At 38.9% G+C, this 57,671-nt stretch carries 51 protein-coding genes and 1 tRNA gene (1 of these 52 only partly in view); 30 read left to right on the top strand and 22 right to left on the bottom strand.

The window, feature by feature from the left end; genetic code table 11:
• Positions 1 to 684: the 3' portion of a DNA polymerase IV gene (dinB, locus tag ZA05_RS04525; protein ID WP_053990493.1), read on the top strand. The gene continues 429 nt to the left of window position 1, outside the view; the window shows 684 of its 1,113 coding nt (coding positions 430–1,113); its start codon lies off the left edge, out of view; it ends in the stop codon at positions 682 to 684.
• Here dinB and ZA05_RS04530 read toward each other — a convergent pair.
• Positions 681 to 2,156, bottom strand: coding sequence for a helix-turn-helix domain-containing protein (locus ZA05_RS04530; protein ID WP_053990494.1), 1,476 nt, complete (start codon positions 2,154 to 2,156; stop codon positions 681 to 683). The genes dinB and ZA05_RS04530 overlap by 4 nt on opposite strands.
• Before the next feature lie 125 nt (positions 2,157 to 2,281).
• Here ZA05_RS04530 and aceB point away from each other — a divergent pair, with 125 nt between their 5' ends.
• A complete protein-coding gene (gene aceB / locus ZA05_RS04535; RefSeq protein WP_053990495.1) occupies positions 2,282 to 3,880 on the top strand; it encodes a malate synthase A in 1,599 nt (532 codons plus the stop codon).
• Between the two features lie 71 nt (positions 3,881 to 3,951).
• Entirely contained in the window at positions 3,952 to 5,583 is a 1,632-nt protein-coding gene (locus tag ZA05_RS04540) for an isocitrate lyase (RefSeq protein WP_053990496.1), read from the top strand.
• 87 nt (positions 5,584 to 5,670) lie between these two features.
• On the opposite strand, the gene pyk is transcribed toward ZA05_RS04540, so the two are convergent.
• The 5 genes from pyk to ZA05_RS04565 all read right to left on the bottom strand — a co-directional run bounded on the left by pyk (position 5,671) and on the right by ZA05_RS04565 (position 9,980).
• Complete coding sequence (gene pyk, locus ZA05_RS04545; protein WP_053990497.1) at positions 5,671 to 7,116, bottom strand: pyruvate kinase; 1,446 nt, start codon at positions 7,114 to 7,116, stop codon at positions 5,671 to 5,673.
• Between the two features lie 3 nt (positions 7,117 to 7,119).
• On the bottom strand, positions 7,120 to 7,599 hold the full coding sequence (locus ZA05_RS04550) for an IPExxxVDY family protein (protein ID WP_053990498.1): 480 nt from the start codon (positions 7,597 to 7,599) through the stop codon (positions 7,120 to 7,122).
• A gap of 129 nt (positions 7,600 to 7,728) precedes the next feature.
• Positions 7,729 to 8,475 carry a ribonuclease III gene (gene rnc, locus ZA05_RS04555; protein ID WP_053990499.1) on the bottom strand — a complete coding sequence of 249 codons (747 nt, stop codon included), beginning with the start codon at positions 8,473 to 8,475 and terminating at the stop codon, positions 7,729 to 7,731.
• Positions 8,476 to 8,482: 7 nt separating this feature from the next.
• The gene (gene fabF, locus ZA05_RS04560) at positions 8,483 to 9,733 is read right to left on the bottom strand and encodes a beta-ketoacyl-ACP synthase II (protein ID WP_053990500.1); all 1,251 of its coding nucleotides are present in this window, start codon (positions 9,731 to 9,733) and stop codon (positions 8,483 to 8,485) included.
• Between the two features lie 13 nt (positions 9,734 to 9,746).
• Positions 9,747 to 9,980, bottom strand: a complete 234-nt coding sequence (locus ZA05_RS04565; RefSeq protein ID WP_009778413.1) for an acyl carrier protein — start codon at positions 9,978 to 9,980, stop codon at positions 9,747 to 9,749.
• A gap of 270 nt (positions 9,981 to 10,250) precedes the next feature.
• Here ZA05_RS04565 and ZA05_RS04570 point away from each other — a divergent pair, with 270 nt between their 5' ends.
• From ZA05_RS04570 to ZA05_RS04585, 4 genes are all read left to right on the top strand, one after another.
• A complete protein-coding gene (locus tag ZA05_RS04570; RefSeq protein ID WP_053990501.1) occupies positions 10,251 to 10,823 on the top strand; it encodes a phosphoribosylglycinamide formyltransferase in 573 nt (190 codons plus the stop codon).
• Between the two features lie 73 nt (positions 10,824 to 10,896).
• A complete protein-coding gene (locus ZA05_RS04575; protein ID WP_053990502.1) occupies positions 10,897 to 11,538 on the top strand; it encodes a viroplasmin family protein in 642 nt (213 codons plus the stop codon).
• 56 nt (positions 11,539 to 11,594) lie between these two features.
• Entirely contained in the window at positions 11,595 to 12,515 is a 921-nt protein-coding gene (locus tag ZA05_RS04580; RefSeq protein WP_053990503.1) for a PfkB family carbohydrate kinase, read from the top strand.
• A gap of 83 nt (positions 12,516 to 12,598) precedes the next feature.
• Entirely contained in the window at positions 12,599 to 14,497 is a 1,899-nt protein-coding gene (locus tag ZA05_RS04585; RefSeq protein WP_053990727.1) for an amidophosphoribosyltransferase, read from the top strand.
• A gap of 776 nt (positions 14,498 to 15,273) precedes the next feature.
• Here the strand turns inward: ZA05_RS04585 and ZA05_RS04590 are convergent.
• Entirely contained in the window at positions 15,274 to 15,882 is a 609-nt protein-coding gene (locus ZA05_RS04590) for a superoxide dismutase (RefSeq protein WP_053990504.1), read from the bottom strand.
• Positions 15,883 to 16,003: 121 nt separating this feature from the next.
• On the opposite strand from ZA05_RS04590, the gene ZA05_RS04595 reads away from it, so the two are divergent.
• From ZA05_RS04595 to ZA05_RS04610, 4 genes are all read left to right on the top strand, one after another.
• Positions 16,004 to 19,141 (top strand): exodeoxyribonuclease V subunit beta, encoded by a 3,138-nt coding sequence (locus ZA05_RS04595; RefSeq protein WP_053990505.1) that lies wholly within the window; start codon positions 16,004 to 16,006, stop codon positions 19,139 to 19,141.
• 23 nt (positions 19,142 to 19,164) lie between these two features.
• A complete protein-coding gene (kbl, locus tag ZA05_RS04600) occupies positions 19,165 to 20,358 on the top strand; it encodes a glycine C-acetyltransferase (RefSeq protein ID WP_053990506.1) in 1,194 nt (397 codons plus the stop codon).
• 123 nt (positions 20,359 to 20,481) lie between these two features.
• On the top strand, positions 20,482 to 21,828 hold the full coding sequence (locus ZA05_RS04605; protein WP_053990507.1) for an OmpA family protein: 1,347 nt from the start codon (positions 20,482 to 20,484) through the stop codon (positions 21,826 to 21,828).
• A gap of 71 nt (positions 21,829 to 21,899) precedes the next feature.
• Positions 21,900 to 24,662: a PD-(D/E)XK nuclease family protein gene (locus tag ZA05_RS04610; RefSeq protein ID WP_053990508.1), complete on the top strand. Its 2,763-nt coding sequence runs from the start codon at positions 21,900 to 21,902 to the stop codon at positions 24,660 to 24,662.
• Positions 24,663 to 24,712: 50 nt separating this feature from the next.
• Here ZA05_RS04610 and ZA05_RS04615 read toward each other — a convergent pair.
• Positions 24,713 to 24,786: transfer RNA gene (locus ZA05_RS04615), tRNA-Ala, on the bottom strand.
• A gap of 114 nt (positions 24,787 to 24,900) precedes the next feature.
• On the opposite strand from ZA05_RS04615, the gene ZA05_RS04620 reads away from it, so the two are divergent.
• From ZA05_RS04620 to ZA05_RS18170, 3 genes are read left to right on the top strand one after another with little or no spacing between them, the layout of a single operon-like run.
• Positions 24,901 to 25,401: a GNAT family N-acetyltransferase gene (locus ZA05_RS04620; protein WP_053990509.1), complete on the top strand. Its 501-nt coding sequence runs from the start codon at positions 24,901 to 24,903 to the stop codon at positions 25,399 to 25,401.
• Positions 25,398 to 26,732, top strand: a complete 1,335-nt coding sequence (locus tag ZA05_RS04625; RefSeq protein ID WP_053990510.1) for an MATE family efflux transporter — start codon at positions 25,398 to 25,400, stop codon at positions 26,730 to 26,732. Before ZA05_RS04620 ends, ZA05_RS04625 begins: the two co-directional genes overlap by 4 nt.
• A gap of 26 nt (positions 26,733 to 26,758) precedes the next feature.
• Positions 26,759 to 26,920 (top strand): hypothetical protein, encoded by a 162-nt coding sequence (locus ZA05_RS18170; protein WP_157514512.1) that lies wholly within the window; start codon positions 26,759 to 26,761, stop codon positions 26,918 to 26,920.
• A 109-nt stretch (positions 26,921 to 27,029) separates the two neighbouring features.
• Here the strand turns inward: ZA05_RS18170 and ZA05_RS04630 are convergent, their stop codons facing one another.
• On the bottom strand, positions 27,030 to 27,671 hold the full coding sequence (locus tag ZA05_RS04630; RefSeq protein ID WP_053990511.1) for a 2OG-Fe(II) oxygenase: 642 nt from the start codon (positions 27,669 to 27,671) through the stop codon (positions 27,030 to 27,032).
• 91 nt (positions 27,672 to 27,762) lie between these two features.
• Here ZA05_RS04630 and ZA05_RS04635 point away from each other — a divergent pair, with 91 nt between their 5' ends.
• From ZA05_RS04635 to ZA05_RS04645, 3 genes are read left to right on the top strand one after another with little or no spacing between them, the layout of a single operon-like run.
• Positions 27,763 to 28,218 (top strand): 6-carboxytetrahydropterin synthase, encoded by a 456-nt coding sequence (locus ZA05_RS04635; protein ID WP_053990512.1) that lies wholly within the window; start codon positions 27,763 to 27,765, stop codon positions 28,216 to 28,218.
• Between the two features lie 30 nt (positions 28,219 to 28,248).
• Complete coding sequence (locus tag ZA05_RS04640) at positions 28,249 to 28,689, top strand: DinB family protein (RefSeq protein ID WP_082333675.1); 441 nt, start codon at positions 28,249 to 28,251, stop codon at positions 28,687 to 28,689.
• Positions 28,686 to 29,438: a UDP-2,3-diacylglucosamine diphosphatase gene (locus tag ZA05_RS04645; RefSeq protein WP_053990514.1), complete on the top strand. Its 753-nt coding sequence runs from the start codon at positions 28,686 to 28,688 to the stop codon at positions 29,436 to 29,438. The genes ZA05_RS04640 and ZA05_RS04645 overlap by 4 nt, the downstream gene beginning before the upstream one ends.
• On the opposite strand, the gene ZA05_RS04650 is transcribed toward ZA05_RS04645, so the two are convergent.
• The 3 genes from ZA05_RS04650 to ZA05_RS04660 form a co-directional block, all read right to left on the bottom strand.
• On the bottom strand, positions 29,435 to 30,706 hold the full coding sequence (locus ZA05_RS04650) for an MFS transporter (RefSeq protein WP_053990515.1): 1,272 nt from the start codon (positions 30,704 to 30,706) through the stop codon (positions 29,435 to 29,437). The genes ZA05_RS04645 and ZA05_RS04650 overlap by 4 nt on opposite strands.
• A gap of 214 nt (positions 30,707 to 30,920) precedes the next feature.
• The gene (gene recJ, locus ZA05_RS04655) at positions 30,921 to 32,624 is read right to left on the bottom strand and encodes a single-stranded-DNA-specific exonuclease RecJ (RefSeq protein ID WP_053990516.1); all 1,704 of its coding nucleotides are present in this window, start codon (positions 32,622 to 32,624) and stop codon (positions 30,921 to 30,923) included.
• A 1-nt stretch (position 32,625) separates the two neighbouring features.
• Positions 32,626 to 33,048: an OsmC family protein gene (locus ZA05_RS04660; RefSeq protein WP_053976719.1), complete on the bottom strand. Its 423-nt coding sequence runs from the start codon at positions 33,046 to 33,048 to the stop codon at positions 32,626 to 32,628.
• Positions 33,049 to 33,114: 66 nt separating this feature from the next.
• Between ZA05_RS04660 and ZA05_RS04665 the strand changes: the two genes are divergently transcribed.
• From ZA05_RS04665 to ZA05_RS04685, 5 genes are all read left to right on the top strand, one after another.
• The gene (locus tag ZA05_RS04665; RefSeq protein ID WP_053990517.1) at positions 33,115 to 33,705 is read left to right on the top strand and encodes a carboxymuconolactone decarboxylase family protein; all 591 of its coding nucleotides are present in this window, start codon (positions 33,115 to 33,117) and stop codon (positions 33,703 to 33,705) included.
• Between the two features lie 5 nt (positions 33,706 to 33,710).
• A complete protein-coding gene (locus ZA05_RS04670) occupies positions 33,711 to 34,481 on the top strand; it encodes a toxin-antitoxin system YwqK family antitoxin (protein WP_053990518.1) in 771 nt (256 codons plus the stop codon).
• Positions 34,482 to 34,623: 142 nt separating this feature from the next.
• Positions 34,624 to 35,466: an esterase family protein gene (locus ZA05_RS04675; protein ID WP_231632448.1), complete on the top strand. Its 843-nt coding sequence runs from the start codon at positions 34,624 to 34,626 to the stop codon at positions 35,464 to 35,466.
• A gap of 261 nt (positions 35,467 to 35,727) precedes the next feature.
• Positions 35,728 to 36,324 (top strand): hypothetical protein, encoded by a 597-nt coding sequence (locus tag ZA05_RS04680; RefSeq protein ID WP_053990520.1) that lies wholly within the window; start codon positions 35,728 to 35,730, stop codon positions 36,322 to 36,324.
• A 357-nt stretch (positions 36,325 to 36,681) separates the two neighbouring features.
• Entirely contained in the window at positions 36,682 to 37,716 is a 1,035-nt protein-coding gene (locus ZA05_RS04685; protein WP_231632449.1) for a TlpA disulfide reductase family protein, read from the top strand.
• 349 nt (positions 37,717 to 38,065) lie between these two features.
• Here ZA05_RS04685 and ZA05_RS04690 read toward each other — a convergent pair whose 3' ends face one another.
• A complete protein-coding gene (locus ZA05_RS04690) occupies positions 38,066 to 38,410 on the bottom strand; it encodes a HopJ type III effector protein (protein ID WP_053990521.1) in 345 nt (114 codons plus the stop codon).
• Positions 38,411 to 38,444: 34 nt separating this feature from the next.
• Positions 38,445 to 39,116, bottom strand: coding sequence for a 16S rRNA (cytidine(1402)-2'-O)-methyltransferase (gene rsmI, locus ZA05_RS04695; RefSeq protein ID WP_053990522.1), 672 nt, complete (start codon positions 39,114 to 39,116; stop codon positions 38,445 to 38,447).
• Between the two features lie 100 nt (positions 39,117 to 39,216).
• Here rsmI and ZA05_RS04700 point away from each other — a divergent pair, with 100 nt between their 5' ends.
• A complete protein-coding gene (locus tag ZA05_RS04700; RefSeq protein ID WP_053990523.1) occupies positions 39,217 to 42,624 on the top strand; it encodes a gliding motility-associated C-terminal domain-containing protein in 3,408 nt (1,135 codons plus the stop codon).
• Here the strand turns inward: ZA05_RS04700 and ZA05_RS04705 are convergent.
• The gene (locus ZA05_RS04705) at positions 42,621 to 43,361 is read right to left on the bottom strand and encodes a hypothetical protein (RefSeq protein ID WP_053990524.1); all 741 of its coding nucleotides are present in this window, start codon (positions 43,359 to 43,361) and stop codon (positions 42,621 to 42,623) included. The genes ZA05_RS04700 and ZA05_RS04705 overlap by 4 nt on opposite strands.
• A 103-nt stretch (positions 43,362 to 43,464) precedes the next feature.
• On the opposite strand from ZA05_RS04705, the gene ZA05_RS04710 reads away from it, so the two are divergent.
• The 7 genes from ZA05_RS04710 to ZA05_RS04740 all read left to right on the top strand — a co-directional run bounded on the left by ZA05_RS04710 (position 43,465) and on the right by ZA05_RS04740 (position 50,764).
• Positions 43,465 to 44,109 (top strand): thymidine kinase, encoded by a 645-nt coding sequence (locus ZA05_RS04710; protein ID WP_053990525.1) that lies wholly within the window; start codon positions 43,465 to 43,467, stop codon positions 44,107 to 44,109.
• Positions 44,109 to 45,215 carry an alanine racemase gene (alr, locus tag ZA05_RS04715; RefSeq protein WP_053990526.1) on the top strand — a complete coding sequence of 369 codons (1,107 nt, stop codon included), beginning with the start codon at positions 44,109 to 44,111 and terminating at the stop codon, positions 45,213 to 45,215. Before ZA05_RS04710 ends, alr begins: the two co-directional genes overlap by 1 nt.
• Before the next feature lie 73 nt (positions 45,216 to 45,288).
• Positions 45,289 to 45,690, top strand: a complete 402-nt coding sequence (gene mscL / locus ZA05_RS04720; RefSeq protein ID WP_053990527.1) for a large-conductance mechanosensitive channel protein MscL — start codon at positions 45,289 to 45,291, stop codon at positions 45,688 to 45,690.
• 146 nt (positions 45,691 to 45,836) lie between these two features.
• Positions 45,837 to 46,826: an aspartate-semialdehyde dehydrogenase gene (locus tag ZA05_RS04725; RefSeq protein WP_053990528.1), complete on the top strand. Its 990-nt coding sequence runs from the start codon at positions 45,837 to 45,839 to the stop codon at positions 46,824 to 46,826.
• Positions 46,827 to 46,976: 150 nt separating this feature from the next.
• Positions 46,977 to 48,080, top strand: coding sequence for a hypothetical protein (locus tag ZA05_RS04730; RefSeq protein ID WP_053990529.1), 1,104 nt, complete (start codon positions 46,977 to 46,979; stop codon positions 48,078 to 48,080).
• An 18-nt stretch (positions 48,081 to 48,098) separates the two neighbouring features.
• Positions 48,099 to 49,790 carry an FG-GAP-like repeat-containing protein gene (locus ZA05_RS04735; protein WP_053990530.1) on the top strand — a complete coding sequence of 564 codons (1,692 nt, stop codon included), beginning with the start codon at positions 48,099 to 48,101 and terminating at the stop codon, positions 49,788 to 49,790.
• A gap of 62 nt (positions 49,791 to 49,852) precedes the next feature.
• Positions 49,853 to 50,764 carry an ABC transporter ATP-binding protein gene (locus tag ZA05_RS04740; protein WP_053990531.1) on the top strand — a complete coding sequence of 304 codons (912 nt, stop codon included), beginning with the start codon at positions 49,853 to 49,855 and terminating at the stop codon, positions 50,762 to 50,764.
• On the opposite strand, the gene ZA05_RS04745 is transcribed toward ZA05_RS04740, so the two are convergent.
• The 7 genes from ZA05_RS04745 to ZA05_RS04775 form a co-directional block, all read right to left on the bottom strand.
• A complete protein-coding gene (locus ZA05_RS04745; protein WP_053990532.1) occupies positions 50,759 to 52,213 on the bottom strand; it encodes a redoxin family protein in 1,455 nt (484 codons plus the stop codon). The two genes, ZA05_RS04740 and ZA05_RS04745, sit on opposite strands and share 6 nt — an antisense overlap.
• A gap of 49 nt (positions 52,214 to 52,262) precedes the next feature.
• The gene (locus ZA05_RS04750; protein WP_053990533.1) at positions 52,263 to 52,724 is read right to left on the bottom strand and encodes a 3-oxoacyl-ACP synthase; all 462 of its coding nucleotides are present in this window, start codon (positions 52,722 to 52,724) and stop codon (positions 52,263 to 52,265) included.
• A complete protein-coding gene (gene mtgA, locus ZA05_RS04755; RefSeq protein ID WP_053990534.1) occupies positions 52,714 to 53,409 on the bottom strand; it encodes a monofunctional biosynthetic peptidoglycan transglycosylase in 696 nt (231 codons plus the stop codon). Before mtgA ends, ZA05_RS04750 begins: the two co-directional genes overlap by 11 nt.
• Positions 53,410 to 53,413: 4 nt before the next feature.
• Positions 53,414 to 54,529: an FAD-binding oxidoreductase gene (locus ZA05_RS04760; RefSeq protein ID WP_053990535.1), complete on the bottom strand. Its 1,116-nt coding sequence runs from the start codon at positions 54,527 to 54,529 to the stop codon at positions 53,414 to 53,416.
• Positions 54,530 to 54,700: 171 nt separating this feature from the next.
• On the bottom strand, positions 54,701 to 56,056 hold the full coding sequence (accC, locus tag ZA05_RS04765) for an acetyl-CoA carboxylase biotin carboxylase subunit (protein WP_053990536.1): 1,356 nt from the start codon (positions 56,054 to 56,056) through the stop codon (positions 54,701 to 54,703).
• A gap of 82 nt (positions 56,057 to 56,138) precedes the next feature.
• A complete protein-coding gene (accB, locus tag ZA05_RS04770) occupies positions 56,139 to 56,627 on the bottom strand; it encodes an acetyl-CoA carboxylase biotin carboxyl carrier protein (protein ID WP_053990537.1) in 489 nt (162 codons plus the stop codon).
• 35 nt (positions 56,628 to 56,662) lie between these two features.
• Positions 56,663 to 57,658, bottom strand: coding sequence for a beta-ketoacyl-ACP synthase III (locus ZA05_RS04775; RefSeq protein WP_053990538.1), 996 nt, complete (start codon positions 57,656 to 57,658; stop codon positions 56,663 to 56,665).
• Between the last annotated feature and the right edge of the window lie 13 nt (positions 57,659 to 57,671).

Consider the following 57,671-nt stretch of genomic DNA (forward strand, 5'->3'; position numbering starts at 1 on the left):
TCCGCAGGGATTTCCATCAATAAATTTATTGCCAAAGTTGCCAGTGATTACAACAAGCCGAATGGACAAAAAACGGTTGGTCCAGAAGAGGTTTTGGATTTTATTGAAGACTTGGATATTCGGAAATTTTACGGTGTTGGTAAAGTAACGGCAGAGAAGATGTACCAATTGGGAATTTTCACCGGAAAGGACTTAAAATTCAAATCTATGGAATATTTGGACGAACACTTCGGAAAATCAGGGAGTTATTATTATAATGTGGTTAGGGGCATCCATACAAGTGAAGTCAAGCCCAATCGCGTTAGAAAATCCTTGGCTGCAGAACGTACATTCAGTGAAAATCTATCTTCTGAAATCTTCATGCTTGAAAAACTTGAGGATATAGCCGAGGAAGTTTCCAAACGATTGACAAAAAGCAAAGTAGCAGGAAAAACAGTGACCTTAAAGATAAAATATAGCGATTTCACCCTGCAAACACGAAGCAAAACGCTACCCTATTTCATCAGTGATAAAAGCATCATTCTTGAAACCTCAAAGGATTTATTATATCAAGAGAAACTAAACAATTCCGTTAGGCTTTTGGGAATTTCCATTTCCAATTTAAACACTGAGAAACCCAACAAAAAAGACAAAACCAAGAACGAAGAAAGCACTGTAAGTGTGCAATTGAAATTTGATTTTTAAGAGAATTTATCGTTCAAGGTATCTACAATAGTCTCTATTTTTTTGTTTTTATAGGCCTCTTCCAAAGCTAAGGAAGGTACCTGTCTCACCTTACAGTCTGTGATAGCGCAGCGTTCACAGGTAACGCCCACCTCTTGGGTTTTAATCCTTTTATCTTTTAAAAAGTGTAGCTTCCGCTCCAACTGCTTATTGATGAGCAAACCTATGGTAATACTTCTGTATTGATTGTCTCGAAATGGATCCCGCGTAGCAGACGACAGCACTAAATACTTCATGTCATCACTAACATAATTAGAAATTTGAATATCAAATTCATGGTCCATATGGCTCTTGCCGATATCTTCCAAAACTTTGAGGGCCACCCAACGCCTACAATAATGCTCGTTAGTTTCATTGGCCCTAGGGGAATGTTGATGCGCTAAATGAAGCTCCTTTTTCAAGTAAAATTTGTCACTATTAGCCTTATGCGTAAACCTTAAAAAAAACAGGTCTTGTATATTGAATGTTTTGGGCAAAATATTTGTCAACCGCTGATAAAAGGACTCTGGCGAGGCATTAAAACTTTCCATTGTTTTCAAAAACAAACTGGTATCAAAAGTGTCTTGTTCAAAGAGTGCTTCTAATTTCGTAGAAAGTTGGGCTTTTGGAAGAATCAAAGCACCAGCAAAATAGGACGCATAAAAGTTATTAAGTACCTGATCAAAACTTTTAAATTTTATCCAAGGAAAAGTGTACAACCTATCGTTAATTTCCAAATAATTATAGGCAATCTCTTTAGCAAAAATAAAGGTGCGTTGTGGCTCATCAATACCATTTGCCAAGAGCAATGTTTTACTTTTGGGTACAAAAACAGACCTTAAATTACCTAAGGCTTCATGTTTGCCCAATTCATTTTCATTAATGCTATATCCATATTCTTCAACTAAAATTTCCTCTAACTCTTTGGACGAAATTGGCATTGTTAAATCCACTTGATAAGATTTTGCAAACCTTAAAACGCCTTGTTCCAAATCCTCAAAATAGTTGTTATTGGCCTCCTGAAAAGAGCGTACTGAAGCCAGAAAAAAACTCTCCCTACTAAAATTGTAATGTTTTGCAATCTCAATAATAGTGCTCACAAATGCATTCACTTTTGCCGGCGCATTTGCCACAATATCAATTAGGTTACTCTCCTTTATTCCAAAAAGATCCAAGGGAATTTCCTTTAAAATTTTTGACTGCAGCAACTCTCCAATGGGCGCCAAATTTTTGTCAAGCTTTAAGGAAACCATTTGGTCATACGGGACATCCAATTTTTCAGATAATACAGCAATTTTGTCTGGTTTTGGGTATTTTTTCCCCTTTTCTATTTCATTTAAATAGGATTTTGACAGCCCCGTAAGCTTGGACAATCCAAATAAGGATAAATTCTTATCGGTTCTAATTTGCTTCAGCTTAAGCCCAAATATGAGTTTTATATAATCTTGTTCCATACTAGATTAACAAAAATAACAAAATTTGCGAATCAAACTAAAAAAGCGAAAATACATTTTTAGCGAACGTTCGCTTGTTTTTTAAAAATCTTTATTCTAATATTGTATTGTAAAATTCTGAAAACATGGAAAATACAATTTTAAAAACGTCAAAAATCAAATTGGAGAGTAGCGTTCAAAACTATTACCCTGAAATTTTAACCAAGGAAGCCTTAAAGTTTATTGCCCTGCTTCATGATCAATTTAACTCTAAGCGACTGGAGTTACTTAACGACCGGAAAATACAACAACAGCTATTTGACAAAGGAGAGCTTCCAAAGTTTCCTGAGGAAACCAAAACCATTAGAGAAAGCCAATGGACCGCTGGAGAAATCCCAATGGACCTTCAAGATAGACGTGTTGAAATTACAGGACCTGTGGACAGAAAAATGATTATTAACGCCTTAAACTCCGGAGCCAAAACCTTTATGGCCGATTTTGAGGACAGTAATGCCCCAACTTGGCAAAACTGCATGCAAGGCCAACAAAACTTAATTGACGCCAATAAAAGAACCATTAGCCTAATAGACCATGCCAAAGGTAAAACCTATTCACTAAACGACAATCCTGCTGTCCTATTGGTGAGGCCTCGTGGTCTTCATTTAAATGAACGACACTTATTATTAAACAATGTTGAAGTCTCCGCAAGTTTAGTGGATTTTGGTCTGTACGTTTTTCATAACGCGAAAACACTTCAAAAAAACAACACTGCCCCCTACTTCTATTTACCAAAATTAGAGCATTACCTTGAGGCGCGTTGGTGGAACGAGATATTTATGTTTGCACAAGAGTACCTTAACATTCCCAACGGTACATTTAAAGCCACCGTTTTAATTGAAACAATCACAGCTAGTTTCCAATTGGATGAAATTATATACGAACTAAAAGACCATATTGTAGGCCTCAATTGTGGTCGTTGGGATTACATATTTTCATATATCAAAAAATTCAGAAATCATACTGAATTCAATGTCCCAAATAGAGATCAAGTCACCATGACCACCCCATTTATGGAGGCCTATTCTAAATTGGTGATTCAGCGTTGCCACAAACGCGGCATTCATGCCATTGGTGGAATGGCTGCTCAAATCCCCATTAAAAACAACCCAACTGCCAACAATTTAGCTTTGGAAAAAGTGCGAAAGGATAAGGAGCGTGAAGCCAAAAACGGGCATGATGGCACTTGGGTTGCACACCCTGATTTGGTAAGCGTTGCTATGGACGAATTCAACAAATATATGCCTACACCTAACCAAATACACGTAAAGAGAGACGATGTTAAAATCACAGAAATGGATTTAGTTGCACAGCCTCAAGGTACCGTTACAGAGGCTGGGATACGAAAAAACATTAATGTTGGCATACTCTATTTAGAAGCATGGTTACGAGGTTACGGAGCTGTTGCCCTCTACAATCTAATGGAAGATGCGGCCACTGCAGAAATATCGAGAACCCAGGTTTGGCAATGGCTTAAAAACAAAGTAATCCTTGAAGACGGAAGAGCCTTTTCTAAAAACCTTTATTCAGAAATATTTGATGATGAAGTAGAAAAAATCATCACAGAACTAAGCGGGAGTAATATTAAAGATTCGAAGCTTAAACAAGCCATTAGCCTATTTAACGGCTTGGTACTTTCTGAAGAATTTGAAGAATTTTTAACGATCCCTGCATACAAGTACCTATAAAAAACAATCCTGCGATTGCGGCAACAATCAACAGGATCTAATTATTAATAAAAATAACGTATCACAAAATTATGAAAAATCTACAACAAAGCAATTACTGCTCGGCCTTACACACTGTACAAAATCTGAAAGAAAAATACGGTGAATCCTGGAAATCCATCAGCGCAGAAAATGCAGCTAGAATGATTGCGCAAAATCCTTTTAAAACAGGTTTGGACATAGCCAAATACACGGCTAGCATCATGAGAAAGGACATGGCAGAATACGACGCCAATTCTTCAAATTACACCCAGTCTCTTGGCTGTTGGCACGGTTTTGTCGCCCAGCAAAAAATGATCGCCATCAAGAAACACCATAATACCACCAACAAAAAATACCTTTATCTATCGGGCTGGATGGTAGCCGCTTTACGCTCAGAGTTTGGACCATTACCAGACCAATCCATGCATGAAAAAACAGCTGTACCAAAATTGATTCAGGAAATCTACCAGTTTTTGCGTCAAGCGGATGCCATTGAACTTAATGATTTGTTTAGAAGATTGGAAAACGGTGAAGATGTCCAAGAACAAATTGATAATTTTGAAACACACATCGTCCCTATCATTGCCGATATTGATGCTGGGTTTGGAAATGAAGAAGCCACTTACCTTTTGGCCAAACAAATGATCCAAGCTGGTGCTTGCGCTATTCAAATTGAAAACCAAGTATCCGACGCCAAACAATGCGGCCACCAAGATGGCAAAGTTACCGTTCCTCATGAGGATTTTATAGCCAAACTAAATGCCGTGAGATATGCGTTCCTTGAATTAGGTGTTGAAAATGGCATTATCGTGGCCAGAACAGATTCAGAAGGTGCAGGTTTAACACAAAAATTACCGGTTAGCAAAGAGCCCGGTGATTTAGCTTCGCAATATCTAGCCTTTATTGAAGCTGAGGAAACAAGTATTATTAATGCCAAAGAAGATGATGTGCTCTTTAAACGCGACGGTAAACTAGTAAAACCTGTTAGGCTTCCAAATGGGCTTTATAAATTCAGAGAACATTCAAATATTGACAGGGTAGTTTTAGATTGTATAACAAGCCTTCAAAATGGAGCGGATTTACTTTGGATTGAAACCCCAACACCAAACCTAAAACAAATTGCGCACATGGTTAACCGAGTAAAAGCTGTTGTTCCTAATGCCAAATTGGTTTATAACAATTCTCCTTCCTTTAACTGGACCTTGAATTTTAGAAAACAGGCGTATGAAGAAATGCTTTCATCTGGAAAAGATATGTCCTTTTATGACAAGGATAATTTAATGGATATAAAATATGATAACTCAGAATTATCTAATATAGCAGATGATAAAATAAAATCGTTTCAAAAAGATGCGTCAAATGAGGCAGGGGTTTTTCACCATTTAATTACCCTTCCAACTTACCACACCACAGCCCTCCAAATGAATGATTTGTCCGAAAACTATTTCGGAGAAGATGGCATGTTGGCTTATGTTAAAAAGGTGCAGCGTCAAGAAATTCGAAAAGGTGTTTCCTGTGTAAAACACCAAAGAATGGCAGGTTCAGACCTTGGCGATGACCACAAGACTTTCTTTTCGGGAGAACAAGCCTTAAAAGCGGGAGGCAAAAAAAACACCTCTAACCAATTTGAAAACAATTCACATAAAAATAACGCTAGCGAAAAGCTTTCCATGATTGCTTAGCTTTTGAGCTAATCATAAATTGCACTTAAAACTAAAAGGCGATTCGGTAATTACCGAATCGCCTTTCATCTATTTTTAAATAATATTTTATTTAATATTACAACTGGTAATTTCTGAAACCCTTAACGTGTTTACCATTCCCTTTTCCTGGATAGGCATAGCCGCTAGACTAATCAACATATCACCTTCAGTCAAATATCCTTTATCACAGGCAATCGCGTTAACATCCTCAATAGTTTCATCCGTGCTTACAAACTTATCATAGTAGAAAGCGTTCACACCCCATAGCAAACTAAGTTGGGTAAGAATGCGTTTGTTGGAGGTAAATACGAGGATGTGTGATTTTGGTCTCCAAGCCGAAATCTGGAATGCCGTATACCCACTATTGGTCAATGTAGAAATAGCCTTGGCATTGATTTCGTTGGCCATATTAGCCGCATGGTAACAAATAGATTTTGTAATGTATCGTTTTGTGCGGATGTGCGGTGGTGATTGTGGCACTTGGATTAAGTGAGAATCTTCCACACTACGAATGATGTTAGACATCGTTTTAATTACCTGAACAGGATACGACCCTACCGATGTTTCTCCTGAAAGCATCACCGCATCCGCACCGTCCATTACGGAGTTGGCAACGTCGTTTACCTCGGCACGTGTTGGTGTTAAACTGGAAATCATCGTTTCCATCATTTGGGTAGCGATAATTACTGGAATTCTAGCTTTTTTGGCACGTAATACCAATTGTTTTTGGATAAGCGGTACTTCCTGAGCAGGAACTTCTACACCCAAATCTCCACGGGCCACCATCAAACCATCACAGTAAGCTACAATCTTGTCGATATTTTCTACGGCTTCAGGTTTTTCAATTTTGGCCACGATTGGGATCTTTTCATCGCTATGCTCTTTGATCAATTCCTGAAGTTGCATTAAATCCTCTGCATGACGCACGAAAGACAAGGCAATCCAATCCACCTGTTGACCAATGGCAAAAATGGCATCTTCTATATCCTTTTCAGTAAGGGCAGGTTGAGATATGTTTGTATTAGGAAGGTTTACCCCTTTTTTGGATTTTAAAGGTCCTCCTTGGATGACCCTGGCCTTTACCTCTGATTTATTATCTGTAGATACAACTTCAAAAATTAATTTTCCGTCATCCAACAGAATACGTTCTCCTGGCTTGGCATCCTGTGGGAACCTTTCATAAGTCATATAAACTCGTTCTTTGGTTCCTTCAAATCGTTTTCCAGTGGCAAAAATAATTTCATCTCCTTCATTCACTACCACTTCTCCTTTCATAACCCCAACACGCAGTTTTGGTCCTTGAAGATCCGCCAATATGGCCGTGTTAAATCCAAACTCTTCGTTAAGCTCACGGATCATGTTGATTCGTTCTTCAACATCCTTGTAATCTGCGTGAGAGAAGTTAATTCGGAATACATTAACACCTTCCTCCATCATGCCTTTCAACACTTCCTTATTACTGGTTGCAGGGCCTAAAGTGGCAACTATTTTAGTTTTCTTTCTTTGTTGCATTAATTAAAAAATTAAATAATCCTTAGATTTCAATTGTTCAGTATCTACACTGTAGGCCGTTATAACCTGTGGTATAGATTGTATTTTATCGAGAACATGTTTTTCGTTAAACTGTTCGTTCTCGTCTGTGATCTTTATCAAATAATCAACATTTTTCAGCTCGGGTATCAAATTATAGGTTTTCAACACCTTTTGCTGAAGGTCAAAAAGTGACCCGGAGCTTTGCAAACTGTCTTCTTCTTTTTTACACACATTGGAAATCATGTTCCAAGTCATGTATTTCTTCTCATTTTCCCACTCAAATATGGCGTAAGTAGCCGCAAAATATTTATAATCCAAATCTTGGGGTTTACGCTTCAATTTAAGATCTAAGTAGGAATTTAGCAGGTAAGCCAATCTGTAATCTTCCAACCTACAATGAATGGCTAAAAGTGAAAAAGAGGCATCATAAAAATCGTCAACAAGTAATTTATGCAAAGCCATGCTCCCATCAAAATAATGATGGTGTAAATATACTATATTCTAATTATTAAAAAATGAAGTTTTCGTTAATCTTCTTCCGAAACCCAACGAAAACGTTATAGTTACTTTTAAATTATTGCAAATAAATAGCTATTCATTAAAAAACTTTGTGATTTTATTTTGAAAGGCAAAGAAGGCTCTTTTCGAGGCCTTTTCCTCTGCTTTTTTCTTGGAGGTGGCCCTTGCTTTGGCCACAACTTTGTTGTCTATCGATAATTTAACGGAGAAGTGTTTTAAATTATCGTTACCTGTATCTTCGTAAACATTATAATCGAAGGTCTTCTTTTCCTTCTGGCACCATTCAATAAGCAAACTTTTATAACTGATCACCTTTCCTTCCAAGGTCTCAATATCCACATGAGGATTGATGACACGATCAAAAATAAAACGTTCGCAATATTTATAGCCACGGTCTAAAAAGATCGCTCCTACCAATGCCTCAAAAAGGTTGCCATGAATGTTGTTACCAAAGTTGGATTTTGCAATTTTACTCTTTACCAAATCTATCAGTTTGAGTTCCTTGCCAAGTTCATTGAGGTGCTCCCGGCTAACCACCTTAGAGCGCATTTTGGTAAGGTAGCCCTCATCTCCATGAGGCACTTCGCTGAACAGATACGAAGCCACAACAGCACTTAACATTGCATCCCCTACAAACTCTAAACGCTCGTAGTTGATAGGGTTCCCCTTTTTATCCTTCAAATTCATGGAGCGGTGGGTAAACGCCTTGATGTACAGACTCTCTTTTTTAGGTTTGAACCCTAGAATACTTTTGAGTTGTAAAAAAAAATTCCCGTCATTTTTAGAACGGGAATTTAATATGTTACGAATGTAATTCATTCGGGAATTAATCTAATTTTTTGAATAAGACACATGCATTGTGTCCCCCAAAGCCAAAGGTATTACTCATAGCAACTTTTATGTCTCGCTTTTGAGCTGTATTTAATGTTAAATTTAATGCTGGATCAATTTTATCATCTACCACCTCATGATTGATCGTTGGAGGAACCACACCGTGCTCCATTGCCAAAATAGAGGCAATAGCTTCAATAGCACCGGCAGCACCCAACAAGTGACCTGTCATAGATTTGGTAGAGTTAATATTGATATTTTTGGCATGGTCACCAAAAACTTCAGAAATTGCCTTAAGCTCAGCAACATCTCCCAAAGGAGTAGATGTTCCGTGAGTGTTGATATGATCAACTTCTTCTGGAGCAATTCCCGCGTTCTCCAAACAATTTTTCATTACCGCAATTACCCCAATACCGTCTGGATGTGGCGCTGTCATGTGATAGGCATCTGATGACAAACCACCTCCTAATACTTCGGCATATATTTTGGCGCCTCTTGCTTTGGCATGCTCATATTCTTCAAGGATAATAGCACCTGCTCCTTCTCCTAAAACAAAACCATCTCTGGTGGCATCAAAAGGCCTAGAGGCTGTTTCCGGACTCTCGTTCCTTGTGGACAAGGCATGCATGGCATTAAATCCTCCCATACCTGCTATAGTTACTGCTGCTTCACTTCCTCCTGTAACCACTACATCACAATGCCCCAATCTAATATAGTTTAAAGCATCAATCATAGCGTTAGCCGAAGAAGCACAGGCAGAAACCGTTGTATAGTTTGGTCCCATAAATCCATTTTTAATGGAAATGTTACCAGGTGCAATATCTGCAATCATTTTAGGAATAAAGAACGGATTAAATCTTGGTGTACCGTCTCCAGAAGCAAAGTTCAACACTTCATCCTGAAAGGTCTCCAAACCTCCAATTCCTGCTCCCCAAATAACCCCAACTCGCAATTTGTTAATGGCGTCCAGATCCAATTTGGCATCGGCAATCGCCTCGTCTGAAGCTACCATGGCATATTGGGTAAAACGGTCCATTTTACGAGCCTCTTTTCTATCAAGAAAATCGGTTGGGTTAAAGTTTTTTAACTCGCAAGCAAATTTGGTTTTGAATTTTTCAGCATCAAAATATGTTATAGGAGCCGCACCGCTTTTACCACTCATAAGGCCTTCCCAATATTCATCCTTGGTATTCCCTATAGGTGTTAAAGCGCCCAGACCTGTAACTACTACTCGCCTTAATTCCATAAATTGTTTTTAATTATTTTGCTTCCTCTATGTACGAAATAGCTTGACCAACTGTTGCAATGTTCTCAGCTTGATCGTCTGGAATTTGAATATCGAATTCTTTTTCGAACTCCATAATTAATTCTACAGTGTCCAATGAATCTGCGCCTAAATCGTTAGTGAAGCTTGCTTCAGCTACCACTTCGTTTTCATCAACACCTAATTTGTCTACGATAATCGCTTTTACTCTTGATGCAATGTCTGACATAATCTTTTAATTTTAAGTTTTAATTAGTTGGCAAAAATAAAAAACTTTATTCTTAAAACACACGTTTACTTTAAAAATGTGTTTCTAATTTACTAAATTCTACTCTAAGTATTTTCATTTTACCTTTCTTATTGTAAAATATTATTCTTTTTTTTGTTTAGGTTTTTAGGGATACTATAACGGCTTCAAAAAGGAACAATACCTTGGCTGATATAGAGTGCTTTATTCAACTGCTAGTATCAACAATTATCCTAAATTGAACACTGAAACATGAAACGTATTGTCATTTTTGCATCGGGCAGCGGCAGCAATGCCGAAAATTTAATCAAGTATTTTTCCAAATCAAAAACAGCTTCGGTGGTACAAGTGCTTACCAACAATCCACAAGCGACCGTTTTGGAGCGATGCAAAAAACTAGAAGTAAGTGCACTTTCATTTAATAGGGTGGCTTTTTATAAAACAGATGATGTCTTGAACATTCTAAAGGCCTCCCAGCCGGACCTGATCATTCTTGCCGGCTTTCTGTGGAAGTTCCCTGGCCACATTTTAAAGGAATACCATAATAAGGTCATCAACATCCATCCTGCGCTGTTGCCCAAATATGGGGGAAAAGGCATGTATGGCATGAACGTACACGAAGCCGTAATAGCCAACAAGGAACTTAAAACGGGCATTACCATTCATTATGTAAATGAGAATTATGATGAAGGCACCATCATTTTTCAGGACAGTTGCTTTGTAGACACTTTAGACAACGCTAATGATGTTGCTAGAAAAGTTCATGACCTAGAAATGAAACATTTCCCTGTTGTAGTTGAGAAATTGTTAACCGAAGCGCACTAAACTCTTGGACTGGTTTCGTTAAAAGCTAACAATTACTAATCCTAAATAAGCCCTGTAATATATTAAGTTATAGATGGCCAAAAAGAAACAAAAATATTATACGGTTTGGAAGGGCCATAAAACAGGTGTTTTTGACAATTGGAACGATTGCAAGGCACAAATCAAGGATTACCCCGGAGCTCTCTATAAATCCTTCCCAACCTTTGACGCTGCAAAAGCGGCATTTAAAGGCAACTACAAGGATTTTATTGGTCAGCCAAAAACCTTTAAAAGTGAACTGTCTCCAGCCGAACTGCAAAAGATAGGACAGCCCAACTACAATTCCATTTCGGTAGATGCTGCCTCTAGTGGCAACCCAGGCATTATGGAATACCGCGGAGTGGACACCAAAACCAAAAAGCAACTATTTATTCAGGGCCCTTTCCCTGAAGGCACCAATAATATTGGGGAATTCCTAGCTATTGTACATGGCTTGGCAATGCTAAAAAAAAATAATAGCAACCGTATTATCTACACCGATTCCAAAATTGCCATGAGCTGGGTGAAGAAAAAAACCTGCAATACCAAGCTTCCCCGTAATGAGAAAAACAAGGCATTGTTTGAGCTAGTGGACCGCGCTGTAAGTTGGCTTAAAAATAACGACTATACCACTACCATTGTAAAATGGGAAACCAAAGCTTGGGGTGAAATTCCTGCCGATTTTGGAAGAAAATAATATTCGTAATTTAGAGCGTAAAACACTATATTTGCACAAAATTTTGAAACCTCTTTATGAGCAAGTTAGTTATTGTTGGAACAGTAGCATTTGATGCTATTGAAACCCCTTTCGGAAAAACCGATAAAATACTTGGAGGTGCCGCGACCTTTATAGGCTTGGCAGCTTCAGAATTCAATGTAGACGCCTCAATTGTATCTGTGGTTGGAGGCGATTTTCCACAAGACTACTTGAACCTTTTATCCAACAGACGCTTGGATATTTCGGGTATTGAAATTGTAGAGCACGGCAAAACCTTTTTCTGGAGCGGCCGTTACCACAACAATATGAATTCCCGTGACACTTTGATAACTGAGCTTAACGTTTTGGCCGATTTCAACCCTGTGGTACCTCACAATTACAGAGATTCTGAAATTGTAATGTTAGGAAATTTACACCCTATCGTACAATCCAGCGTTTTGGACCAAATGGTAAACACACCTAAACTGGCCATTTTGGACACCATGAATTTTTGGATGGACAATGCATTGGAGGATCTTTTAAATGTGATTAAGCGCATTGATGTGATTACTATCAACGACGACGAGGCCAAGCAACTAACAGGAGAGCACTCCTTGTTAACTGCTGCGAAGAGAATTCATGAAATGGGACCAAAATATGTAGTGATCAAAAAAGGTGAACATGGAGCATTGTTGTTCCATGAAGAGCACATGTTTGCAGCTCCGGCCTTACCATTGGAACAAGTTTTCGATCCAACAGGAGCAGGCGACACCTTTGCCGGTGGCTTTGCTGGGTATTTGGCAAAATCCAAAGACCTCTCTTTTGAGAACATGAAAAATGCGGTTATCTATGGTTCAGCCATGGCATCTTTCAGCGTAGAACGATTTGGAACCGAGCGAATGCAGGATTTATCATCCAACGAAATCCATAAGCGCATACAGCAATTTGAAAATTTAACGCAGTTTAAAATTAACTAGCATAATCTAACGCGCTCCTATACGAGTGCGTTTTTAATTAAATAAATTATCCTGCTACGGCAGAAACCTTGACAACAGACATTATGAGTGATGCTTTAAAACATGAATGCGGAATCGCACTTATTAGACTTTTAAAACCATTGGAATTCTATAAAGAAAAGTATGGAAGTGCTTTTTATGGCGTTAACAAAATGTATTTGATGATGGAAAAACAGCACAACCGTGGTCAGGATGGTGCCGGTTTTGCCAGCATTAAATTAGACACTGAGCCAGGAGAGCGCTATATAAGTCGCGTGCGGTCTATTGCGCAACAGCCAATACAGGATATTTTTGCTCAAATCAATTCTAGAATCAACAAGGAATTGAGTGAGAACCCAGAATATGCAGACGATGTAGAACTTCAAAAACGTCACATTCCTTATGTAGGCGAATTACTTTTAGGTCACGTTCGTTATGGGACATTTGGAAAGAACAGTGTAGAAAGTGTTCACCCATTTTTAAGACAAAACAACTGGATGCACAGAAACCTTATTGTTGCAGGTAACTTCAACATGACCAATGTAAATCAATTATTTGATGGTTTGGTGCGCTTGGGTCAGCATCCAAAGGAAAAGGCAGACACCATTACCATCATGGAAAAAATTGGTCACTTCTTGGATGACGCCGTTTCTAAAAAATATAAACAACTTAAAGCAGAAGGTTACAGCAAAAGAGAATGTTCTCCAATTATCGCAGAACGTTTGAATGTAGCCAAAATATTAAAAAGAGCCGCCAAGAATTGGGATGGTGGTTATGCCATGGCTGGTTTGTTAGGTCATGGAGACTCCTTCGTTTTACGTGACCCAGCCGGTATTAGACCAGCCTACTACTATAAAGATGATGAAGTTGTAGTGGTGGCTTCTGAGCGCCCTGTAATTCAAACTGTGTTTAACGTAGATTTCGACAAAGTAGTTGAATTGGATCCCGGCCACGCCATTATTACTAAGAAATCTGGTGAAGTATCTATCAAGAAGATTCTAGAACCGTTAGAGCGTAAGGCGTGTTCATTTGAGCGCATCTACTTTTCAAGAGGAAGTGATGCCGAAATCTACCAAGAACGTAAGAACCTTGGAAAACTTTTGATGCCAAAGGTACTTGAGGCTATTGATAATGACACAAAAAATTCGGTGTTCTCTTATATTCCAAACACAGCAGAGACCTCATTCTTTGGAATGATCGATTCTATCGAAAAGCACCTTAACGAAAAGAAAACAAAAGCGATTCTTGACGGCGGAGGCAAACTTTCGGCAGAACGTGTTACCGAAATTCTATCGGAGCGACCAAGAATTGAAAAAATTGCAATAAAAGATGTTAAGCTTAGAACGTTTATTACTGAAGACAGCAGTAGAGACGATTTGGTAGCTCACGTTTATGATGCCACCTACGGTGTGATCAAGCCACAGGACAACCTCGTAATCATAGACGACAGTATTGTACGTGGGACGACTCTTAAAAAGAGCATCATTAAAATGATGGACCGTTTGCACCCTAAGAAGATTGTAGTTGTGTCCTCTGCGCCACAGATTAGATACCCAGACTGTTACGGTATTGACATGGCAAGACTTGAGGATCTCATTGCCTTTAGAGCCATGTTGGACTTACTTAAGGAAAATGACAAATACCAAATGGTAGAAGAGGTTTACCACAAATGTAAAGAACAAGTAGATCTTGAAGACAAGGATGTACAAAACTTTGTAAAGGAACTCTACGATCAATTTACAGACGAAGAAATTTCTGCCAAAATTTCTGAATTGATTTGCGATGACAGTATCAATGCCGAAGTAGAAGCCATCTTCCAAACGGTAGACAACTTGCATTCTGCTTGTCCAAATAATTTAGGAGATTGGTACTTTACAGGTGATTACCCAACACCTGGAGGTAACAGAGTGGTTAACAAAGCATTCATCAATTTCTTCGAAGGAAATAAAGAAAGAGCTTATTAACAAGATTGATATTTTAGAGCACTTTATCCGATAAAAATACTTTTTGTCTAATAAAAATGCATTTCATCTAATATTTATCAACAGTTAAGCAAATTACGCATACTTTAGCATCACCATAACATAAGTAGGTTAAGTTCATGGTAGATTTGGGGCAAAAAAAGGTGAACAACAGTTCACCTTTTTTTATTTCCAGTCATTTCACAACTTAACTAACTCATTCACAAACAATTTACTCCACCTACTATTCTATTTTTTTTGAAGCCAATTCAAAACTATGAGCTTTTGTCCTTTAAACCGATTTATGAGCCATTAGTCTAAAAAATTAAAATGTTAAAATTAAGACCTTATATATTTGCTAATACCATAACATAAGTAGGTTAAGTTTATGGTAGATTTGGGGCAAAAAAGGTGGACGTTAGTTCACCTTTTTTATTTTGTATCGGTTTGACTTACAATTTTTTAGGATACATTTTTAATCACTTCTCAAAAACTAGACTCAATATCAATGTAAATATTTAAAAATCAGACACTTTTTTTATTAAAAGTGCTATTCAGCTAATTTAAATGTTGTTCATCTAAAATTTTAAAATAAATTAAAAAGTGCTTCTATATTCGTTATCACCATAACATAAGTAGGTTAAGTTTATGGTAGATTTGGGGCAAAAAAGGTGAACATTAGTTCACCTTTTTTATTTTTACATTATCGCTTCAACAGAAAACAAAAAAGCAAGCCATATGGCTTGCCTTTAAATATTTGAACAAATAATTTTCAAGAATTATTTTGCTTCTGCATATCTACGCTCTACTTCATTCCAGTTGATTACGTTGAAAAACGCATTGATATAATCTGGTCTTCTGTTTTGGTAATTTAGGTAATACGCATGCTCCCAAACATCCAAACCTAAAATAGGTGTCCCTTCACAACCAACACCAGGCATTAATGGATTATCTTGGTTTGGCGTAGAGCAAACTTCAACTTTCCCTCCTTTATGAACGCACAACCAAGCCCATCCTGAACCAAATTGTGTTGCAGCAGCCTTACTGAAAGCTTCTTTAAATGCTTCTTCTGATCCAAATGCAGCTTCGATGGCATCTTTCAATTCTCCAGACAAAACCCCTTTTCCTTCCGGGTTCATAACTTCCCAAAACAAACTGTGGTTATAAAATCCACCTCCATTGTTTCTTACTGCCTTGTTGTCCATATCCAAATTGGCAAGAATGTTTTCTATTGACTTTCCTTCCAAGTCGGTTCCTGCAATTGCATTATTAAGGTTATTAGTATAGCCGTTATGGTGTTTTGAATGATGTATTTCCATTGTACGTGCATCGATATGTGGTTCTAAAGCATCGTATGCATATTTTAATTTCGGTAATTCGAAAGCCATAATATTTGATTTATGTGATTAATATTAAATTCATCCAAATTTACACATAATACAGCGCAATTAAAAATATTAAATAGCTATGAAATGATTGATAGTTTCTATCTTGTCAAAAAATCATTGTATGCAAAGTCGAAGTCCTTTTTCAATCTATAATGCCTCTGCTGGAAGTGGAAAAACCTATACATTGGTAAAAGACTATCTGAAAATTTTAGTGAGCTCTTCGCACCCTAAACAGTTTAAACATATCCTGGCGATTACGTTTACCAATAAAGCTGTTGGTGAAATGAAAGAACGTATCATCACTACCTTACAAGAATTCGCTAAACCCGAAATTTTGGAGCAGGACAACAGTATGTTTAAGGAGCTTTGCAGGGAGACAGAACTTACAGGCAAAGACCTTCACAATAAAGCAAAACGTATTTTAAACGCTATTGTACATAACTATGCGAGCTTTGATATTTCTACCATCGACGGTTTTACACATAAACTGATAAGGACCTTTGCACATGACCTAAAACTTCCCTTAAATTTTGAAGTTGAACTAGATCAAAACACCCTGTTAAATGAGGCTGTAGACAGTTTAATTTCAAAAGCGGGCACCAACAAAGAACTCACAAAAGTTTTGGTTGATTTTGCAATTGAAAAGGCTGACGATGACAAAAGCTGGGATATAGCCTTCGATTTTAATAAAATAGCCAAACTGCTTATCAACGAAAACGAACTACCTTATGTAAAAACGTTCAACGACAAATCGCTTGAAGATTTCAACATTCTAAAAAAGGCCTTAACCAAACAAGCAAAGGACCTTGATAAGGCATTAAAAAGAGAAGCACAAACGGCCTTGGAATTAATATCAGAAAGCGGTCTGGAACATGGTGATTTCACCAGAAAAAGTGTTCCTAACTTTTTTGTTAAAGCCACAAACAAAAATTTTAAGCATGACTTTGGCGGAACACAATGGGAAAAGGGCCTTATTGATGGAGAGCGCTTGTATCCTAAAAAAGTTACCGAAAATGTAGCCTCTACAATAGATGCCATCCAACCGCAACTTACGGAGCATTACAACACCATAAAAAATGCGTTTTACCAATCTAGATTTGTAAAGGCTATTTACAAAAACAGTACGCCACTTTCGGTGCTAAACGCCATACAGCACGAACTCAACACCATTCAAAAGGAACAGAACAAATTGTTGATTTCAGAATTCAACAATATCATCCACAACGAAATCAAGGGCTTGCCCTCCCCTTTTATTTACGAGCGGCTTGGAGAAAAATTTCGCCATTATTTTATAGATGAATTTCAGGACACCTCGGCATTACAGTGGCAAAACTTGATTCCATTGCTCAACAACACTTTAGCTTCCGATAGCGGAACAGCTATGTTGGTAGGCGATGCAAAACAGGCCATCTACCGTTGGCGTGGTGGTGAAGCTGAGCAATTCATCGATTTATTTACAGATACCAACCCCTTTCAGGTAGACAAAAAAGTAGCCAACTTACCTACCAATTACCGCAGTTACAAAACCGTTGTGGAATTCAACAACAGTCTGTTTGAATTTATCGCTCAAAACACTTTTAGTCACACAACCTATCAATCGCTTTACCAAACAGCTTCCCAAGAATCCTTTTCCAAAGACGAAGGTTATGTAAATCTATCGTTTCTAGAATTTTCAAAAGACGATGACAGAAATGAAATTTATTGTGAAGCCACCTACGAAACCATTCTTAACTGTTTGGCCAATGGCTTTGAACCTAAAGACATTTGTGTTTTGGTAAGAAAAGGAAAAGAAGGTGTAGCCATTGCGGATTTTCTAAACGAAAAAAATATTAGCATTGTTTCTTCCGAAACCCTTCTCATTAAAAACGCTCCAGAGGTAGCCTTTACCAATGCATTTTTAAAACTATTAATTCAACCCAAAAACAACGAATTAAAAGTAGAAGTTCTCAACATGCTTGCGGAAAGGCTGAAAGTAGCAGACAAGCATTCCTTTTTTAAAAAACATATCCCTTTAGAGCTAGATGAATTCCTGAGTAGTTTCTCAGAATATGGAATCTATTTAGAAAGCAATACTATTTTACTTCTCCCCTTATATGATTTGGTTGAGACCGTAATTAGAAGCTTTCAACTTACCGACACGTCCAATGCATACATTCAATTCTATTTGGATTTGGTACTGGAATACTCCCAAAAGCATACCTATGACCTCGCTGGCTTTATTTCCTTCTTCGAAAATAAACAGGACCAATTGAGTATTGTGTCTCCAGAAGGACAAAATGCTGTGAGGATCATGACCATCCATAAGTCCAAAGGACTGGAATTTCCAGTGATCATTTTCCCATATGCCGACATGGATATATACAAACAGGTAGACCCTAAAATATGGTTTCCATTAACTTCAGAAGAGTTTAATGGCTTTAACTATGCTCTTTTAAATTACGGCAAGGACATTGAGCACTTTGGAGACATTGGCAAAATGCTCTATGAACTTCAGCAATCGCAATTGGAACTCGACAATATCAACCTGCTGTATGTAGCCTGTACAAGGCCTATTGAACAACTGCACATTATTTCCAAAAAAGATGTGGACTCCAAAGGCAATTTCAACAATAAGACCTATGCTGGAATCTTGATGCAACACCTGAACGAGCAACAACTTTGGCAGGATTCCAAATTGGAATATTCTTTTGGGACCCCACAAAGGCAATCAAAAAAACCGCCTCTGGAGGAACAAAACAACACTCAAGAAGAATTCATCTCAACACCAAGAGAAGATCACAGCCTAAAAATTCTTACCAAGGCCGGACTCCTTTGGGAAACGGAGCAAGAGCGCGCCATTGAAAAGGGAAATTTGGTACATGATATTATGGCCATGGTGAACACTTTAGATGATGTGGATTTTGCCTTGGGGCAATTCCTGGATACCGGAAAATTAAATCCAAAACAACACAAAGAGTTGAAGCCTATAATTCTCAACATCATAAATCACCAATCCCTAAAGCCATATTTTGCTCCAGATTTAGAGGTTTACAATGAGCGGGACATCATTACGAAACAAGGAGACATTGTAAGACCAGATCGAGTGACAATCAATTCACAAAACCAAGCAACAATCATCGATTACAAAACTGGAACCGAAACATCATCCCACCGTCAACAATTGGTGGGCTACCAAAAAGTATTGGAAGAAATGGGGTTTCAAGTTATCCACAAAATTCTTGTTTATATCAATGATGATATTCATATAAAAGAATTTTAACTTTGCATTAAATTGAAATTATCATGTACGGAAAAATTAAGGAGCACTTACAGCAAGAAATACAAGACATAAAAGATGCTGGATTATTCAAGGAAGAACGCATCATTACTTCACCTCAAAATGCAGAAATCACTTTAAACACGGGACAGACCGTTTTAAATTTTTGTGCCAATAACTACCTTGGCCTGTCGGACCACCCAGAAGTTATCCAAGCGGCAAAAGATGCTATGGACACACATGGTTTTGGAATGTCGTCCGTGAGGTTTATTTGCGGTACGCAGGACATACACAAAACGCTAGAAGCTAAAATTGCTGAATTCTACGGTACGGAAGACACAATTTTATACGCCGCCGCCTTCGACGCCAATGGAGGGGTTTTTGAACCTTTATTAAGCGCTGAAGACGCCATTATATCAGATTCTTTGAATCACGCTTCCATTATTGATGGGGTACGTTTGTGTAAAGCTGCCCGATACCGTTATCAAAATAACGATATGGCCGATTTGGAAAAACAACTTATAGCTGCCAACGAAAATGGTGCCCGTTTTAAAATTATTGTAACAGACGGAGTATTCTCGATGGATGGATTAGTGGCACCATTAGATCAAATTTGTGATTTGGCAGATAAATACGATGCCTTAGTAATGATTGACGAATGTCACGCTGCTGGCTTTATAGGAGAAACCGGAAGAGGAACCTTGGAAGAAAAAGGTGTTATGGGACGTATTGACATTATAACCGGAACCCTTGGAAAAGCCTTAGGAGGCGCTATGGGTGGTTATACAACTGCCAAAAAAGAGGTTATCGAAATGTTACGTCAACGCTCTAGACCTTATTTATTTTCCAACTCATTGGCACCGGCCATCGTGGGCGCTTCCATAAAGGTATTCGAGATGCTTTCCACCGACACTTCACTAAGGGATAAATTGGATTGGAACACCAAATATTTCAAAAAAGGCATGAAATCTGCCGGCTTTGATATCATAGATGGAGACTCGGCAATTGTGCCCGTAATGCTGTATGATGCTAAGCTATCCCAGACCATGGCGAAGATGCTTTTGGAGGAAGGAATTTACGTTATTGGCTTCTTTTATCCAGTGGTTCCAAAGGATAAAGCACGTATCAGAGTGCAACTATCAGCAGCTCATAATCAAGAACATTTGGACAAAGCAATCGCCGCATTTACAAAGGTTGGAAAGGCTTTGGAGATTATTTAAAATTAGTCCAAACACTTATACTTTGAAGCAAATAAGCAATATTTTTATATATTTGTCTTTGTTAATAAATTTTAACAACTTACATTTGTTTACAATTAACACTTAAAATTAAATTATTCGAATATGAAAAATCTTAGCAGATTATTATTGGCTACGTTGCTTTTATTAGGCTTCAATGCTAATGCTCAAGATGAAGACAATCCTTGGGCAGTAGGTATCGGCGTAAACATGGTTGATTTTTATCCAACTGGGGAAGATGCGCCTCTTGGTGGTTACTTTGATGAGTACTTCAATGTTGGAGATCACTACAACATTCTTCCATCATTATCAAGCCTTAGCGTTTCCAGATACATCAGTAGCGGATTTATATTTTCTGCTACAGGATCTATCAACCAAATAGAACACTTCGGTGACCGTTCAGTAGATGATTTATCATACTACGGTCTTGATGGTACTATCTCTTACAGCTTTATGAGACACTCTACTTTCAACCCATTCATTGGTGTTGGTGGTGGTTACACTTGGGTTGACGAAATTGGAGCTGGTACTTTAAACGGAACTTTAGGATTTAATGTATGGTTTACTGAAAACATCGGTTTAACTGTACAGTCTGCTTACAAACACGCGTTTGAAGATTACTTAGACACACACTTCCAACACACTGTAGGTATCGCTATCAAATTTGGTGGTAAAGATACTGATGGTGACGGAATCTACGACAAAGATGATGCTTGTCCAGAAGTTCCTGGATTGGAAGCATTCAACGGATGTCCTGATACTGACGGTGACGGAATCCAAGATAGCGAGGACGATTGTCCAAACGAAGCTGGTTTAGCTGAATTCAACGGATGTCCTGATTCTGACGGTGACGGTGTGCCAGACAAAAACGACGACTGTCCAACAGTTCCTGGATTGAAAGAATTAAACGGATGTCCAGATGCTGACGGCGACGGTGTTGCTGATAAAGATGATAACTGTCCTAACGAAGTTGGTCCAGCTGCTAACAACGGTTGTCCTTGGCCAGACAGAGATGGTGACGGTGTTGCTGACAAAGATGATAAGTGTCCAGACTTAGCTGGTCCTGCATCTAACGATGGTTGTCCAGTAGTAACTGAAGAAGTTCAAAAAACTTTGAACGCTTACGCTAAAACAATCTTGTTTGACACTGGTAAGTCTACTATCAAAGCTGAGTCTGAAAAAGTACTTAACGATATCATCGCGATCTTGAAAGAGTACCCTCACGCTAAATTTACTGTAGAAGGACATACTGATAGTGTAGGTCGTGAAGATTCAAACATGAAGTTATCTGAAGCTAGAGCACTATCTGTTAAAGATTACTTAGTTGACAATGGTATTGACGAGTTCAGATTATCTTCTAGAGGATATGGAGAGTCTAACCCAATCGACACTAATGATACTAAAGCTGGTAGAGCTAACAACAGACGTGTTGAAATTAACTTAGTAAAATAAGAGGTTCTAAACCTTAAAAATAATAAGTGTAAAAACGCTCCGATATTCGGGGCGTTTTTTATTTTTATGCTATGACAAGTTTTATTGAAGACGTTATAGCGGACCTTAGCCAAAAAGGCCTTAACATACCCCAACTTACTTTTGTGTTACCCAGTAGAAGAGCAGGTATATTTTTAAAGCACCAGCTTTCAAAACATAGTACACATACATTCTTTGCCCCTGAAATTGTTTCTATAGAAGAATTTGTAGAAACTCTTTCAGACCTTCAATACATCACCAATACCGAACTTATTTTTGAGTTCTACGAGGTGTATTTACAACTTACAGAGAAAGAGAATCAGGAATCTTTCGACGAAGTTTCCAAATGGGCACAGATGCTCATTCAAGATTTCAATGAAATAGATCGGTATCTTATTCCCCCAGCTAAGATTTTTGATTATTTATCGGCCATAAAAGAAATAGAACACCACCATTGGTCATTGGATGAAGACCCTTCAACTTTTGTCAAAAACTACCTGCTGTTTTGGAATCAACTAAATCATTACTATAATAAACTCCAAACGCAACTTCTTGATCAAAATAAGGGCTACCAAGGTTTGGTATACAGAAAAGCGGTAGACAACCTAGAGCAGTTTATTTCTGCCAATCCTAACAAAACCTATGTGTTTATGGGCTTTAATGCCCTCAATAAGGCTGAAGAAACGATCATCCAAGAATTGCTACAACAAGACATCGCCCACATATATTGGGACATTGACGAAACCTTCCTTAAAAATCCAGAGCATGACGCCGGACTATTTATAAGACAACATAAAACTAATTGGCCCTACCTAAAACAGCACCAATTCCATTGGCAGCACCAACATTATACAACACCAAAAAACATAAAGGTTACCGGTATTCCTAAAAATATTAGTCAAATAAAATACATAGGAGAGCTTCTTTCGAAACTAAATAACTCTAACTTAAAAAATACGGCCATTGTTTTGGGCAATGAAGACCTCCTTCTTCCCTTGCTCAATTCAATCCCTAAAAATATTGGAGCGGTAAATATCACCATGGGATTACCCTTGAAAAACGTGCCTATGGTTGCCCTATTCGACCAACTTTTAAAACTTCATACAAAAGCAGGTGAAACATTTTACTACAAGGATGTATTAGCAGTTCTCTCCAATCAATTTATAAGGCCATTGTTAAGCAATCAACACATCAAGGTAGTGGATGTGATTTCAAAAATTGAAGAGAACAATATTATCTTTATCACACTTGATAAGCTTTTAACGCTCTTTGAAAACCAATATAAAACCATCCTTTCCATTTTATTTGGCCCTTGGAAAGACAGCCCCAATGAGGCTCTAGAAAATTGTTTTAAGCTTATTTCTTTGTTGAAAGCCAATCTAGATCAGGATAAGGACTCCAACATGTTGGCTTTGGAATATCTGTACCGTTTCAATGCATTATTTAACGAGTTAAATCTCTTAAATGTGCAACACAAACACATCAAAACCATTGCCACACTTTACAGCTTTTATAAAGAGCTGTTAAGTACAGAAACATTGGATTTTCAAGGAGAACCTTTGGAGGGTCTTCAAATTATGGGAATGTTGGAAACCCGAGCCTTAGATTTTGAATCCTTAATTATTGCTTCGGTCAACGAAGGAATTCTACCAGCAGGTAAAAGCCATAACTCCTTTATCCCTTATGATGTAAAGTTAGAGAATAAATTGCCCACCTATAAGGAAAAAGACGCCGTATACACCTATCACTTTTATCGTTTATTACAGCGTAGCTCAAATGTCCATATTTTGTACAATACCGAAACTGATGCCCTGAACACAGGTGAAAAAAGCAGGTTTATCACCCAATTGGAAATAGAAGCCATACACGATATAGACCATAGGGTGGTAACACCAAAAGTTCCTAAAATCACCAAAAACTTACGGACCATTAAGAAAACTGATGCGGTTCTGGATCAAATCAAACGACTTTCAAAGGCTGGGTTTTCCCCATCATCCCTGACCAATTACATCAGAAACCCAATAGACTTTTACACTCAAAAGATTTTGGGCGTAAAAACCTTTGAAGATGTAGAAGAATCCATCGCAGCCAACACCTTGGGAACAGTGATCCATAATTCTTTGGAAGATTTATACACTCCATATAAAAACAACATCCTACAGGAGGCTGATTTGGAAGCCATGAAAGCACAAATCGATCCAATGGTTAAAAAGCACTTCAAGGAGACCTACAAAGAAGGTGACATTTCCACCGGAAAAAACCTAATCATCTATGAAGTTGCTAAACGTTATGTTTGGAATACGATAAATCAGGAAATAGCTGAAATCAAACAAGGCAACGAAATTAAAATTATAGGTCTAGAAGAAGAATTTAAAACCTTGCTTAATATCCCAGAACTTGATTTCCCAGTATATATTACTGGTAAGGTAGACCGTATTGATGAATACAATGGCATTACAAGGATCATCGACTACAAAAGTGGTAAGGTAGACCAAAGTAAAGTAGAAGTGGTGGAATGGGAAGATTTAACTTCAGATTATGACAAATACAGTAAGAGCTTTCAAGTGCTCACTTACGCTCTCATGATGGACAGTGTCCCCGAAATGAAAACCGAAAACCTAGAAGCAGGTATCATTTCCTTTAAAAACTTAAACGCAGGCTTTTTAAAGTTCGCCAAAAAGGACAAACTAGGTGCTTATGCAAAGAAGGACCAATTAATTACTTCAGAAACATTGGGAAATTTTTCAGAAGTCCTAAAAAACTTGATTTTAGAAATCTGTAACCCGTCTATAGATTTTGTAGAAAAAGAGGTTTAAAAACAAAAAACGCAATCAATTAAAACTTAAAAGATTGCGTTTTCGTAAAGTGGAGCATATCGGAGTCGAACCGATGACCTCTACGCTGCCAGCGTAGCGCTCTAGCCAGCTGAGCTAATGCCCCTCAACTGTCAAATTTCAAAACAACTCAAAACCCAATTGTCTTGAGACTGCAAAAAAACGAAATATTATTTAATTTCAAAGCCAAAAATTTAAATTTATACTTAAAAAATACACCTTGGTTAGAAAGGCTACCATACAAGATTTAAACATTGTCGTTTCCCTTACCAAAGCCTGTGCAGAGCATATGTGTGCAAATGGTATTTATCAATGGAATGATAGCTACCCGAATAATTCCACTTTTGAAAATGATATCCAACGTCAAGAGCTCTTGGTATTTGACAAACAAAATAACATCCTAGGATGTGTAGTACATAGTACTCATAAAGACGACGTTTATAACAAGGTCACTTGGCTTACCAAAGATGACAGGAATCTATACATCCACAGGTTGGCAGTACATCCAAATTTTCAAGGACAAGGCATTGCCCAACAACTTATGGATTATGTTGAACAGTTTGCCAGAAACAATTCCTTCAAATCCATTCGCCTGGACACTTTCTCAAAAAACAAAAGAAACCAAAAATTTTACGAACTTCGCGGCTACAAACAATTGGAAAAAATATACTTTCCTAACCAAAGTGAGCATCCTTTTTACTGCTACGAACTAGTATTGTGAGCACAAACATTAACCTAAAAAATATCAACAAATTAGCCATACCAGCACTTATTGCTGGTATTTCTGAACCCATCCTATCTCTAACCGATACGGCCATAGTGGGTAATGTTCAGCATAACCCAACAGAGTCTTTAGCAGCCGTAGGTATTGTAACGACGTTTTTATCCATGCTTATTTGGGTATTTGGACAAACCCGCAGCGCCATTTCGTCCATTATTTCCCAATATTTGGGAGCAGGAAAATTAAATGAAGTAAAATCATTGCCTGCTCAAGCTATTCTAATCATTACCTCAATCAGCCTATTTATAATTGCAATCACATACCCCTTTGCAAATAGCATTTTCAAATTGTACAATGCGAGTGAATTGATTTTAAATTACTGCGTGGACTACTATAAAATTCGCATTTTTGGATTTCCCTTTACCTTGTTCACCATTGCTGTTTTTGGAGCCTTTAGAGGACTTCAGAACACCTTTTATCCAATGATTATTGCCATCGTGGGAGCGGTTTCCAATATAGTTTTGGATATCGCTTTTGTATACGGCGTAGAAGGTTTTATTCCCGCCATGCATATTAAAGGAGCGGCCTACGCCAGTGTATTGGCGCAATTGCTCATGGCTATTATTTCAGGCATATATCTTCACAAAAAGACCGTCATTCCTTTACGAGCAAGGCTGCCTTTCAATAAAGAAATCAAAACGTTTATGGTAATGGTCATCAACTTATTTGTAAGAACCATTGCCTTAAATGTCACCTTATATTTTGCTAGTTCCTTTGCCACAAGTTATGGCGCCAACTACATTGCAGCCTACACCATTGCCATTAACCTTTGGTTTTTAGGCGCCTTCTTAATTGATGGCTATGCTAGTGCAGGCAATATTCTATCGGGGAAACTTTTGGGAGGCAAACAGTATAAACAGCTCATACAGCTTAGCAACAGACTCATTGTTTATGGCATAATTGTCGGTATCTTCATGGCGAGTATTGGTGCACTTCTTTACCATCCTATCGGAAGGATTTTTACTCAAGATGAATTGGTACTGACTGAATTCTACAAAATATTTTGGATGGTCTTAGCCATGCAACCCATTTGTGCCTTGGCCTTTATTTTTGACGGGATGTTCAAAGGTTTGGGTGAAATGGCCTATTTAAGAAACCTTTTGCTATTTGCAACATTTCTAGTGTTTGTACCTATCCTTTTCACACTTGATCATTTCCACTATCAACTCTACGGTATCTTTATAGCATTGACCCTTTGGATCATTGCCAGAGGCATTCCATTAATCATAAAATTTAGAAAAATGTTTATGCCTCTTTCCAAAAACAGTTAACTTTGGCCGTTAAGCAAATTTGAGCCATGTTATTGACCATTCTACAAGTAGATATAGAAGAAAAAATCAAAAATGCGCCCGATTCAGGTTATGAAATAGGAGTGTTTATTGGTTCCTTGTTACCGTTTGTAATTTTGGTAGCCATTGCTTATCTCATTTTTAGATACAACAAAAACAAACAAAACTAAACAGTACCATGAATTTCCTAAACTTTTTAAGCGGTAACGGCTTGTTTTTAATCCTAGCCATTGTATTGATTGTGATTTACATCTACAACCGCAACAAAAGACGCTAAGATTAACGCGTCTTCAACCAACCTGTAATACTCAATCTTTGGGTATCCACAGGTTTTACCTCATGTTCTATCACCTGACTTTCAAAAATCACCACTCGCCCAGGAAATGGGTAGATGACTTTTTCGTGCTCCACACCATTCTCATCGAGATATAATACCAATTCACCGCCATTTTCTGGCTGCCAATCTTCCTCATTCAAATAGCAAACAAAAGACAGTTTACGACGATCGTCATTTTGAAAGGTATCCAAATGACGCTTGTAAAAAGTCCCTTTGGGGTATAAAGCATAGTGGAATTCCTTTTGTAGAATCCCCATAAAGCAGGTCTTGTTTAGATAGCCAACCAAATGGTTGATCTTATCAAAAAACAGTTGCTCCGTTGCGTTGGCATTCATCTCGTCCATCCATAAAATAACATCGCCTCGAATGGATTTTTCTATGGTTTCATTCACACGGTTGCCAATGGCAGCCTTTTTAAAAGCATCCAATTGGTGCTTTTCATTTAAAGAACCCCGCAAAACTGCGACTTCTTCTGCAGTAAAGAATTGTTCTACAATACTGCACTTCTGCGTTAAAATATCTGCTATCACTTTCTCGTACAGCGGATTCTCAACAAACTCCAATTGCTCAAAGAGCTCGTTCATAGTTTCATAGATCTAAAAAAAGTGCGCAAATGTAATCTAAAAACCATTTGCTTTTACAAATTCAATACCTTTGCAATGAAATATTTTGGTTATGAGCAACATTCGAATTACGAAACAATTTTCTTTCGAGACAGGGCATGCACTTTACGGCTATGATGGCAAGTGTAAAAATGTACATGGGCACAGTTACAAACTCTCTGTAACAGTTATAGGACAGCCCATTGCAGACACTTCCAATGTAAAGTTTGGGATGGTCATTGATTTTGGAGACCTTAAAAAAATTGTCAAAGAAGAAATTGTAGATGTATTTGACCACGCTACGGTATTCAACAAAAACACCCCACACATAGAATTGGCCAAAGAGCTTGAAGATCGTGGGCACAATGTGCTTTTGGTAGAGTACCAACCTACCAGTGAAATGATGGTAATTGACTTTGCCAAAAAGATACAAATCAGACTGCCCCAAAACATACAACTTCATTCATTGAAATTACAGGAAACCGATTCGTCCTATGCCGAATGGTTTGCAAGTGACAACAAGCAATAACACAAACTTTATCCTATAACAATAAGGCACATGGAGGACTTCTTTAAAGACATTTTTGAGTACCATCACCATATGAACCAAACGCTTATAGATGTATTCTTAAAACACCACCAACAGGTTTCAGAACGTACCCCTGCCATGTTTTCGCACTGTTTAAATGCGCACCAAATATGGAATTCCCGAATCCTGGAAACCACTCCTTTTGAGGTACATCAACTTCATCCTTTGGAAAACTTTAAAATCATAGATACCATTAACTACAGGACCACCCTTAAGATAATTGATACCTATGAGTTTGGAGAACCCATCGTATACCTCAACTCCAAAGGAGAGCCTTATGAGAATTCGGTACAGGACATTTTATTCCATATTGCCAACCACCACACCCACCACAAGGGACAATTGATTTCCGATTTAAGGAAATACGGAATCAAGCCTCCTGTAACCGACTATATTTTTTACAAACGATGAACATCCCCCAAGGAAAGAACATATACTTTGCTTCCGATAACCATCTGGGAGCCCCTACACAAGAAGCCTCACGCCCAAGAGAACAAAAATTTGTCGCCTGGTTAGACGAGATTAAAAAGGATGCTGCCGCCATCTTTTTAATTGGCGATCTTTTTGACTTTTGGTTTGAATATAAAACCGTGGTACCAAAAGGCTTCACTAGAACTTTGGGCAAATTGGCAGAAATCAGCGATTCAGGTATTCCTATTTACTTTTTTGTTGGCAACCACGACCTTTGGATGAATGGCTATTTTGAAGAAGAGCTCAACATACCTGTATACCACGAACCCCAAGAATTCACCTTCAACGATACGACGTTTTTTATAGGTCATGGAGACGGTTTAGGTCCAGGGGACAAGGGTTACAAGCGCATGAAAAAAGTGTTCACCAATCCTTTCAGCAAGTGGCTATTCCGTTGGTTGCACCCAGATTTGGGCGTAAAACTGGCACAATACCTTTCTGTGAAGAACAAACTCATCTCAGGGGATGAGGATGCCGCCTTTTTAGGAGAAGATAAGGAGTGGCTCGTACAATATTCCAAACGTAAACTAGAAGACAAACACAGGGACTATTTCGTGTTTGGACACCGCCATTTGCCTATGGAAATAGACTTAGGTAATAACGCTAAATACGTCAACCTAGGCGATTGGATCAACTACTATACCTACGGGGTGTTTGACGGCAAAAAGATGCACTTAAAAACCTATTAAGCCTCTTCCCTTTCATGGTCTTCATAATCCTTGGTTAGATCCAAGGTGCGTATCACTGGGTTTTTAATACCAATACCCACAACGGTTATCAAGGTCATCACACCCCCAAAAACAACGGCGGTGGCTGGCCCCATTAACTTAGCGGTTAAACCACTTTCAAAAGCTCCCAACTCGTTGGAAGAGCCCACAAACATAGAGTTTACAGACGACACGCGCCCACGCATGTTATCAGGTGTTTTCAATTGAAGAATGGTTTGCCTAATTACCATGGAAATACCATCGGCCGCGCCACTTAAAAACAGCGCCACTACAGACACCCAAAATATAGAAGACATTCCAAAGGCTATAATACAAAGTCCAAATACAAACACCGATACCAGCAATTTGATACCGGCGTTCCTGGATATAGGTATATAAGTCGTTAAAAACATGCTCACAATACTTCCCAATGAAATGGACGCATTCAAGATACCAAATCCCTTAGATCCCACATGCAGTATGTCTTGAGCAAACACAGACAAGAGTGCCACGGCCCCACCAAACAAAACCGCAATCATATCCAGAGTAAGCGCTCCTAAAATGGCCTTGTTGGAAAACACAAACTTTACTCCCACCTTTAAACTTTCCTTTACGGACTCTCCTATTTTTGGATTCAGAATTGGTTTGGGTTTTATTTTAAAGGTGAGCAACAAAGAGATTACTACTAAGATAAATATGATGCATAAGGTTTTGTCCACTCCAATCCAATGGATAAAAAACCCGCCAAAAAGAGCTCCCAAAACGCCAGCTGCTTTCCAAGTACTTGTACTCCAAGTAGCAGCATTGGGATATACTTTCTTGGGGACAATCAAGGCGATTAATGAGAATATGGTTGGTCCAAAAAAGGAGCGCAAAAAGCCTCCAAAAAATACTAGAGCATAAATACCATATAAAATGGCATTGGTAGACCAATTGGAAACAACCCTATCCCAAGTCAATAGAAAAAGCCCTAAACTTATTAAGGAAAACGCCGCAATACACTTGGCCAATAGGTTGCGTTTTTCATTCTGGTCCACAATATGCCCAGCAAACAGGGCCATGGTAAATGCAGGAATAATTTCCATAAGACCTATAATCCCTAAGGCCAGAGGATCTTTTGTTAGACTGTACACTTCCCATTCTATAACGATAAACTGCATAGACCATCCAAAAACCAAGGCAAAGCGTACCAATAAAAATATATTGAACTCTTTATATCTCAAGGCCGCATAAGGGTCGTTTTTTGCCATAAACTAATTTTTAATACCGTAGCACTACACTACTTTAAAGAACTACCATTTGTACTAACTCTTTTCAAAAGTCGTCAATTCATGTGACATTATGCAAAAATTCTGTTCTATGAATACGACCTCCAAAATGTCTCGAGACTTCAGTGCACTTCATCCCAATGCCATTTCTAAAAAAATACAATTTGAAGGATATACTTTCCAAAAACCTAGATACTTATTTAATATCCCGTAACTTCATTTGTAAGGACACCGTACCATTCCAATGGTTTTCGTCTATGGAATACACGGCCTTAAAAGCTTGCTTATCCTGAATTAAAGGGAGCTTTTCACCCAAACCAAAACCAATGCCAACAATTGTATTTCCATTTGATTGCGGATTGAAAGGTTGACCAACGGTTATACGTAAATGCTTATCATCTTCGCCCACACATTTTCCATAGCCCGTATCTACTAGGTCTTCGGTCATGAAAATGGGAGACATATTGCCCGGTCCAAAAGGTCCGAACTGCTTCATGATACGCCATAGTTTGGCATTCACCTCATGCAATCCAATCTTCGTATCAATTTTTATCTCGGGCGTTAACAGGGTCTTGTCTATGGTTTGCGACACCACATCTTCAAAAGCCTGTTTAAAGGCCTCATAATTTTCTTCCTTCAAAGTCAATCCTGCAGCATATTTATGCCCCCCAAACTGTTCTATATGCTCGCTACAGGCCTCTAAGGCATTGTATACATCAAAACCACTTACAGAGCGTGCCGAAGCTGCCAACTTATCCCCGCTTTTGGTAAATACCAGCGTAGGGCGGTAATAGGTTTCAATCAATCGGGAAGCCACAATGCCTATCACGCCTTTGTGCCAATGCTCTTGGTATACTACCGAAGTATAGCGTTCCTGCTCCTGTAACTGTGCAATTTGCTCCAAGGCTTCCACCGTAATTTGTTGGTCGGCTTCACGCCGATCGCTGTTGAAGGTTTCAATCTCGCTGGCATATTGTTCGGCAAGGGAAGGATCTTCTTCGGTAAGGAGGGTCACCGCATGGTTGCCGTGCTTCATACGTCCTGCCGCATTGATACGGGGCGCAATAATAAACACCACATCGGTAATGCTCAGGTTGGTTTTCTTTACTTGGTTGATGATGGCTTGAAAGCCCCCTCTTGGTTGCGCATTAATGACCTGCATCCCAAAATAGGCCAGCACTCTGTTTTCACCAGTAATGGGAACAATATCCGCCCCAATGGCCGTTGCCACTAAGTCCAAATATTCCGTAAGGTCTTCTATGGTTTTGCCTTCATTGGCCGACAAGGCCTGAATCAACTTAAAGCCTACCCCACAACCGCACAATTCCTTATAAGGATACTGGCAGTCTTCCTGCTTGGGGTCCAACACAGCCACTGCTTGGGGCACGTCACTCCCCGGTCTGTGGTGGTCGCAGATGACAAAATCAATCCCTTTTTCCTTGGCATAGGCTACCTTGTCAATGGCCTTGATACCACAGTCCAATGCCACAATAAGAGAGAAATCATTATCATCGGCAAAGTCGATGCCCTTATAGGATATTCCATACCCTTCGTCATAGCGATCCGGAATATAGGTAGCCACCCTATCTGTTCTGGTTTTTAGGTAGGACGACATCAGGGCCACAGAGGTAGTCCCGTCCACGTCATAATCGCCATATACCAAAATATTTTCACCCTGTGAAAGTGCCAGCTCAATCCTAGCGACTGCCCTGTCCATATCCTTCATCAGGTAGGGATCGTGCAGATGTTCTAAAGAAGGCCTAAAAAAATCCTTGGCGGCTTCAAAGCTTTCAATATTACGTTGCAACAACAAGGTTGCCACAATATCATCTACCTGAAGGGCCTCTTTCAGGGCCGCAATCTGTTCCTTTGGTGGTTTGGGCTTAAGCGTCCAACGCATGCTATTTGTTGTGATAATGAATAGAAGTATTTACAGTTGCAAATTTCCTGAACATTTCCATAACGCCACAATATTTTTCGACAGATAAATCTACCGCCTTTTTTATTTTGTCTTCATTAAGGTTTTCGCCGTAAAAGTGGTATTCCACATTAACGGTATGATAGATTTTTGGGTGCTCCTCGGTAAGCTCACCAAAGGTATCTATTCTGAAATCGGATACCTGCACCTTCATTTTGTCCAAAATGGATACCACATCCAAACCGGAACATCCTGCCAAAGACGACAACATCATGGCCTTAGGTCTTAGTCCCGAATTGTGCCCCCCGTGTTCCTCTGAAGTGTCCATAAACAGGGTCTTTCCGCTTGGGTTATCAGATTCAAATTGAGAGTTCCCTTTCCAGTGCGTTACAACTTTATGTGTCATCGTTTGTGATTTTTTCGTTACTTGTTAGTTCAAAAATACTACTTAAAACCCTAAAACGGAATAATTATGCCACTTGTCACACCATTATCGCCAGATTATGACCAGGAAACCAAAGAACTAGCCGAATTCTTTAACGAAACCTTGGGATTTTGTCCCAACTCGGTACTCACCATGCAGCGGCGTCCAGCCATTTCCAAGGCCTTTATCAACCTCAACAAAGCGGTGATGGCCAACGAAGGGCGAGTGACATCTGCCCTCAAGCGGATGATTGCCTGGGTAAGCAGCAATGCCACGGGCTGTAGGTACTGCCAGGCTCACGCGATTAGGGCGGCCGAACGCTATGGGGCCCACCAAGAGCAATTGGACCATATTTGGGACTACCGTACCCACCCTGCCTTCAATGAGGCCGAACGTGCCGCACTGGACTTTAGCCTTGCCGCCAGCCAAGTACCCAACGCAGTGGATGCTTCCATCGAAAAGCGCCTACGCGAACATTGGGACGAAGGCGAAATTGTAGAAATGCTAGGCGTGATTTCCCTGTTTGGTTACCTGAACCGTTGGAATGACAGCATGGGCACGTCTATTGAGGAAGGTGCTGTTGAAAGTGGCACTCAGTATTTGGGGAAACATGGATGGAATAAGGGAAAACATATATAACCAACATGATAAAACAATTTAAACCACTACTTGCCTTATTACTTATTGGCACACTAAACAATTGTAAACAAAAGGAACCGACTGATGCGTTTACCTTTATTGACAGAAATGACTATGTCATTGATTCCTATAATGGTCTGTTTGTCTACAAACTTTCCAAAAGCAAGCAACTAATGGACGGCTATTATGTAGTTGGCAATAAAGTCCAAAAATGGGAAGAATTCAATGTTAAAGAAGGCCTTTTAAATGGCGACTACTTGATTTTTCATAATAACGGTGAAATCTTTTCGCATTCAAAATATTCTAACGGTAAGAAACACGGTATCGAAAAAACCTACTACCCTTCCGGTGCCCTCAAAAAAGAAACTCCATATAGCAACGACCTTCAGTATGGTACCATAAAAACCTATTATGAAAGTGGACAGCTGGAAACCGAAGCGACTAAAGAGAAAGGAGAGATAATAGAATCAGTTACCTATGATATTATTGGCAACATCACGCGGCAACTCTTCATTAGAGATGGCCGCACCATAACCCAAGACATTAGGAACGGTAAAGTATTTTTTGAATCAATCTCGTCCAATTACGACAATTTTGAAGCTGTAAAGCTTTATAATGACGATGGCAGCTTGAAGGTATTTCTGCGTATGTTGGATGAAGGCGACGAGCATTACCTTATTGAACTTGACGAAAAGGGCAACGAAGTAAAACGAATAGACCTAAAAGAAAATCCTCAAGAAATTTTAAAATATCAAGAATATTTTGTGAATGGATAAGTGGTTTTAACCGGTGAATTACTATTCATTCTGTAAAGTCTAGAAATAGCTATTGAAAACCAAATCTTTTATATAAAAAGGAGTTTATGCCAACTTTTGAGCATAAACTCCAAAACAATTGTTCCAAACTACTACAATGAACATGAAAAATGTAGTATTCGTTATTGGGTGCTCAATTTTATTGACGTTTTCCTGTAATTCAAAACTTGAAAAAGGAAATGCAACATCTCAATTCTTCACAGATTCCATTTACAGCAAAAACCTTTCTGAATATAGAAAACACAGTGTGTATTTGCCCAAGGAATTCAACCCAAGCAAGCAATACCCCATTATGTATGCTAATGATGGCAATAGCAACTTAACCCAAAAGAAACACTTATTAGATTCGTTAATTGCCAACCAGATTATAAAACCCTTAATTTTTGTCGCTAGCTTTTCTAACAGTAAAATTGCAGACAGCACAAGCACAACCACTGGCGATGGCAAAAAGGTATACCTCACCTACCGAAATTTTGAATACATAGACAGGCAACCTTTCAGAGAAGAAGATTCTTTATTGATCCACAGATTTAAAAACCATAAAGCCTATTTTATTGAAGAATTCATTCCGGAAATAGAAAGCAAATACCGCCAAAAACCAGAAAAAGATAATCGGTACTTCTACGGCGTGTCCAATGGGGCCGGATTTGGGATGAGTCTCTTGAACTCGCATCCAAACATCATTGGAACCTATCTATGTTTTTCAACTTTTGGCGGCGACATCCAAAGCTATACTTGGCACAGCAACATACAATACCCAAATTTATATTTACGATACGGAAGCGAGGAACCCTTTTTCCTTAAAGAGGATGCCGAATTTATTATGGCAAAATATACCGCACTAAAGGCATTTGCCGAAATACAAGAATTTGAGGGCGGGCATGATAACAGCTTGTGGAACGAGACGTTTATTGATGTAGCTCGTAGGTTGTTTGCTTTGGAGTAAAAGAAAGATTCATTAGTAATAGTTTTGACTCTATTTCATATAAATGTGGTCTCTATGTTCATTTTATTCATTCACTCTATTTTAAGTATTCATGAATGTTACGCATTTGCCTTGATGCAAAAGAGCATTTCAAACAACCACCATTCTCTCCACACAAAAACCTCTAGAAGACACTAAATGGGATGGTTTAAGGATGGGAAATGTGATAAGATTAACATGTAAGAATAATGGTTATATTAGTGCCTAAACCAAATCAACCAAATGTATCCGTTAGAAGATATTCAAGAAAACTATAGAACTTTCGATGACAATAAAATCATCAAAATTGCCCTAAACGAGTCCAAAGGACTTAGAAAGGAGGTCTTACCCATCCTAAAAAAAGAAATCGAACGCCGAAATTTAAATTTGAACCTCATTACATGGGTGGATTGTGAAAACAACTCATTTTCAGAAAAGGAAACCAATAAACTTATCAATGACATTTCAAACTTAACTTGTTGGAAATGCAAAGCAAGATCCAATAGCGTACAGGCTTTTGAAATCAACACCGTGATTTCACTTCTTATTCTCTGCAATGACTCCACCAAAACATGGATTCTTTGCTCTAGCTGTGGACAATCTAAAAAATGGACCTCTTTATTAACCACTCTTTTTTTGGGATGGTGGTCCAAAAAAGGAATATTCCTTACGCCCTATACTTTGATAAAGGACATAACCAATCTCTTTTTTCAAAATAAAAAGAGTGATAAAATGCTTCGTGAACTTATTAAAGCCAACACAGGTACCCTTCGTTCAGGAAGCTTGGACGATACTTCTTTAGAAAAATTTGTTGCCACTATTAATGAAGCTTCGGAATAATGCTTTGGTTACTGAATTACAACACCATCTAAATCAAAAATGACGTGAACATATACATCATATGCAATTTTAATTAACGCATGATGATATAATTATGCGGAAGCATAAGGTGATTCTTGAAAGATAAACATCCCTATAGCACTCACAGGAAGTCAATATCTAAACTCAAACCCATTCCCTCTTTGAAGGGGGACTAAGGGAGATGTTAATACGAAGTTTGAAAAGCAAAACTTCATACTCCAAATTACTCAACGCATTAATTATGCTACAACTTCTATTTAAAATTATATTTCCAAGAAATATCTTACAATATTTTGTATATTCAACGCGTTAACCTAAACCCCAAACTAACCATTTATGACATTTAAACACATTCCTTTAGCTCAAAAAACAAGCAAATCAATCGTACAAATAATTCTTGGTACAATAATATTCCTTAATTATTCCTGTAAAGAAACCCCTAAAAAAGAATTCTCACTACAGGGCACAACCAACGGTATAGAAAATGGTACAACCATATACCTGGAAAATAAAGAGTTTAAAGATTCAACAATCGTTAACAACAACACTTTTAATTTTAAAACCAAGTTACCCTATACTCCTATTGAGGCCCTTTTAAGAACAAAAGACTATTCAACCTATAGGTTTCTTTGGCTAGAGGATGCTGCCATGACATATGATGCCAGTAATGCTGATTTAAAAAGGGCAACCGTAACAGGCTCAGAATCTGAGAATTTAAAACAAAGCCTATACAGCGCTGCTGACTCCTTGCCTAATGCAGGACCCTGGGAAAGAGAGATGCACTTTATCAAAAGCAATCCCAACAGTATTGTGAGCGCAAGCATGCTTGCCCAATATATTACCATTTTTGGAAAAGAAAGAACAAGGGAACTTTTTGATCCATTTTCCGAACAAAACAAAGCTTCTAGGTTTGGCCAAAAAATTGCCCGCTACATAGCACTGAATAAAAATCCTAAAATAGGAGAGCAATTTGCAGATTTTGAAATGGCCAACCAATACGGCGAGCCATTAAAACTATCCAACACCAATGGAAAATTGATTTTTTTGGAGTTTTGGGCCTCATGGTGTGGGCCTTGCCGAGAAGAAAACCCCAATCTTGTAAAAACCTATAAAGAGTTCAACCCAAAAGGCTTTGAAGTATTTGCTGTATCCTTAGACGAGGATAAAGAAAAATGGGTCAAGGCTATAGAAAAAGACAGCTTAAACTGGCTACATGTAAGTGATTTAAAAGGATTTGGCAATGAAGCGTCTTTGATATATGGTATCAATGCCATCCCCGACAACTTTTTAATTGCTGAAAATGGTGAAATCATTGCTCGGGATTTATATGGGAAGGAACTAACGCAAAAATTGGAAGAACTACTTAATTAATTCCTGCAACCTCAAAAATGCCATAGTTCGGTGTTCTTATTAATAAATAAACAAGGTCGAAGGACAGGTGAACATATTCAATCCAACGCTCCTGCTCGACTGCATTAAATAGCACTCAAACACAAAGCACTCCATCAATACATGATGAGGTGCTTTAGTTTTATCTAACATACGTAAAGCCCCCGGTTTTTCGAAATGGTAATGAGAAAAACTGTATCGACACCTAACGACCTTTCAAAACCCTATTTCTCGATACAGCATTTCTACGAAATGCTACTCGAAATGACGGGTTTTGACACTCTCTTCAAGAGTTTAGTGGTAAAGCCAACAATCCGCTACTTGGCTACAACTATTTTTCCTGCAATGGTGAACCTTCGAAGCTAAGACCTTCAAAGCCTGTAGCTATAAAGTTTCTAATGTTTTGGTGTCCTGTTCCGTTTGGGTCGTTCAATACTTCATCAAAATAAAACTTCCCGAAGCAGGCCAAAGTGTCTTCTTGGCTAAAACCTTGCAATTGGGCAAAGGCCAACAATTTGCAAGAGCCAGAGTTTTCTCCCGCCTTGTTATGAAGGTTACCATTGGTAAAGGCGGTTGGCGTAAAGGTATAGTTGGCTTCTACCACTTCCATGGTTTCTGCAAACTCTATCTGTGTTGGTGTACTTTGTAATTTTTGTTTGAATGCGTCAATCGTCATGTGTCTCTATGTTTATTTTATGTTGTTTTAGTGCCTATTTCTTTCCGCCTACTATAATCACAATTTCCCCTTTGGGTGGCTTCTGGGTATAGTGGTCCAAAACCTCTTGAGCAGTTCCCCTCACGGTTTCTTCGTACAGCTTGGTAAGCTCTCTGGATACGGACACGGGACGGTCGGTACCAAAGTATTCGCAGAAATTGGTCAAAGTCTTCAATAGCTTATGCGGACTCTCGTAAAAAATCATGGTTCGGGATTCTTCGGCCAAGAGAGTGAGTCTTGTTTGACGTCCCTTTTTCACTGGCAAGAAACCTTCAAACACAAACTTGTCGTTAGGCAAACCTGAATTCACTAAAGCAGGCACAAAGGCCGTTGCTCCCGGTAGGCATTCTACATCTATACCGTTTTCAATACAAGCCCTAGTCAATAAAAACCCAGGATCTGAAATGGCCGGTGTCCCAGCATCGCTAATCAAGGCAATGGTCATACCTCCTTTTAACCTTTGAACCAAGCCTTCTACCGTTTTATGCTCGTTGTGCATATGGTGCGATTGCGAGGGTGTAGCAATCTCGAAATGCTTCAGCAACTTCCCTGAAGTACGAGTGTCTTCGGCTAGGATTAAGTCGACCTCCTTTAAAACCTCAATAGCCCTAAACGTCATGTCCTTAAGATTACCAATAGGCGTGGGAACAATGTAAAGCTTACTCATTTTAGGCGGATTAGGGTTCAAAAGTACAATCTTTTAATTATATTGAGGCAACCAACTGAGGTATTTGACATCTAATTTGTAAAACCAACCCAACCAATCTATGAGCTTGAAAAAAGTTAGTCTCGTTCTTTCCTTTTGCTTTGCCTTTTTAAACATCCATTCCCAAACCACCGATCTAGCTATTGTTGTGGAAGCCCAAAACCTCAGCGGCACAGATATTTCCCAAGTAGAAATTTATGAACAGTTTCAGTATTTGGTAACCATTATCAACTCTGGAAACGCGGTGAACAATGCCACTTTTTCCGTCGATATGGACGATGAAGTTACCGTAGTTTCCTATGAATCGCAAAACAATCTTGGAGGTGCTTCGGAGGCTTCCAGTTTTAGTTTAAGCTCTGAGAATGTGCTTACAGGGACGGTTGCCAGTTTACCCAATAATGCCAGTGTTGAAATAAAAATTTTAGCCCATGCCCCAATAGTTTTGGGTGGTATTGCCGTGAACGTAGCAGTAAGTCCGCCAGACACAACTACAGATACTAACCCCAACAATAACACATCTATTATTTCTATGGGAGTTATTGACCTCCCTATAGACTTTACGGTAACGTATGCGCAAATCAACCCTGCCGCAGGAACAGGCATTTCGGCTTGGAATGACACTGTTACCTATGAATTTACCATTACCAACAACAGTAGCATTGATTTTCCTTTGAATAGTTTTTCAGGTAAAATGTCATTAAATACTCCCTTAGCTGCTGGATCTCCTGTAGTTCAATTAGAATCCATAAGCTGTATGGGAGCCACTAATGGTACAGACTGTCCAGATGTTTCGACTGTATCTGCCAGCACTGTTGTTGTAAGCTCAGTTAGTACAATTTTCTCCTTTAACACCTCCCATGTGTATACAGCTGGTGGTTCCGTAACCTTTCAAGTGACCTATAAATACTTGAACGCTAGCTGCACCGCAGTACCGCAACCAATTTCCATAGACAGTTATGTGCAAATTAATCTAGACCATGACAACGAATCCTCCAATCTTTCCAATGAGGTAACAACCCTCTTGTTGGATGCAGAACTCTGTGACCAAACGGATATTTGCATTGATACTGTGCAAATATCTCCAGATCCGTTGCAAATGGTCAACTGGGGAGAAGTAGTGACTTTTGAAACGACGGTTTGTAACAATGGCCCTATGGAAGCGCCAATATTGTTTTTCCTCCAAAATTTGTCCCCTACTTTACAGTGGGACATCCTTTCAGCAGAATGTACAAATATTACAGGAGCGATTTCCTGCGATGATTTTACAATAAGTATCCAGCCACTCTTATGGTCTAGCAGCGAATTTGTAATGCCTGTTGGAGCAACCATAACCATCACCACAACAGTAGTCTTTTTAGAACCCGAATGTTCTACAGGAGTACAAACCAACCAAGCACATATCAAGAGTGGTACCAACATCATGCAAGCACAATTGTTTGATACGAATACCTCCAACAACAACCAAAACGACTATGTAGTACTCCCTCAAACAGATCCTTGCCCTCCATCAGAAATACCATCATCTGATATTATGGTGACCAAAACCCAGATAGACCCTGCGCCTCCTGAGGGCACTAGTGCATTGAACACGACCGATTGGGGCCCAATCACCTATGAAATCACCGTAAGCAACCCTGATGAAACAGATACGTTCATTGTACTTTCCGATTATATGACTTTGGGAGACCAAACAGATGTTTATGGCACGTTAATCTCAATTGAATGTAGTGACACCACAGGGACAGCACAGTGTTTCCCTATTGCCCATGCCTATCTGGACACCCCTCTAGACGGGGTTCCCGAGGATGGAGAATACGACATATTTTGGGAAATATTGCCTGAAGACAATTGGGAACTTCCCGGGCAAAGCTCGGTAAGCTTTCAAGTTACGGTTTACTGGGAGACGGAATGTAGTGAGATTGGGGTTCCCGTTGTTAACAATGTTAGTATCGACCATGCTACAAATACAGTGGTAAATGATAACACCAGTAACAATACCGATTATACAATCTCCTACTTAGCTCCTTGCATTGATTTAATTGTACAGACCTTTCCTGAATTTACACCAGTGCCCATCAACCAAGATTTTGATTGGATTGTTGATATTAGCAATAGTGTGACAAGCTCCAATGCCACAGACATTATGTTTGAAAATGTATTAGGCAATGAGTTCAGCATTAACGGAACACCTACCTGTGAGATTATTACAGGAACAGCCACTTGCATAAATACTTTTACCATTACCGGGAATACCGTAACTGGCACAATTCCAAACATGGAAGCAGGGGCTATTATTAGAATTACCATTCCTGTAACCGCGCCAAATTACGGTGGCGCATTCAACAATACAGCTCAGGCCATACCAAACGGCACTACCAATCATGAGCTGACCCCAGAAACCAATATTTCCATTAGTAATGTTCAGGTGATTGCGCCTTCTTTGGTAAAAGCTTTCACCCCTGATACCATTATGGAAAATCAGGAAAGTGTTCTGGAATTTACTATCTATAACATCAATTCCAACCCAGCACAAAGTGACATTGTCTTTACAGATAACCTCCCCAATGGCGTGGTGCTTTCAGGAACACCATATTGGGTTGAAGACAATGGCTGTACAGCCACCTTTACCGGAAATCTTGGGGATACGGCCCTAAGTGTTACCAACCTTAGCTTCCCCGACGGCGTAAGCAGTTGTAGTTTTGCGGTACTGGTCACCAGTAATACCATTGGCACCTACACCAATGATAGCAACAATTTTACGGATTTAAGTAATATAGACGCATCACAGACCTTTGCACAACTGACTGTTATTGAAGACACCAGCGATGTAGATATTGAAGTCTTGAAATCGGTCACACCAGAAGAAGTTTCTGTAGGTGACGAAGTAACCTTTATGGTGACGGCAACTAATTTGGGCACTACCATTGCCAACAATATTGTGATTGTGGACAATCTGCCCCTTGGTTATGAATACCTATCGGCAACGGTGTCTTTAGGAAGCTTTGACATGGCAACCTTTATTTGGAATATTCCCATTTTGCAACCCGGTCAATCTGAAACGCTCACCATGACAGCTCGCGTTCGTTCTTCCGAAGACCTTTTGAATGTGGCCTTCCTTAAAGATGTAAATGAATTGGATAGAAATCCTTTAAACAATGAAGCGAGTGCTTTTGTTTCTGTAGACAATTGCTTGGAAATCCCTGAAGGCATGTCGCCTAATGCCGATGGCTACAACGACGTTTTAATCATTCCATGTATTGAAGATTACAATGGTAATACCCTAAAAATATACAACAGGCTTGGCATCCAGATTTATGAAAGCCGCAATTACCAAAATAATTGGGACGGAAAACCCAATATGGGCTTTCCGAAAACTTCCAAAGTATTGCCTGTGGGCACCTATTATTATATTCTTGAATTACCGGACAACCAAAAGCCGGTTATTGGATGGATTTATTTGAACTACTAACCAAACTTACTCTCTATGATTTCCATAAAGCGTTCTTCGTAGGCTTCTTTGCCTTGCCATTGGTTGTAATCGGGTTTTACGATGTTTTGGATGAGATTACTGGCTTCCTCAAAGGATTCGGAAGTATTGATTTGTGACAGAACGCGATCGTAATCCTCATTTCTGCCATCAAATAGATGTTTGATAAAGGCAATTTTATCATTCAATCCTATGGTAATACCGCCACGCTTCAGTTTATCGTTAAGCGATTTTTTGGCTTCAAAGCGCGCGTTGGCTTCTGTTACGGGCTCAAACACTGGCGTTTCTTCAAAACCAGCAGTGATGTCTTCAAACACATCATTTCGCAACTCAGTTTTAGGAACCGCCGATTCAAACAACTCATCAATTTGTTGGGTTTCTTCTGGCATCTGCGCCACAATATCTTTTATCTTTTCAATAGCAGGCTCCATGATTTCCTCATGTTGGGTATCGTCGATATCGGTGTAAATTCTGTCCTCCACCTCTATACTATCACTAACGGTATTGTTGAATGCTTTATCCAGCATTCCAAAAAATGAGGAATCACTACCTATACTTGGAATCTCCCCTTCAAAATTGTTATGCAAAAACTTTAGCACTGAAAGTTTCTCATAAAGGGCTCCAACCTCAACATGCATTTTTTCCACATCATCCCGCCCCTTAAGTTTTAGGATTCTGTGGGCAATGCTCATCAATTCGGATTCCAATTTCTTCTTCATAACTTTAAAATTTAATCTAATGTATGCTTTTGTTTTTTTGATAAATTTACGCCACCTTTATAGAAAACGAAAGTTAGCCTAGTTTTAGCGTTAAAATTACAAAATGTTTCTTGAAAATACAGTAAACCCCAAAGAACAATTTGGCTGGATTGAAGTGATATGCGGCTCGATGTTTTCGGGTAAGACCGAGGAATTGATACGCCGTTTGAGACGCGCCCAATTTGCAAAACAAAAAGTGGAAATCTTCAAGCCTGCCATCGACATGCGGTACGATGAGGAAAAGGTAGTCTCCCACGACGCCAATGAAATTCGTTCTACCCCAGTGCCCGCTGCTGCCAATATTCCTATTTTGGCTGACGGCTGTGATGTGGTGGGCATTGATGAAGCCCAGTTTTTTGACGATGAAATTGTTAGGATTTGCAACGACTTGGCCAACAAAGGAATCCGAGTAATTGTTGCCGGATTGGATATGGACTATAAAGGCAACCCTTTTGGCCCCATGCCCAATTTAATGGCTACTGCCGAATATGTTACCAAAGTACACGCCATTTGTACCAAAACAGGAAACTTGGCACAGTACAGCCACCGAAAAACCAAGAGTGACGCGCTTGTTTTATTAGGGGAAGTAGATGAATACGAACCCTTAAGCAGAGCCGCATTTTACAAAAGTATGCTTCGGGACAAAGTGAGAAACATGGACGTGAACGATGCAGAAGACCTTTCTCCTAAAAATAAAGAAGACCAGTAATGCCCAAAGCCCAGGAAACTACCCTTGAAATAGACTTAAAAGCCCTCAAGCACAATTACAACTACCTTAGGTCCAAACTCCAAAATGACACTCAATTTTTGGCCGTGGTTAAAGCCTATTCCTATGGGCACGATGCCAATGTAATTGCCAAGTTTTTACAGGAACTTGATGTAGACTATTTTGCAGTGGCCTACACTAGTGAAGGGATTGCCCTTCGCGAAGCTGGTATTACGAAACGCATCTTGGTACTGCACCCACAGCCTGCGCATTTCAAACAACTTATTGAACGTTGCTTGGAGCCTAGTTTATACAACTCCAAAGTGTTGAATGAGTTCATTGCCGTGGCCGAAAAAGAAGGTCAGACCGATTATCCCATTCATTTAAAGTTCAACACAGGCCTTAACCGATTAGGGTTTTCCGAATATGATGTAAAAGGCATTGCGTCTATTTTGAACCATACCAAAGCGATTGGTGTAAAATCCATATTTTCACATATGGCAGCCAGTGAAGACTTGAATGAAAAGGAATTCACCCTTACCCAAATTGAAACTTTTAAAGCCATTGCCAAAGACTTTACTGAAACCCTTGGCTTTAAACCCATGCTGCATATGTGCAACACATCTGGAATCCTAAATTATCCCGAAGCACATTTTGATATGGTACGCAGCGGTATTGGGTTGTATGGCTTTGGAAATTCGGAAGAAGAGAACCAAAACTTCCAACCTATCGGGACGCTTAAATCGGTTATTTCACAAATTCACCATATCAAGAAAGGGGAAACCGTGGGCTACAATCGAGCCTTTAAAGCCAATAAATTTCAAAAAACAGCCACCATCCCTATTGGTCATGCCGATGGTATTGGCAGGCAATATGGTCATGGCAAAGGGGCTGTAACCATCAATGGCCAATGCGCGCCTATTATTGGCAATGTGTGTATGGACATGATTATGGTAAATATCACCGATATTGACTGTAACGAAGGGGATGAAGTCATCATTTTTGGCAAGCAACCGACGGCTTCGGAGTTTGCACAAGGTGCCAATACCATTTCCTATGAAATCCTCACAGCCATCTCACAAAGGGTTAAAAGGGTCATTCTAGAATAATCTTTTTAATTGATTTTTAACTGATTGTTTTTTTGGTATTTTAGTGAGGTAATAACCAATTAACATATTTCTTATGCTAAAAGAATTCAAGGAATTTGCCATGAAGGGCAACTTGGTAGACATTGCCGTGGCCTTCGTGATGGGTGCTGCCTTCAGCAAAGTGGTAACCTCTTTTACAGGAGGCATTGTCTCCCCTATAATAGGGTTGATTTTCAAATCAGATTTCAAGGACCTCAAGTATGTCATTGCCGAAGGCACTGCTAACGAAGCAGGTGAAATTATAGGAGAAGTCGCGATACTTTACGGACAGTTTTTAACCAATGTCATCGACTTTATTATTGTGGCGTTCGTGATGTTTATGCTTATAAAAGGTATCAATTCCCTAAAGAAAAAAGAAGAACCAGCTCCTGCTGCACCTGCTAGACCAACCCAAGAAGAATTATTGGCAGAAATTCGGGATTTGCTTAAAAAATAAGATTGTTAAATATATAACTTTTTGTTATTTGTTGTAAAAAAGCCTTGGTTTTAAAGACACTGAGGCTTTTTTTGTGCCCTAAATACTCAATTAATACTTAGCTTTGCTCAAAACAATTCAAAAACCCTTTAAATACAAAATGTAACATGAAAGTAGCAGTAGTAGGAGCAACCGGAATGGTTGGAGAAGTTATGCTGAAAGTTCTTGCAGAACGCAATTTCCCATTAACAGAATTAATCCCAGTAGCCTCAGAGCGTTCTGTTGGAAAATCAATTACATTTAAGGACAAGGAATATACCGTAGTAGGTTTGGCAGATGCCGTAAACATGAAGCCAGATGTGGCCTTATTTTCTGCGGGAGGAGACACCTCTTTGGAATGGGCGCCTAAATTTGCCGAAGTTGGTACAACCGTGGTAGACAACTCTTCTGCTTGGAGAATGGACCCTACTAAAAAATTGGTGGTTCCTGAAATCAACGCTAGCGAATTAACCAAAGAAGATAAAATTATCGCCAACCCAAACTGCTCAACGATTCAGTTGGTAATGGCTTTGGCACCACTTCATGAAAAATATAGAATGAAACGTGTGATTGTTTCTACTTACCAATCAGTTTCTGGAACTGGTGTTAAGGCAGTAAAACAATTAGAAAATGAAATTGCTGGTGTAGAAGGTGAAATGGCCTATCCTTACCCAATTGGGCGCAATGCATTGCCTCACTGTGACGTGTTCCAGGACAATGGTTACACTAAAGAAGAAATGAAATTGGCTAAAGAGCCTCAGAAAATTTTGGGTGATAATTCCTTTGCAGTATCCGCAACAGCGGTTAGAATTCCAACTGCAGGAGGGCATAGTGAATCTGTAAACGTAGAGTTTGAAAATGATTTTGACTTAGCAGATATCAGAACCATTTTAAGTGAAACGCCTGGAGTGATTGTTCAGGACAACACAGCTACAAACACCTACCCAATGCCAATTTATGCGCATGATAAAGACGAGGTATTTGTAGGAAGAATAAGAAGAGATGAATCTCTACCAAATACTCTAAACATGTGGATTGTTGCCGACAATTTACGTAAAGGAGCTGCTACCAACACCATTCAAATTGCTGAATATTTGTTGGAAAACAATTTGATTTAATAAAAATATCATAACCAAGACCACCTTAAATTAGCAAAAGTTAAAACCTTAAAACAACATTCAAATAAACAGTAAAAACGTGTAATTCAACTAATTAATTGCTTTTGCTTTGTACAAAGAATTATATTAGTTGTCCAAATTTTACTGCGAATGTTAAAAAACTATGTAAGGGTATTTGGCTTTTTTTGGGTGGTCTTGGTATTTTTTTCTTGCGCCAAGGATGACGACCAGTATGTCCCCATAGCAGAGCCGGAAGAAACCTCTCCCGTAGTTTTCGACATTGAAAACGTCCCATATCCCACACTTTCCGAATACAATTTTTTCGAAGGAAACATAGCTGATTTAAGTCCCGTTTATGGGGTTTTACCTTACGATGTCATTGCTCCTTTATTTTCAGACTACGCCCATAAAAAACGCTTTGTTTGGATGCCCAAGGATTCTCAAGCCCACTATATTGATGACTATTCCATTATTGAATTTCCATTAGGCACTATTCTAATCAAAAACTTCTATTATGACGAAGTCCTTCCTGAAGCCTCTAAAAAACTAATAGAAACTCGCCTTCAAATTAAGAAAGAAGAAGGTTGGATTTTTGCCAATTATGTTTGGAACGATTTGCAAACAGAAGCAACGTTCGATCTTACCGGAAGCCTAAAAGCATTTCAGTTTCTTGAAAATGGCATTCAAAAAAATATCAATTACCGTATTCCGCCTTATGCAGAATGCCTTACATGTCATAAGTCGGAAAACGACACGCCCTATCCTATTGGAGTAAAACCACAAAACCTGGATCGCAACTATACGTACCAAGATGGCAGTACGAAAAACCAATTGGAGAAATGGGTGGAGTTTGGCTATTTAAGTCCTGATTTCCCAGACACTATAGACCATATGGTTTCTTGGAGTGACGACACAGAGGATTTGGAAACAAGAGTGCGTTCATATTTAGACATCAACTGTGCACATTGCCATTCCGATTTGGGACATTGCAACTACAGAGAACTCCGTTTTGCCTTCCATGAAACCGAAGACTTGACCAATTTAGGCCTTTGTGTGGAAGCCCAAGATATTTACGATCCTTCCGCCTCCAACATCATCAATCCCGGCAGCCCAGAAAACTCTTTGCTGCTGGTAAGGCTGAACACTACAGAAGAATCCCTCAGAATGCCCTTATTGGGCAGAACCCTAAAACATGATGAAGGTATTGAGCTTTTACAAACCTGGATCAGTTCATTAAATATAAACTGTGAATAATAGTTAATCCATTTAATTATGAAAAAACAAATACTCTTTTTGGCTTCCCTTTTGGCTTCCTTTGCAACCCATGCGCAAAGCGGCAATACTCCCCCAATTACTTTCTCCACCGAATATGTCACGGCCAATGGTCCTTACGACCTAGGTGTAGTAGATATGAACGGGGATTTTTTGGACGACACCGTGTCCATTAATGCAGAAACTACTGTTGACGGTGTTACAACACCAGACCATTATATTAACATCAACTATCAATTGGCAAGTGGAGGATTCAACAATGTGACCATTTATACATCCGAGGCCGATTTTCTCCCTACTTGGAGTTTATCTGCAGGTGATTGGGATGCTAATGGCTACAACGACCTCATGTACGGCTCATCCAATGGAGTCACATTTATGCAGGCCAATGATGATGGAACTGCCTTTACGGAAATTTCAGGTTCTGAGAGTGTATTTTCCCAGCGTGGTAATTTTGTAGACATTAATAATGACGGGCATTTAGACGCCTTTATGTGCCATGATTTAGCACCCAGTGTCTCTTATATAAATGATGGTGACAACAACTTGATTTACGAAAACACTAATGGTCTTGGAGACTTTTCGACTGGAGGCAACTATGCCTCGGTTTGGATTGATTATGATAACGATTACGACATTGACATGTTTATGGCCAAATGTGGTGGATCTGATGCGCGACGTACTAACCAATTATACCAAAATAATGGAGATGGCACCTATACAGAAGTAGGGGCTGCTGCTGGGCTAGCTGATATTATCCAAACATGGTCTGCTGCTTGGGGCGATTTCGATAATGATGGAGATATGGATGCCTACGTTGGGTCTAGTCAAAATGATACAGACCCTGAAATAACAGTCAATGACCATAAGCTTATGATGAACAATGGCGACGGCACCTTCACAGATGTTACCTCAGGCTCTGGAGTGGCCGAAGCTGCCTTTGGACACGAAAACGTCCCTGGGGATTTTGACAACGATGGAAATCTTGACATTTACACCAATGGCGATATTCTATTTGGAAATGGAGACATGACTTTTACTCTTATGGACAACTTAACTATTCCAGGTTCTGGAGCAATTGGCGACCTGAACAACGATGGCTTTTTGGATTTTTTTAGGTTTAATACCATTTATTACAATGACACCAATGACAACAATTGGCTTAAAATAATTACCGTTGGAAATATCCATGAAAGTGAAGATTCCAGTAATCGCAACGGTATTGGATCGAGGGTAGAAATAAGCACCCCTTCTGGCACTCAAATTAGAGATGTAAGAAGTGGTGAAGGTTTTAAATATATGCATACATTAAACACCCATTTTGGGCTTGGTTCTGACACTACCGTAAATTATGTTAGAATCTATTGGCCCTCTGGCGCTATTGATGAAATCCTAAACCCGTCCATAAATGGGTCCCTAGTCATCCAAGAAAGTGAAACCCTTAGCCTTGAGGACTCCATTGTTGATAATTTGATCATTTACCCCAACCCAACCAAAGACATGTTATATTTAAGTTCTTCTTTGGAATTGGAAAATACCGTCTATACGGTTTTTGACATACAGGGAAAACGTGTTTTGAATGCCAAACTCACAAACAATTCTATTGATGTATCTACTTTATCAAATGGCAACTATGTATTACGTCTAGTGAATAACACATTCATTAAAACCAAGAAGTTCATTAAACAATAACCTCTCAGAAACATAACTTAAACGCTCAGCTAACTGAGCGTTTTTTATGCTATTTTTGCAGCATGCTTCAAGTAAAAAACTTATCATTTCACTATAAAGACAATTCGGTATTAAAAGATGTCAATTTTGAAGTTGGTATTGGCGAACACCTTTCCATAATTGGGGAAAGCGGCTCGGGTAAAAGTACTCTTCTAAAGTTACTCTACGGCGAACACGATTTAGACCAAGGCGAGATTTTTTGGAAAAACACACAAATATTGGGGCCAAAATTCAATTTGGTCATTGGCTACGATTTTATGAAATATGTCGCCCAAGAATTTGATTTGATGCCTTTCACATCGGTAGAGGAAAACATTGGAAAATTCCTGTCTAACTTTTATCCCAAAGAGAAACAAAAAAGAGTTGCTGAACTCCTGGAGGTTGTAGAGTTGTCCCACTTTGCCAAAACCAAAGTAAAGACCTTAAGTGGTGGCCAAAAGCAACGTGTGGCCTTGGCGAGAGCTTTGGCAAAACAGCCAGAAATAATGTTATTGGATGAGCCCTTTAGCCACATTGACAATTTTAAAAAACAATCCTTACGCCGAAATGTGTTTCAATATTTAAAGCGACATAAAATTACCTGTATTGTTGCCACCCATGACAGTGAAGATGTTTTAGGATTTTCAGATAGAATGATTGTTTTGGACAAGCACCAAATTGTAGGCAATGATTCCCCTGAAAATTTGTTCAATAATCCACAGACGCCTTTAATAGCTTCCTTTTTTGGAGAATTCAATATCATTGAAGGAAACATTGTTTACGCTCATCAATTAAAAGTGGTTCCAAAATCTAACCTTAAAGCAACCGTCAAACAGGCCTATTTTAAAGGGGGTTATTATTTGATTGAAGCAGATTTAAATGGAGATATTGTTTTTTTGAATCATCCCAAAACAATTGAATTAGGCACCTCTATTTATATTGAAAAACAACTATAGGCTTTCCTCCTTCAATACTGCTTCAAGTTGTTCCAATTTACTTGGCCTTGGAGCGTCTATAGTTTTTATATTCCCTTTTTCATCTACCAATAAATATTGAGGAATAGATACAGAGCCCTCATAAGGTGAAAAGTTATTTGCAAAGTGAGCAAAGAATTCTTGACTTGCTAAATGATGATAGCCCAAGAGGTCATAGTATTTAATCATATCCAACCAACGTTGCTTGTCCTCTTTCCTATCTAATGACACGTATAACTTTTTGTAGTTATATTTCTCCAATAATTGGTTTAAAGCCTCATTATGTTCAAATTCCTTTTTACACGGAGCACAATTCGTTGCCCAAACATCTACATATAGTTTTTCTCCATTCGTATCCAAAAGCAATCTATTGAAATCATTAATGTTTTCATTGTCCAAAAATCTTACCGCTGAGGGCATTTCACCCTTTATTTTATCATGAAATTCTACAATCTCATTAATATCTGGTTCTATGTAGGGTATAAACTTGCTGTTAGGATATGAGGATTTAAAATCTTTGAAAGCAACTACCAAACTCTTTTCAAACTTTTTGACCTTTAATGCAGAAAACAAGTAATAGGCTAAATAGCGTTCCTGGTATTCTGGAGATAAATTTTTATTTATGGTCTCAATAATAACAGGATGCAAACTGTCCTTTTGATACAACTCATCTCTTTGTTCCCAATTAAACTGACTTTTTAATTTAGGCCATATAATACCACTCCTTACATACTTATACCAATTTATTGGTGCATCCTTGATGTTATATGGATATTGACGAAGGGTAGTAGTGATAATAGAGTCGATTTCCTTTTTCTCCTCGAAATTACCCTTTCTACTTGACCCCGAAACCAAGCTAACCCGTGCATTGGCATAATAATAATTGATATCATTCAGGCTGAACTCGTAAAATTGCGGATCTATTTTATCGGCATTCAATAAAGAATCTAATTGCCTAAGTTCTGTACTCTTCAACTTATACAAACTGCTTTCAAGCAAGGCAAAAGTGCTATCCTTTACAAACCTATCTTGAAAACTAAAAGTACCTATATCATCTCTGTTAAATTGATTAAACAACTCTTGCCCTTCTCCATTATCTTCAGAAAAAGAAACTTTATCATTATTGATCGCAATCCGATACGTTTGATTTGGTAATAAAACCATTCTTAACTCCTTACCACTAACATTTAGTTTTACATATTCAGGTTCTTGGAGGTCAACATCTATTCTAAACTCTTTATTGTTGTTTCGGTGAATACTATCTTTTTTGCTCCCCCATAAAAATATACCATCTTGAGGTCTGTAAAAGTCTACATATAAAAGACTGTCTTGATCTGTGGTTATAATAATCTGTGTTTTCGGGTTTTCAATAGTCTTTTGACAACCAAAAAACATCCCTGCAAGAAAACATATTATTGTAATATTTTTCATAATAATATAAATATACTATTACAAACATAAACTATATTTTAATTACCACTTATAATACACCGATAATATTAAATTGAGTTCCTCTAAAAACAAAGTTATCACCCACCTGTTTCCCCATTAGCAACTGACCTATTGGAGTGGCAGCTGAAATGGCATAAAAAGCCATGTCTTCAATATTCAGTTCACCCAAACTTATAGCTATAAAATAATTTCCTTTATCGGTAAACACCACACTCCCCAAACCAATTATTTTAGGGCTACTATTAGGATCTATTTTGGATAGAACTGCTTTGGTGCGTTCCAGTTCTGCTAATTGTTGACCTGCCTTTTCCCGTTCCAATTGCAGCATAGCACGGCCTGTTTCATGCTTATCTCCCGCACTGCTTTTAGTTTCGGAATTTAGGGATTCTTGAATATCCAGAATACTTTGTTGGCTGACCTTCAACCGAGCGTCTATCAATTCCATGCATTGATGCAGCAACTTAGGTTTTATTAATTCTTTATTCTTCATTGGGAACAGAATAATCTAAAGGTCCATAAAAGCCCATTTGTTTAACAATCCACTCCTTTCTCCCCTGAATATATGCTGTGGCAGGTTGAGCTTTGTAATGCCTTGGATTGGGCAAGATAGCCGCTATAGCAGCTGCCTCATATTGGGATAATTTACTGGCAGGCTTTTTAAACCAATAACGGGAAGCCGCTTCTGCACCATAAATACCATTACCCATTTCAATGCTGTTAAGGTACACCTCAATAATACGTTCCTTTGGCCAAACCAATTCAATTAAAAATGTGAAATATGCTTCCAATCCTTTACGTAACCAACTACGTCCTGGCCATAAAAACACATTTTTTGCCGTTTGCTGACTAATAGTACTTCCTCCTTTAATTCGCTTGCCTTTTTTGTTATTTTCATAGGCCTTTTCAATGGCTTTTACATCGAATCCATGATGTTTTACAAAGGTTTGGTCCTCACTGCAAATAACGGCCAATTGTAGATTTTTAGAAATCGCTTCCAAAGGTTCCCAATCGTGTTTCCACATTTGTCTCTCTTTCTCCTTTGGCTGCTCATAATAGCGAATTACCATCAGCGGTGTGATGGGTACCGGCACCCAACGATAGATAATCACCAAGCCTGCAGAAAGGATAATCCACAGAAAAATAAGTTTCACAAAAAATCTGATGAGCTTATTCATGATATCAATCTAACAATTCAGCCAATTCCTTTCCTACCAAACTCCCAATGGCAACGCCCATGCCTCCCAGTCTAACACCACAAAACACATTGTTGGACACTTGCTTCAGGATTGGTTTCTTTTGCGCTCCAACCCCCATAATACCACTCCATCTGTTTTCAATTTCAAAAGATATATCAGGTAAAATTGTGTTTTTAAGCAAATCCTCTAACTGGTTTTGAACTAATTCCGAGAGTCCAAATTGGGTGGTTTCCTCTGTTTTAAAATCCAAGTTTCGACCACCTCCAAAAAGCACTCTATCCCCGACATTTCTAAAATAATAATACCCTCTATCCAAATGAAAGGTGCCTTTAAATGGTAATTTTTTGATAGGTTTGGTTACCAACACTTGAGCTCTTGCCGGCAAGACGGTTTCGTTTAAAAGTTGGGACGCAAATCCGTTGGTGGCCACAAATAATTTGGAAGTTGACACTTCAAAATCCTTCGTTTTTATGACTACACCTGTATTTGTTTCCGAAAAGCTTTCAACAGCAACGTTATTCAAGATCTTCACACCTAAAGACTGCACTTTAAACAACAAAGCCTCCATCATTTTTCCTGTGTCAATCTGACCTTCGAAAGAGGTGTATAGAAATTTGTTTTGCACATTTTGAAATCCAAATGTATTTTCCTTCAGTTCAAATACCTCTTCCTTAAACAAAGGATGAAGCAACTTGTTAACGGATTCCATTTGCTCCAAACAAGCATCAAAAGAAGAACTTTGTTCTTGAGTAAACAGTTCGTAGCCCCCATATTGTTTAAAATCAATAGTTGTATCACTTAAATTTTGACGCAATAGTTTTAAGCCTTCCACACGTTTTTGAACCAACTGAAATACATTTTCCTCATCATGGGACTGCATATCCTCCAAGATCTCGCTAAGACTCCCGAAACAGGCAAAACCGGCATTTTTGGTACTAGCACCTTGAGGCAAGATGCCCTTTTCCAAAACAAGTATCTTGGCCTTTGGATATTTTTTCTTTAGATGCAGGGCACAGTTCAACCCAACAATACCACTGCCAACAATGGTAAAATCCACGTTGGAGAACCAAGATTGTATTTCCCAAAAAGACCAATTCATGTTACGAAGTTACTGTTTTCGTGTTAAGGATGGAAGTGACATCCTTTTTGTTTTTCACAAAAAGATACAACGGACAGCCTGACTTTTGGGCAAATACTTTTGGGCAAAAGAACACCATAAAAAAACTCCGAACTTTACAATTCGGAGTCTTTATTATTTTATAGGAATATGTTATTCTTCTTCCTTAAGATCTTGCATTTTGAAACCTTCCATAAATTTGGTGGTATAGTTTCCAGCAAGATAATCTGGGTGGTCCATCAACTGTCTGTGGAAAGGAATGGTTGTTTTAATTCCTTCGATGACGAACTCATCCAAAGCACGCTTCATTTTGTTGATGGCTTCTTCTCTAGTTTGAGCGGTTGTAATCAACTTCGCAATCATAGAGTCATAGTTTGGCGGAATGGTATACCCAGCATATACGTGGGTATCCAAACGAACACCATGTCCTCCCGGTGCATGTAATGTGGTGATTTTACCTGGTGATGGTCTAAAATCGTTGAACGGGTCTTCCGCATTGATTCTACACTCAATGGAATGTAAGTTTGGCTCGTAGTTTTTACCAGAAATTGGCACACCTGCAGCCACCAAAATTTGTTCACGGATCAAGTCGAAATCAATTACCTGCTCGGTAATTGGATGCTCCACTTGGATACGCGTGTTCATTTCCATGAAGTAGAAGTTACGGTGCTTATCCACCAAAAACTCGATGGTACCGGCGCCTTCGTATTTTATATATTCGGCCGCCTTTACAGCTGCGTCCCCCATTTTGGTTCTCAACTCATCGGTCATGAAAGGTGATGGCACTTCCTCTGTCAATTTTTGGTGACGACGTTGGATAGAACAGTCACGTTCTGACAAGTGACATGCTTTTCCTCTGGAATCTCCAACAATCTGGATCTCGATATGTCTAGGCTCTTCAATGAGTTTTTCCATGTACATATCATCGTTTCCAAAGGCTGCTTTAGATTCCTGTCTGGCGGAATCCCATGCGTTTTTGAGGTCTTCAGCCTTCCAAACAGCACGCATTCCTTTACCACCACCTCCGGCAGTAGCCTTCAGCATTACAGGATAACCAACTTCCTCGGCCAACTTTTCGCACTCCTCGTAACTAGCAATGATTCCGTCACTTCCAGGCACACATGGCACACCAGCTTCCTTCATGGTTGCTTTTGCAGTGGCCTTATCTCCCATTTTCGAGATCATCTCCGGAGAGGCACCAATAAACTTGATATCGTGTTCTTCACAGATTTTTGAAAACTTGGCATTTTCAGACAAGAATCCATAACCTGGGTGAATTGCATCTGCATTGGTAATTTCTGCAGCTGCAATGATATTTGACATTTTTAAGTAAGATTCTGAACTAGGGGCAGGACCAATACAAACCGCTTCATCGGCAAATTTAACGTGCAAACTATCGGCATCTGCCGTAGAATACACAGCCACCGTTTTAATGCCCATTTCCTTACAGGTTCTAATTACACGAAGTGCAATTTCTCCTCGATTGGCAACTAATATTTTTTTAAACATAAATTCTTCAAATTTTCAATATTCAAAAAACAAATCCCGAAGTACCTCTTCAGGTTTTGGAATTGAAAATTGGGATTTTACATTAAGATGGGTCCACTAAAAACAATGGTTGATCAAACTCTACTGGAGAGGCATCGTCCACCAATATTTTTACGATTTTACCTGAAATTTCAGATTCTATTTCGTTGAAAAGTTTCATGGCTTCGATTACACAAAGCACATCTCCTTCTTTAATAGTGCTGCCTACCTCCACAAATACAGGTTTGTCTGGTGCAGGCTTACGGTAAAAAGTACCGATGATAGGAGACTTAATAGTTACATATTTTGAATTGTCATCTGCTGGAGCTGCCGCTGGAACTGCTGCAGGAATAGTAGCTTGCACCTCTGCTACTGGAGGAGCTTGCGCTATAGGATTGTTAACTGGGATTTGTTGTAAGATAGTAGTAGATTCACCTTTATCGTCACTTCCTGTCTTAATGGTGATCTTGATATCGTCCATTTCCAATTTAACCTCACTTGCACCAGATTTGGCTACAAATTTGATTAAGTTTTGAATTTCCTTTATATCCATAATAGTTTAATTATATTATTAGTTTAGTTTAAGAATTAGGAATTGTAGGCCCATTTTAAATAGACCGATCCCCAAGTAAATCCGCCACCAAAGGCAGCAAATATTAAATTATCTCCTTTTTTGAATTGGGATTCGAAATCGCTTAACAACAACGGTAAGGTGGCCGAAGTTGTGTTTCCATAACGATGGATATTCTTAAGAACCTTTTCCTCTGGAAGGCTCATTCTATTGGCAGTTGCATCGATAATACGCAAGTTGGCTTGGTGTGGCACCAACCAAGACACGTCCTCATGGCTAAGGTTATTTCGCTGCATGATTTTTTCAGCTACATCGGCCATATTGGACACCGCAAATTTAAATACTGTGCGTCCATCCTGATGTACGAAGTGTTGACCATTTTTTACAGTTTCCACACTTGGAGGCAAAATAGATCCTCCTGCTTCAATCTTAAGGAATTCCCTTCCGGCACCATCGCTTCGCAAATATTCATCCTGAAATCCTAGACCTTCCGTATTTGGTTCGAACAAAGCTGCACCGGCACCGTCTCCAAAAATAATGCAGGTAGTCCGGTCTGTATAATCAATGATCGAAGACATTTTATCTGCTCCAATCAATAGTACTTTTTTATAACGACCAGACTCGATATAAGCCGCTGCTGTAGACATTCCGTAAAGGAAACTAGAGCACGCTGCCTGCAAATCGTATGCAAAGGCGTTGGTCGCTCCTATTTCAGAAGCTACGTAAACCGCAGTAGATGCCACCAACAAATCTGGGGTAGCCGTAGCCACAATCACCAAATCAATTTCTTTGGGATCCACCTGTTTGCGTTCCATTAAGTTTTCTGCTGCTTTGATGGCAAGGTAAGATGTTCCTGCCCCTTCTTTTTTAAGTATTCGCCTTTCTTTGATACCCGTTCTAGTAGTAATCCATTCATCGTTTGTATCAACCATAGTTTCTAGAACTTTATTTGATAATACAAAGTCAGGTAGATAGGCTCCTACAGCTGTAATTGCCGCTGTGATTTTACTCATTACTTATTTATTA

Origin of the sequence: Mangrovimonas sp. TPBH4, from assembly GCF_001280505.1 — a bacterium.
GTDB lineage: Bacteria > Bacteroidota > Bacteroidia > Flavobacteriales > Flavobacteriaceae > Mangrovimonas_A.

Bases quoted from the DNA above. Each gene is read 5' to 3' on its own strand.
- aceB (WP_053990495.1), top strand. From the start codon at position 2,282: ATGGAAAATACAATTTTAAAAACGTCAAAAATCAAATTGGAGAGTAGC.
- ZA05_RS04725 (WP_053990528.1), top strand. From the start codon at position 45,837: ATGAAAGTAGCAGTAGTAGGAGCAACCGGAATGGTTGGAGAAGTTATG.
- ZA05_RS04565 (WP_009778413.1), bottom strand. From the start codon at position 9,980: ATGTCAGACATTGCATCAAGAGTAAAAGCGATTATCGTAGACAAATTA.
- mscL (WP_053990527.1), top strand. From the start codon at position 45,289: ATGCTAAAAGAATTCAAGGAATTTGCCATGAAGGGCAACTTGGTAGAC.
- fabF (WP_053990500.1), bottom strand. From the start codon at position 9,733: ATGGAATTAAGGCGAGTAGTAGTTACAGGTCTGGGCGCTTTAACACCT.
- ZA05_RS04675 (WP_231632448.1), top strand. From the start codon at position 34,624: ATGAAAAATGTAGTATTCGTTATTGGGTGCTCAATTTTATTGACGTTT.
- ZA05_RS04540 (WP_053990496.1), top strand. From the start codon at position 3,952: ATGAAAAATCTACAACAAAGCAATTACTGCTCGGCCTTACACACTGTA.
- ZA05_RS04705 (WP_053990524.1), bottom strand. From the start codon at position 43,361: ATGAAGAAGAAATTGGAATCCGAATTGATGAGCATTGCCCACAGAATC.
- ZA05_RS04585 (WP_053990727.1), top strand. From the start codon at position 12,599: ATGAGTGATGCTTTAAAACATGAATGCGGAATCGCACTTATTAGACTT.
- ZA05_RS04665 (WP_053990517.1), top strand. From the start codon at position 33,115: ATGCCACTTGTCACACCATTATCGCCAGATTATGACCAGGAAACCAAA.
- ZA05_RS04730 (WP_053990529.1), top strand. From the start codon at position 46,977: ATGTTAAAAAACTATGTAAGGGTATTTGGCTTTTTTTGGGTGGTCTTG.
- ZA05_RS04685 (WP_231632449.1), top strand. From the start codon at position 36,682: ATGACATTTAAACACATTCCTTTAGCTCAAAAAACAAGCAAATCAATC.
- ZA05_RS04575 (WP_053990502.1), top strand. From the start codon at position 10,897: ATGGCCAAAAAGAAACAAAAATATTATACGGTTTGGAAGGGCCATAAA.
- pyk (WP_053990497.1), bottom strand. From the start codon at position 7,116: ATGCAACAAAGAAAGAAAACTAAAATAGTTGCCACTTTAGGCCCTGCA.
- accB (WP_053990537.1), bottom strand. From the start codon at position 56,627: ATGGATATAAAGGAAATTCAAAACTTAATCAAATTTGTAGCCAAATCT.
- alr (WP_053990526.1), top strand. From the start codon at position 44,109: ATGCCCAAAGCCCAGGAAACTACCCTTGAAATAGACTTAAAAGCCCTC.
- ZA05_RS04645 (WP_053990514.1), top strand. From the start codon at position 28,686: ATGAACATCCCCCAAGGAAAGAACATATACTTTGCTTCCGATAACCAT.
- rnc (WP_053990499.1), bottom strand. From the start codon at position 8,475: ATGAATTACATTCGTAACATATTAAATTCCCGTTCTAAAAATGACGGG.
- ZA05_RS04735 (WP_053990530.1), top strand. From the start codon at position 48,099: ATGAAAAAACAAATACTCTTTTTGGCTTCCCTTTTGGCTTCCTTTGCA.
- recJ (WP_053990516.1), bottom strand. From the start codon at position 32,624: ATGCGTTGGACGCTTAAGCCCAAACCACCAAAGGAACAGATTGCGGCC.
- ZA05_RS04750 (WP_053990533.1), bottom strand. From the start codon at position 52,724: ATGAAGAATAAAGAATTAATAAAACCTAAGTTGCTGCATCAATGCATG.
- ZA05_RS04740 (WP_053990531.1), top strand. From the start codon at position 49,853: ATGCTTCAAGTAAAAAACTTATCATTTCACTATAAAGACAATTCGGTA.
- ZA05_RS04550 (WP_053990498.1), bottom strand. From the start codon at position 7,599: ATGGCTTTGCATAAATTACTTGTTGACGATTTTTATGATGCCTCTTTT.
- mtgA (WP_053990534.1), bottom strand. From the start codon at position 53,409: ATGAATAAGCTCATCAGATTTTTTGTGAAACTTATTTTTCTGTGGATT.
- ZA05_RS04775 (WP_053990538.1), bottom strand. From the start codon at position 57,658: ATGAGTAAAATCACAGCGGCAATTACAGCTGTAGGAGCCTATCTACCT.
- ZA05_RS04595 (WP_053990505.1), top strand. From the start codon at position 16,004: ATGCAAAGTCGAAGTCCTTTTTCAATCTATAATGCCTCTGCTGGAAGT.
- ZA05_RS04670 (WP_053990518.1), top strand. From the start codon at position 33,711: ATGATAAAACAATTTAAACCACTACTTGCCTTATTACTTATTGGCACA.
- ZA05_RS04605 (WP_053990507.1), top strand. From the start codon at position 20,482: ATGAAAAATCTTAGCAGATTATTATTGGCTACGTTGCTTTTATTAGGC.
- kbl (WP_053990506.1), top strand. From the start codon at position 19,165: ATGTACGGAAAAATTAAGGAGCACTTACAGCAAGAAATACAAGACATA.
- ZA05_RS04745 (WP_053990532.1), bottom strand. From the start codon at position 52,213: ATGAAAAATATTACAATAATATGTTTTCTTGCAGGGATGTTTTTTGGT.
- ZA05_RS04590 (WP_053990504.1), bottom strand. From the start codon at position 15,882: ATGGCTTTCGAATTACCGAAATTAAAATATGCATACGATGCTTTAGAA.
- accC (WP_053990536.1), bottom strand. From the start codon at position 56,056: ATGTTTAAAAAAATATTAGTTGCCAATCGAGGAGAAATTGCACTTCGT.
- ZA05_RS04630 (WP_053990511.1), bottom strand. From the start codon at position 27,671: ATGAACGAGCTCTTTGAGCAATTGGAGTTTGTTGAGAATCCGCTGTAC.
- ZA05_RS04580 (WP_053990503.1), top strand. From the start codon at position 11,595: ATGAGCAAGTTAGTTATTGTTGGAACAGTAGCATTTGATGCTATTGAA.
- rsmI (WP_053990522.1), bottom strand. From the start codon at position 39,116: ATGAGTAAGCTTTACATTGTTCCCACGCCTATTGGTAATCTTAAGGAC.
- ZA05_RS04570 (WP_053990501.1), top strand. From the start codon at position 10,251: ATGAAACGTATTGTCATTTTTGCATCGGGCAGCGGCAGCAATGCCGAA.
- ZA05_RS04760 (WP_053990535.1), bottom strand. From the start codon at position 54,529: ATGAATTGGTCTTTTTGGGAAATACAATCTTGGTTCTCCAACGTGGAT.
- ZA05_RS04660 (WP_053976719.1), bottom strand. From the start codon at position 33,048: ATGACACATAAAGTTGTAACGCACTGGAAAGGGAACTCTCAATTTGAA.
- ZA05_RS04700 (WP_053990523.1), top strand. From the start codon at position 39,217: ATGAGCTTGAAAAAAGTTAGTCTCGTTCTTTCCTTTTGCTTTGCCTTT.
- ZA05_RS04680 (WP_053990520.1), top strand. From the start codon at position 35,728: ATGTATCCGTTAGAAGATATTCAAGAAAACTATAGAACTTTCGATGAC.
- ZA05_RS04640 (WP_082333675.1), top strand. From the start codon at position 28,249: ATGGAGGACTTCTTTAAAGACATTTTTGAGTACCATCACCATATGAAC.
- ZA05_RS04710 (WP_053990525.1), top strand. From the start codon at position 43,465: ATGTTTCTTGAAAATACAGTAAACCCCAAAGAACAATTTGGCTGGATT.
- ZA05_RS04635 (WP_053990512.1), top strand. From the start codon at position 27,763: ATGAGCAACATTCGAATTACGAAACAATTTTCTTTCGAGACAGGGCAT.
- ZA05_RS04650 (WP_053990515.1), bottom strand. From the start codon at position 30,706: ATGGCAAAAAACGACCCTTATGCGGCCTTGAGATATAAAGAGTTCAAT.
- ZA05_RS04690 (WP_053990521.1), bottom strand. From the start codon at position 38,410: ATGACGATTGACGCATTCAAACAAAAATTACAAAGTACACCAACACAG.
- ZA05_RS04610 (WP_053990508.1), top strand. From the start codon at position 21,900: ATGACAAGTTTTATTGAAGACGTTATAGCGGACCTTAGCCAAAAAGGC.
- ZA05_RS04530 (WP_053990494.1), bottom strand. From the start codon at position 2,156: ATGGAACAAGATTATATAAAACTCATATTTGGGCTTAAGCTGAAGCAA.
- ZA05_RS18170 (WP_157514512.1), top strand. From the start codon at position 26,759: ATGTTATTGACCATTCTACAAGTAGATATAGAAGAAAAAATCAAAAAT.